A 57,671-nucleotide genomic window follows, 5' to 3' on the forward strand; every position below is an offset into this window, starting at 1 on the left:
ATCTTCCCAAATCGCGCGTCCCTTCTCCGATTAATGGGAGCCCTGCTCATGGAGCGGAATGAAACCTGGTCGGAGGAGCGCCGCTACCTGAATATGGGCCTTTACTGGGACTGGAAAAAGAAACAGCGGCAGCACGCTGCAACAGCAACCGCCAAGGTAGCCAGTATCCGTTCATGATGAGGCTCATCCAGCTGAGATAATTTACACACAAATTAGGACTTGACCCCGAAACTTTGCAGTTGCACCGAATGAGGCGTTACTTGCTCCCAATCGCCCATATCTTGCTCCCAATCAGGCTAATCTCGCTCCGAAATCGTGAAAACTCGCTCCCAATCAGCGGATTGCCGCTCCAAAACTTTGCAGTTGCACCGAATGAGGCATCACTTGCTCCGAATCGCCCATATTTCGCTCCCAATCAGGCTAAACTCGCTCCAAAATCGTGAAAACTCGCTCCCAATCAGCGGATTGTCGCTCCAAAACTTTGCAGTTGCACCGAATGAGGCGTTACTTGCTCCCAATCGCCCATATCTCGCTCCGAAATCTCGAAAACTCGCTCCCAATCAGCGGATTGCCGCTCCAAAACTTTGCAGTTGCACCGAATGAGGCATTACTTGCTCCCAATCGCCCATATCTCGCTCCCAATCAGGCTAAACTTGCTCCGAAATCGTGAAAACCCGCTCCTAATCGCCCATATCTCGCTCCGAAATCTCGAAAACTCGCTCCCAATCAGCGGATTGCCGCTCCGAAACTTTGCAGTTGCACCGAATGAGGCGTTACTTGCTCCCAATCGCCCATATCTCGCTCCGAAATCTCGAAAACTCGCTCCCAATCAGCGGATTGCCGCTCCGAAACTTTGCAGTTGCACCGAATGAGGCGTTACTTGCTCCCAATCGCCCATATCTCGCTCCCAATCAGGCTAATCTCGCTCCAAAATCGTGAAAACTCGCTCCCAATCGGCGGATTGCCGCTCCGAAAATCCAGTTGAACCCGGCTGAATCAGCATGGCTAAAAAAGCCTATCCGTTCCATATTTTCACTTCAATCCTGCCATTTATACACCAGCTGGCGCTGCCGCACGACATCACTTTGTCTTTAAACCTTTATAAGCTGCACCTATTCGTCGTTGGCACCGTCTGACATTTAAAAAGAGTGCGCGGACAAGCTGCGGACACAAAAAAGTCTGAATGGGAGCTGTATTCTGCATCATTCAGACGGCTTCAGTATTAATTTTCGCAGGGTGTCATTCCGGATCGGGAATCTCAAAATCAACGGCCAATGTATCGATCAGTCCTGCTTCTTTAAGGTAAGAAACAATGGCCTGATGCTCCGGTGACGGTGTGTAGTGTTCATGATCGGCCTTTGATCTGAAACGGACTGTCAGTGCCATCGAGTAGCCCTTGCCGCGTGTTGAATAATTCTGACCGGCCTGAATATCGAGAATTCCGGGCAGCTCATGGATCAGATGACGGAGGCGCCGCGCTCCCTCCTCTTTTTGCTCTTCTGTTATTTCATCGGAAAATTTAAACAAAACAATGTGTTCGATCATCTTCAGAACCTCTTTTCATAAGATAGATCCGTCCCGTTCATTTTATCACATCGTACCGGGACGCCGGCAACAAAAATAGTTCACGGCGCCGTTTTAAAGGGATGGCCGGCCGCTTTCCGGACGGCGGCCGCATGGTTGAAAAGACGTTCCTTTTCCTTAATGTATTTGATCAGTTCAACCGTTGCGCCATAATGGCCCATCGGCGTAATCAGATAAATGCCCTTAAAATGTTTCATGGCGGTATCGATCAGTTCTTTTGCGATTTCCAGCCCCGCCTGAATCGATTCTTCCCGATCTTTTGCCTGTGCCATCCGCCTGCGGACATCGGCGGGCAGCCGAATGCCCGGCACCTCATTATGCAGGAACTCCGCATTGCGGGATGAGGTCAGCGGCATGATGCCGATATAAAGCGGTTCGGCCACGTCCGCAGTCGCTTCGCTGACTTCGATGATGCGCTGTCTGTCGAATACCGGCTGGGAGATAAAATAGTCCGCCCCGCATGCTGCCTTTCGCTGCATTCGCTGTACGGCGCGATCAAGATTGCGGACGTTCGGATTGAAAGCAGCGGCTACGCGAAAGTGGGCGGGGCGTTTCAGGTTTTTTCCGGAATAAGAAATGCCGCGGTTAAATTTCTTGACCAGCTCAATCAACTGCATGGATGAAAGATCATAAACCGACGTGGCCCCCGGGAAATCGCCGATTTTTGTCGGATCGCCGGTGACCACCAGCAAGTCATGCAGACCAAGCACGTCCAGCCCCATCAGGTGAGACTGGATGCCGATCAGGTTGCGGTCGCGGCATGTCAGATGGACGAGAGGCGGAATGGAAAACCGTTCTTTAATCAGACGAGCGATAGCCGTATTGCTGATCCGCGGCGAGGCAAGCGAATTATCCGCCATCGTAATCGCATCGGCTCCGGCCTTCTCGATGGCCCGGACCCCCCTGAAAAAATGTGCCGTACTCAGATGCCGCGGCGTATCAAGCTCGACAAATACCGAACGGCCGTTTGCGGTCTTTTCATAAAGCGGCGTTTCAGGATGGCTGTCATCCCGGCCGACAACGATCGGCGGGATTTTCTTTGATACTTTTTTGGCCTGAAGCGGCTCCAGTTCGGCGATTCCTTTTTTAAAAGCTTCAATCTGTACCGGGGTCGTACCGCAGCAGCCGCCGAGAAGCCGCACACCTTCATTGCGGAAGTCGACCGCATACTTTCTGAAATAAGCCGGTTCGGTTTCATAATACAATTTGCCGTCCCGATAGGCGGGAAGACTGCCGTTCGGATAGGCGGAAAGGAAGGCCCGCTTCGGAAGCGGGACCCCCCGGAGCGCCTGTATCATGTGGAAGGGGCCGAGGCGGCAATTGGTTCCGACGATGTCCGCACCGAGCGCCTCCAGCTCTTTCAGCGCGTCGGAAAGAGGCAGGCCGTTAAGCAGAATACCGGGTTCCTGCATGGATACGTGAGCAATGATCGGCCGATCCGTCGCCTTTCTTGCAAGCTTCAGCACCTCCCGCAGCTCATCGAAATCATAATAGGTTTCAAGCAGCAGGCCGTCCACGCCGCTTTCAATCAGACAGTCCGCCTGCTCCTGGAAACTCCGCGTGATTTCGCTCAGTTCCAGAGACTGCTGCCGGAATCCGCGGATACCGCCGATTGTCCCGAAGACATAGGTCTCGGGCCGGGCCGCGCTTTTGGCGATTTCCGCGGCCGCCTGATTGAAACGGACGACCTCCTTTTCCAGTCCGTAGCGGGCGAGCTTGATCGCGTTTGCACCGTATGTGTTGGTCTGAATAACGTCCGCACCGGCATTGACATAGGCTTCATGAACGTGCCTGACCTCATCCTCATGGGATACATTGAGTTCCTCAAAACATCGGTCAATGCCGTAAGAGTATAAAAGTGTTCCCATGGCTCCGTCGCCGATCAGAATTCTTTCCCGAAGTTCATCAAGAATGGACGGGCGCATCATTCTCCGCTCCTGACTGTCCGTTTTTCTTTCTCCCGGACCGCTCCGAGAGCGCCCTGAAAATCACGGATCAGATCTTCGGCGTCTTCCAGTCCTACCGACAGCCGGAGCAGGCCGCTGCCGATTCCCGCTTTAATCCGTTCCTCCTCGGACAATTCCGCATGTGACATTTTCGGCGGATAGGATAAAATCGACTCGACGGCGCCGAGGCTGACCGCAAAGACCGGCAGGCTGGCATGACCGACAAATGTCCGCGCACAGGCTTCATCCTTCAGTTCAAAAGACAGGACGGCACCCCCGGAATCCGCCTGCCGGGCCTGCAGTGCCGCGCCCGGATGGCCGGACAGGCCGGGATAATAGACCGTGCGCACTTCCGGCCGTGTCTGTAGAAATTCGGCAATCATCCGCGCCGACTGTGCGGATTTGCGAATGCGGACATCCATTGTCTTCAGCCCCCGAAGCAAGAGCCATGAATCCTGGACGCCGAGAATGGCACCCATCGCATTTTGTAAAAAATACAGTCTGTCGGCAAGTTCGTCGCTGCCCGCAACTGCCAGACCCGCAACAACATCGCTGTGCCCGGAAATAAACTTGGTCGCACTGTGCAGAACGAGATCCGCACCCAGTTCCAGAGGGCGCTGGAAAACGGGCGTCATAAAGGTATTATCCACAAAGGTAAGACATCCGTGCGCCCTTGCTATTTCGGAAATCGCCCGGATATCCGTCACTCTGAGTGTCGGATTGGACGGTGTCTCAACATAGATAACTTTCGTATTCGGCCGGATCGCCCGTTTGACTTCTTCGAGGTCGGTTGTATCGACAAACGTATGGCTGATCCCCAGTCTGCCCAGTACCTGGGTAAGAATGCGGAACGTTCCCCCGTACACATTTTTCGGGACGACTGCATGGTCTCCCGCAGAGAGAAGCAGAAAAGCCGAAGAAATGGCTGCCATACCGGATGCGAAGGCAAACCCCCGCACGCCCCCTTCCAGTGCGGCTATTGCTTCTTCCAATGCCTCCCGTGTCGGATTGCCCGAACGGCTGTAGTCATATTTTCCATAATGATCAAAATCTTTCTGATGAAAGGTAGACGACAAATAAATAGGAACATTGGCCGCCCCGGTCTGCGGATCGACTGCCACCGTTTCTTTAATCAGCCTTGTGGCAAAACCGAATGTGTCAGCCATGCAGCACCACATCCTTCTTCAAGGACTGAAAAGCCTGATCGAGATCGTCGACCAGATCATCGGGATGTTCGATTCCGGCCGACAGGCGCAGCAGCGAGTTGGACAATCCGTACTTGAGACGGTCGGCTTCCGGAATGTCCGCGTGTGTCTGTGTGGCGGGATAAGTGATCAGGCTTTCTACACCGCCGAGGCTTTCGGCAAAGGTGATCAGGTGCAGTGCCTTGAGAAAAGGCTGGACATAGGCTTCTTTGCTGAGTTCGAAGCTGACCATTCCGCCCCTGCCGGGATAAAGAACCCGGGTCACAAGCAGCTGATTGTTCAGGTAATCGACAATCCTCCTGGCATTCGTTTCATGCTGCCTCATTCTCAGTGCCAGAGTTTTCATTCCGCGGATCAGCAGCCACGAATCGAAGGGATCGAGTACAAGGCCGCAGGCATTATGGAACAGCCTCAGCTTTTCGGTAATCTTGGCGGAGTTGGAAACAACCAGGCCGGCCAGCACGTCATTGTGCCCGCCCAAATATTTGGTTGCACTGTGAATGACCAGATCGGCTCCTTCTTCAATCGGTTTCTGAAGCACGGGCGTGTAAAATGTATTGTCAACAATCAGCAGCAGATGACTTCTCTTGGCAATGTAGGAAACCTCGGATATATCCACTTCCCGCATCAGGGGATTGGTCGGCGTTTCAATAAAGATGGCTTTCGTCTGCGGTTTTACAAGAGAAGCCAGTTCATCATAGTCTGTGCCGTCCCAATAGGTGAATTCAATGCGGTATTGTCTGGCGAAGATTTCGAAGAGGCGGTATGTTCCGCCGTATAGATCTCTGGAGGCAATAATGTGGTCTCCCGACTGGAAAAGTGAAAAAACCAGCTGAATCGCGCTCATGCCGGAACTACAGGCAAAGCCTTCTTCTCCGCCTTCAATCGAGGCGATCGCTTTCTCAAGAATCGATCGGGTCGGGTTCCCCGTCCGGATATAGTCGTACCCTTTTGAAACGCCGATCCCTTCATGGCGATATGCAGTTGACAGATAAATAGGCGCGTTGACGGCGCCCAGTTCATCAAAACCGTTGCCGATCTGTGTCAATTTTGTCTCCGTTTTGTAAGCTGTCATCGTGATTCGTCCCCTCTCCTTTTCTTGACCAAAAGCCCTGGCCGGCCCTGAAATTTCCGTAAAAAAAGCCTTCTTCGATAAGAAGAAGGCCGGTTGGCAGTTTTCTTCTTATCCCTCAAGCATCTAAGCATATGCTTGCTGGAATTAGCACCTTGTCGCCACATCGGGCAACGGTTGCTGAAACGTCATCGGGCCAGTCCCTCGGCTTCTCTTGATAAGAATCTTTTATTATGATATTGTTGTTGACTAGTTTACAATACTCTTTTTGTTTTTTCAAGCGGCCTTTTCATTATTTCGGAAAGAAGGCAGGCTATTGTTCGAAAAAGAGCCGCACCTGCGGGGAAAACAAAGATTTTTTACCGGTTCCAATTTTCTTTGATAAAAGCATCGCGGCCCGATTCGCTCCGCTCCGCCGCATAACGGTCCGGATGCTTTTTGTAAAATTTCTGATGCTCCTCTTCGGCCGGATAGAAGGGTGCGGCCGGAAGAATGCGCGTCACGATCGGCTTTGTAAAACGGCCGCTGGAAGCAAGCGCCGACTTTGATTGCTGTGCCAGTTTTTTCTGCACGTCATTATGATAAAAAATGGCGGTCCGATAATTGGAACCGCGATCGAAAAACTGTCCGCCGGCATCGGTCGGATCGATTTGCGTCCAATAGAGATCAAGCAGTTTCTCATAAGGAAAGACAGTCGGATCGAAGGTAACCTGAATGGCCTCCATGTGGCCGGTCGTCCCCGATTTGACCCGTTCATAGGTCGGATGCTCAACCTGCCCTCCCGTATACCCGGAGACAACTTTTTCTATGCCCGGCAGTGTATCAAACGGCTTGACCATGCACCAAAAGCAGCCGCCGGCAAAAGTTGCCGTTTCTTCAGGATGATTGTTCATTGGCTTTCCCCTTCCCGTTTTTATTGCTGTTCCGTCTTTTTTCTCCCGCTCTCAGCAGCTGCGGAACCTTATCTTCCTTTTTTATAAGAGGCAGATGTACGGTAAAAACGGTGCCCTTGCCCGGCCTGCTGTCGGCCTCAATCCTGCCGCGATGCTTCTCAACGATCCATTGAGCGATCGCCAGTCCGAGCCCGGTGCCTTTTCGATCCGTCCGCGAAGCATCCGCCTGAAAAAATCGATCGAAAATATGAGGCAGATCTTTTTCGGAAATGCCAATTCCGCTGTCCGACACGCTAAGCGTCGCCGTTTTATTATCCTGGCTGCAGGAGACGGCAATCTTCCCGCCCTTATTCGTAAATTTCATCGCATTGTCCAATAGAATGACAAGCAGCTGATGAATACGCTGCTCATCGCCGTTAATGATAACCGGCTTCTTGTCAAGCTTCAGTTCAAAAGTCTTCTCATCAAAATCAGCCATTTCGGCAAACGGTTCCGTCACCTTTTTCAGCATGAGCGTCAAATCCAGCGGTCCAAGGCTCACTTCCAGACGGTTGGCATCGGAACGCGCAAGCGTCAGAAGACTGCCGACCAGCTTAGACAGCCGCCGAATTTCGTCAAGCATGACAGCAATATCCTCGCCTGTATCCTGAATAGAGCGCTTCGGCTGCCTGAGCAGCCCTTCCGTCTTTAATTGGATAATGGAAAGAGGCGTACGCAATTCGTGGGAAGCATCGGCGACAAACCGGTTCTGTTTATCCCACGCATTTTGAATCGGCCGCAGCGCCCACCGTGCAAGAACATAGCCGAGCACGACCGAAAGCAGGGTTCCGAATCCCAGACCGGCCCAAATAATGGACAGCAGTGTATTCAGCAGATTGCGTTCCGGATCGACGTTGATGATAAAATAAACAGTTAATGTTGTCTTATTCGCATAAATTTTGTTGACCAGGACATGAAAATAATAGCCGGCTACCCTTTTTTCAACAATTTGATCCGTCGTTTTCGTCAAAAACGATTTCATCGTATCTGTCGTCAACGAATCCATTTTATCGGAGAAGAGAACCTCATTATTCTGATTAAGAATGGCAAAACTTAATCTCGGATCGCGCAATCTCGGATCACGCGTAACCAGAGCACCGCCGTTGAACGAAGCAAGCGCACCGGAAGCATGGGTCAAAATTTCATCGCTTCCCTGATACAGCACAGTCCGCTCATAGATATAGATGGTTCCTCCGAGCAGACTGATCAGACAAAATAAAATGAGCGAATTCAGAGCGGCCAGTTTAATCAGTGTTTGTCGGAACATAGGCTGGGCCCGCTCACTGATCCGACAGCATATACCCAATACCTCTTACCGTTTGGATATCCTTGTCATAACCGTATTTTTTCAGTTTTTTACGAAGCTGATGGACATAAACTTCAACGATGCCGACCGTCGTTTCCGAATCAAAGCCCCAGATTCTGTCGAAGATTTGCTCGCGTGTCAGGATCTGGTCGGCATTGCGAATCAGGTACTCTAAGAGTTCATATTGCTTGACCGTAAAGGCCAGCACTTCTCCGTCAACTTTTATCTGTTTATGCTTTTCGTCGATCACAATGCCCTTATAGCACAATGTCTGATCCAGCGTCATGGGCGAACTCCGGCGAAGCACGGCGGATAGCCTCGCTTTCAGTTCCTGATTCTGAAAAGGTTTGACGATATAGTCGTCTCCGCCCAGATTCAGGCCTTTTACGCGGTCATCCACGGCATCCCTGGCCGTCAAAAAAACGACCGGTGTCATGATATTCTCGTCACGCAGCCGTTTAGTTACTTCAAAACCGTCCATCTCGGGCAGCATGACGTCGAGAACCAGAGCATCGTATATATTCTGTTCCGCCATGTACAGCGCGTCTTCGCCATTTGCCGCCGAATCGACCGTGTATTCATCCGACAGAAGTTTTACAATCTCTTCAAGCAGCGACAGATTATCCTCAACCGCAAGCAGTCTCATCTCATTCAGCCTTCCTTCCAAGCCTGATGACCGCGTGCCTTTTCAAAAAAATGTTGATTTTCTTCTTCCGGGCACCCCCATTGAAACGGGGTCCTGACCGCGTCATCTCTCCTGAAGTCACTACTTATTTTACACATTGTCACCCTGTTTTAACAGTGTTGAAAATCTCATGATTCTCTTTTTGTTTTTATTCAAAACGGAGGGCCTCGATCGGGCTTAATCTCGACGCCTTGTTCGCCGGAAAAACGCCGAAAATAATGCCGATAAGTGCTGAAAACAGGAAGGCAAACAGAATAATCGCTATCGAGAATACCGTCTGTCCGCCGGTTACAGCTGTGTAGATCCGGCCTGCGAGAAGCCCGACGGCCACGCCGCACAGCCCTCCGATCATGCTGAGAACAGTGGATTCGATCAGAAACTGGAGAAGAATATCCCGTCTTTTAGCACCGATGGCTTTTCGAATGCCGATTTCCCTCGTCCGCTCCGTGACGGATACAAACATAATGTTCATGATGCCGATGCCGCCGACAAGCAGCGAAATACCGGCAATGCCTCCAAGGAGCAGGGTCATCGTCTGCGTGACGGAATCCATCGTATTCATGATGTCCTGCTGATTAATGACTGTATAATCATCCGAATTGCTGTAAACCTGCCCCATGGCTCTCTGAATCCCCGACATCGCTATATTAACATCCTGCTGATTGTCGGCCTGGGCGTAAAACTGCGTGATATGGGTGGTCTGCAGCAGCCTTTGCGCCGTTGAAAACGGAATGAACACCGAGGAATCGCTGCTCTGTCCCATCGATCCGCCCTTCGTATTCAGAACGCCGATCACGTTATAACGATTGCCGTTAATCAGCACGCTTTGATTGACGGGCGACCCGCTTGCGAATAATGTCTGGGCAACCTCGCTGCCGAGAACAATCTCTTTTTGACGATATTGATCGTCAAGTGTTGAAATAAAACGTCCGCTGCCTACCGAAAGCTGGCGGGTTGTCAAATAACCGGCGTTTGTTCCCGTCAGACTGACCTGAGTCGACGTACTCCCTTTTTGTACCGTCACACGGCCCGTCAGGACGGGAGAAACACTCTTCACACCGTAAACTTTTTCAATCTGCCCGATATTATCCATGGTAAAAGGCGTATCCGTATTCATGATGTTCACCGTAATGAGATTGGTTCCCAGACTGTTAACACTGTCGGCTACGGACTTGCTTGACCCCTGCCCGATGGAAACGAGGACGATGACCGACGACACGCCGATGATAATGCCCAGCATCGTCAGAAAGGATCGGGTTTTGTTCGCGCGTATATTACGGAACGCCATACTGATTGAAGTGAGTAGATTCATAAAGTTTGCTCACCTTCATACAGTTTGCCGTCGCGGATGCTGACCGTCCGTTTTGCTTCCCTCGCAACATGCAAATCATGCGTGATTAAAACAATGGTGCGTCCCTCTTCATTCAGTGCCGTCAGAAGATCGATAATTTCTTTGCTCGTCCGGCTGTCGAGTGCACCGGTCGGCTCGTCCGCCAGAAGAATGGACGGCTGCCCGACCAGCGCCCGGGCGATAGCAGTGCGCTGCTGCTGGCCTCCCGAAAGCTGATTGGGAAGGTGTTCCGCGCGCTCTTTAATGCCGACCTGCGCGAGGCTGGCCATGGCCCGTTCTTTTCTTTCTTTCACTTTTATTCCGCGATAGATCAACGGCAGTTCGACATTTTCCAGTGCAGTCAGTTTACCGAGCAGATTGAAATTTTGAAAAATGAATCCGATTTTCCGGTTGCGGATATCCGCCAGCTGCCAGTCTTTCAGGCTGTCGACATGATTCCCGTCAAGTACGTATTCACCGGAATCCGGATGATCGAGGCAGCCGATCGTATTCATCAATGTCGATTTCCCCGACCCGGAAGGACCGACTACAGAGACAAAATCTCCCGCTTCAATCGACAGACTGACATGGTCCAAAGCATGAACTGTATTTTGCCCCATTTTGTATGTTTTCTCGATTTCTTTCAAGGAGATCATCGTCTCGGTCATTGCTGATTGCCTCCTCCGGTACTGCCGTTCCCCTGTCCGCCATTTAATCTGCTGCGGAAACCGCCGCCGTTTGTGCCTCCGAACAGCTGTCCGCCTGTTCCTGTCGTAGTCGTGGAGGCAGACGTCGCTCTGGTAATTGCCGGAAGCTGCACAACCTCGCCTGCCCGCAGTCCCGACAGGATTTCAATCGACTGATCATTATGCAGACCCGTTGTAACATTCACCCGCGTGCCGAGCTGATGATCGACACCGCTCATGCGGCCGCCGTATGAACCGGCGGAAGTGCTGCCGCCGGAAGATGACGACGATACATAAACAAAGGACTGGCCTCCCTGCTGATGGACCGCTCCTGAAGAAATATAGAGCGTGTTGTTTTTTTTCTGAATAACTACGTCCGCCGTTGCCGTCATTCCCGCTTTCAGTCCCGATGACTGATTCATATGGATCGTTACATTAAAGGTCGCCACGCCATTCGTATCCGTTCCGGCGTTGGCAATCGATGTGACTGTCCCTGTGAATTTCTGATTCGGGTAGGCGTTGACGGTCACTGTCACGGCTTGTCCGTCCTTTAGTTTCGGAATATCCAGCTCATCGATCTGGGCAACCATATTCAGGTCGCTGTAATTCGTCAGATGAGCAGCAGCCCTTCCCGGACTAACCCGGTCTCCGGCATACAGGCTCAGATTGGAGATGGTTCCGTCAGCAGGTGCGGTCAGCGTCGTGCCGTCGGTGTAAGTGATCAGCGCAGTTCCTTTTTTGACCGTTGCGTTGTTCGCGACATTCACAGAAGACACCGTTTTAGAGGCATCGCCCGAACCGATCACGATGTTCTCATCGACCGCAGGCGTTAAATCCCCCGATCCTGTAACATCTGATGAAATCGAACCTTTCTGAACGACCGTCGTCGGGATAATCACCTGTGCCTTGGCCGTGCTGTTCCTGTTCAGGAACCAGAATGCTCCCCCTCCGACGACAATAATCACTGCAATGACAATCAGCCAGCCCTTCTTCATGCCTGCTGTTCCCCCTCATTTATATCAAATGATTGAAAAATCTTCTGTTGCTAGTTTAGGAGTATTTTCTTAAGAATTGCTTAATGAGGCCAAAAGAAAATAACCGCTTGCCGTCACAGCAAGCGGTTTGTCTGAAGCGACCGGTCGATTATTTTTTAAAATGGTAGGGAACAGTGGCGACGACCACATCCGCATGGCGGATCAGACTTGCTTTAATCAGCGTTCCGGACTGGTTATGAAGGAAATTCTGCCACCATTTCTTGGTATAGAACTGAGGAAAAACAACCGTCACCGTTGCACCCGTCTGATCCGCTTTCCATTTTACCGTGTCGATAAATTTATCAAGCGGACTGACGATACTTCGATAAAGTGAATGCAGAGTTACCAGACGAATATCCGCTTTCCATTCTTTCCACTCTTTTTCCATCTTTGAAATAGCCTGCGGACTGTCCCCGACATAGACGGCAATCACGTTTTCGGACAGCGACTTTGCATAGGTCAGCGATTGTTCGACAACTTTGGTTATTCCCGCAACCGGAACGACAATGATGTTATCCGTCGTGCGTACCGACCGAAGCGGAACCGACAGATCCAGGCGGAGCTGTTCGGCGACCAGCATATAATGCTGATGTATCTTATGAAAAATGAAGATGACGATAGGCAGAAAGATTAACACAGGCCAGATTTGACTAAACTTGGTCAGAAAAAAAATGAGCAGGATCAGGTAGCAGATCAGGGCGCCTGTCAGATTGACGGACAACCTGCCCGTCCAGCCCTCGGGCCGTTCACGGATCCAGTGCACAATCATCCCCGTCTGAGAAAGCGAAAACGGAATAAAGACACCGACTGCATAAAGCGGAATCAGATTTTCAGTTTTCCCTCTGAAAATGATAATGAGCAGAATCGACATGACCCCGAGCGTGATAATGCCGTTCGAGTAACCGAGACGGTCGCCCCTGATTTTAAACGGACGAGGCATGTACTTATCGTTGGCCAGGTTATAAGCAAGCATAGGAAAAGCAGAATATCCCGTATTGGCTGCAAGAACCAAAATAAGTGCTGTCGATATCTGAATCAGATAATAGAAAAAGCTGCTGCCGAAAATAATCCTTCCAAGCTGGGACAGTACGGTTTGGTCGCTCATCGGCCGGATGCCGTACCAATAAGACAGAAAAACCGTCCCCGCGAGAAGGGAAGCCAGTATTCCGCCCATCATCAGTAATGTTTTCGCAGCATTTTTCGGAGCAGGATCCTTGAAACCCGGGATGGCATTTGAAATCGCTTCAACACCGGTCAATGCAGAACATCCGGATGAAAAGGCGCGCAGCAGCAGAAAGAGACCGACTCCCGCAACCGGTGTGCCGATGGCCGTGTGGGGATGAACCGGCGCCGTATGCCCGGTCAGAGCGCCGAAAATGCCTGCGCCAATAACAAGAACCATCATCATGACAAAGAAGTAGACGGGATAAGAAAGCAGAGTGGCCGAATCGGTCAATCCGCGCAGGTTCAGAATCGTAATCATCACAACAATCGCAACAGCGACCGTTACGTTATAGGCCCGGAGCGCCGGGAATGCGGAAGTGATCGCATCCGTCCCCGCTGAAACACTGACGGCGACCGTCAGAACATAATCGACCAGCAGCGATCCCCCGGCTATCAGACCGAAATTCACGCCAAGATTTTCCTTTGATACCATATACGCTCCGCCGCCCTGAGGATAGGCAAAAATAATCTGGCGATAGGACAGGATCAGCGCAGTCAGAAGGACGAGCACTCCAAGTGAAATCGGCAGCGCATACCATAACGCGGCAGCGCCCGCCATGACGAGCACAATCAGAATCTGCTCAGGCCCGTAAGCAACCGATGAGAGCGCATCGGACGATAAAACAGCCAGAGCCTTCAGTTTATTCAGCTTCTGACTGTGGATTTCATTTGATTTGAGCGGCCGGCCAATCAGTATTCTTTTCATTTTCGCAAACATTACATCATCACCTTCATACATTCTGATAGACATGAACCGATGATTGCTTCCGGACGGCTGAAGTCCAAAAAGAAAAGGCTCAAAGCGGAAAATTTCCGATTTCGCCCGAAAGCCTGTCATTTTTTGTATGTATATGTATTTGAGAATCAAAAAATCTTTTCACTTGCTCCTGAAAGTTAATAGGATCAATAGTCATGCCTTTTCATGCATTCTGATTGTATGCTAATGATTTAAAAGTTGCAATAGTTTTTATGAAAGCGGCGCAGCGCTTTCTTTTCCCGCAAAATTTCCCGGGGAATTTCCAGCATACGACAGCATTTTCATCACCTGTAAGTTTTTTACTTTGATCGTGCCGGGCAATGGAGCAGAACCGGAACCGCCTCCCGGCGCGACGATCTCAGAGGAGAATCTTTTTCCTTCCACCTGCCGCGGACATTTCCCCGGTGAAAGACGGAGCGGCGTCGGGAGCGGACGGCCGATCGGCTGCAAGTGTTGCCGCCTCCATCTCCGACTCTACTGATTGAATTTTTTTTATTTTCCCTGTATGATGAAGTCAGTTCAGTCAAGTTGAGAAGAGCAAAGAAGAGCAGAGCCTGAGAAAAGAAAAGTTTAAAAGATTGATGAGGGTTTCAGCAGAAAACGCTCATTTTTCGATTTCGAATCAGAATTGCTCTTCTGTATAATTTATTTATACGGGAGGTTTTTTTATTGAGTCTTTCATCCGATGCCAACGCTGCACGCGGGGCTGCCTTCTATACGACAGACGAAGGCCTGCGCATCACCCGCGGCCGTCTCTCCTGTCCGGCAGACAAATCTGTTTCGTCCTTGCTGAATCGGCTCGACGATCACAAGGGCGCATTTTTCTCCAGCACTTATAAATTCCCCGGCCGTTATTCCCGATGGGATATCGGCTTTATCAATCCCCCATTGGAACTTACGGCGAAAGGGAACGCTTTTCATATCCGTGCATTGAATGAACGCGGAAAAGTGATCCTGGCCTATTTAAACGAATGTTTAGCCCATCCGTCATTAGCTTTTGCAAAAAACAGCGACACAGAATTATCCGGAACCATCCGGACAGACAGCGATGATCGGATTAAGGAAGAAGACCGGACACGGCGCCCTTCTGTTTTTACCTTACTGAGGCAGTTTCGACGGCTCTTTCAGATTGACGACGGTTTTCTCGGACTGTACGGGGCTTTCGGATTTGATCTGATCCATCAATTTGAGCACCTGCCGATGTACAAAAAAAGAGAAGCGAAACAAAACGACCTGCAACTGTATCTTCCGGATGAACTCTTTGTGGCGGACCGTGAAAAAAAAGAGGCCTACAAGCTTTCCTACGAATTCAGCTACAAAAAAAGGACGACTGATGGGCTGGCCCGCAGCGGGAGACGTTTCTCCTTCGATTCAGACGGCGATAACCGCGCGCCCGCCGCTTTTGCCGACAGAAGCGGCGACTATGCCGAGATGGTCCGCCAGGCAAAAACGGCTTTTAAAAAGGGCGATCTGTTTGAAGTCGTCCCCAGCCGCGTGCTGTCCCGTCCTTGCAAAAGCCGGCCGTCGGCTGTTTTCCGCCGGCTTCAGGAAATCAATCCAAGCCCGTACGGTTTCCTCATCCATTTAAACGAAGAAGAATTTCTGGTCGGCTGTTCCCCGGAGATGTATGTCAGGGTCGACGGAGCCACCGTGGAAACCTGCCCCATTTCCGGTACCATCCGGCGCCGCGGTTCGGTCATTGAGGATGCCGAACAAATCAAGACGCTGCTCGGGTCGGAGAAGGAGGAATCTGAACTGACGATGTGCACCGATGTGGACAGAAACGATAAATCGCGGATTTGTGTGCCGGGGACCGTTAAAGTGATCGGCAGACGCCAGGTCGAGACCTATTCGCATTTATTTCACACCGTTGACCACATTAAGGGGCTGCTAAAAAAGGATTTCGATGCGCTGGATGCATTTATCACGCATATGTGGGCGGTCACCGTCACCGGAGCGCCGAAGCTGGAAGCCATGAACTGGATCGAGAAACACGAAAAGACGCCGCGGGGCTGGTACGGCGGCGCCATCGGCTGGTTCCGGTTCAACGGCAGCCTGAACACAGGCCTCATGCTGAGAAGCTTGCACATACAAAAAGGTACGGCCCAGATTCGTGTCGGCGCGACACTGCTTTACGATTCTGTTCCGGAAAATGAAGAAGAAGAAACACTGACAAAAGCGGAAGCACTTATGGAAGCTCTTGAAACGGACAGCCTGCCTGAAAACCTGAACCGGGAACAGCCTGACAGCCGAAAGCCGGGAAAACATCTTCATATTCTGTTCGTCGACCACGAGGATTCGTTTGTCCATACGTTATCCGGCTACTTTCAAAAACTCGGCGCCGAGGTCACGGTCCGCCGCAGTCCTGCAGCCCGGAGACAGATTAAAGACGGCAGCGAACCGGCCGATCTCGTGGTCCTGTCGCCCGGTCCCGGCGAACCGGACCGTTTTCAAATGAATGAGACGATCCGCCTTTGCCTCGAGCGCCGGCTGCCGATTTTCGGGATCTGTCTCGGCCTGCAGGGAATTGTCCGTTACTTCGGCGGCGAGCTGAAGGAACTGGACGTCCCGGCACATGGAAAGTCGTCTTTCGTGATCCATGACGGACGCTCTTCTCTGTTCCAAGGCGTGCCGAGACGGTTTAAGGCGGGGCGCTATCATTCGATCTGTGCCAGCCGGCTGCCGTCGGAACTGCATGCCATCGCCGAAACGGAAGACCACGTGATTATGGCTGTCGAACACCGCAGTCTGCCGATCAGCGCTGTACAGTTCCATCCGGAATCGATTATGACCATGGGCGGGGAAATCGGCATGAAGATTCTGAAGAATGTGCTCCGCTCGATCGCCATGCAGCCTGCCGGAAAATAATCGATTTGATACCGCCGGAGACAGCGTCTGCCTTTCCATACATTTACAAGAGCCTAAATCTTATTGAAAAAATGAACGCTCTTGATCTTTTTCGTAAAAAAGATGAATAATGACTGTCTTCCTCTCGTTTTCTATAACTATTCATGTTACAGTATGACATGAGGTTGCGTCCCTTTTCACAAAGGCGGGTGAACACGGATTCCGCGGCGCGGGTGCAAATAATCCAATGACTGTCTCTCTGTTCTTTTATAAACGGTCGGATGCAGCCTCCTTGCGCCGATATTATTATAAGGAAGAAGAACTCATTTATTCTATTTTATGGCTTCTGTGATGTATGGAGGAGGATGTTTCGATGAAAACTGCCATTTATGCGCATCGCGGCAGTAAAGCAAATCGTCCTGAAAATACGCTGTCTGCTTTTGAAGAAGCGATGCGGGTCGGAAGCGACGGCATCGAACTCGATGTTCATCTGACAAAGGACGGAGAAGTTGTCGTCATGCACGACGAAAAAGTCAACCGGACCACAGGCGGCAAGGGGCAGATTAAAAATTTCACACTGCATGAACTCAAAGAACTGGATGCCGGTTCCTGGTTCTCCCCGAAATATTCGCGTGAACGGGTGCCGACACTCAAAGAAGTTCTGGAACTATTATCCGATTTTCCGGGAGTGCTTAATATAGAATTCAAGACGGACAGAAACACCTATCCGACGATCGAAGAGCGTGTTGTCCGCCTGGTCGGCCAGTACCGGCCGAATCTGCCCGTTGTCTATTCATCTTTCAATCACGAATCGCTTGTTCGGCTGAAAAAAATCGATCCGGGCGCAGATCTGGCTCTGCTGCTCTGGGAACGCCTGGCCGAGCCGTGGCGCTACACGCAGCAGGTCGGCGCATCCGCTCAGCACTTGTGGGAACCTTCCGCCTTGTCCGACACCGGAAAGCAGCTTCAGCAACACGGCGTCAAAGTCCGCGCCTGGACAGTCAACAAGCCGAAAAATATGCAGAAGACCTTTGAATTGGGCATTGACGCTTTGATTACCGACTATCCTGAAGTTGCACTCGATCTTAGAAAAAGTTTCGAATCAATGAAAAAGTCGCTTTAAAAATTTTTTCTGCAAAGGAAGCCGGCAATGATATCGGTGCCGGCTTCCTTTTTATTCACGAAATCGTTGGAAGCGGTCAGGGCAAAAGATCGCCGCTGATAAAAAAAGTGTTATGATGGAAAAGGTGTGTTCTCACCTATTCAAAACTCCACGCCAAATGTGTATCGGCTTTTTATCAGGCAGCCCGGCGGCGGCGCGGAAAGGCGGAGCGCTGTCTCTTATACTCGTGAAACCGCAGACATTGGATACTTCCGGAATTTTTCAACCGGCCGGCTTGTTTATAATCAGCCGGTCATATACAGGAAATTGGGGGATATGATCTATGGACGGAAAAAAAGCAGCAGGCCGGAAGGCCATCGATGAAATTGAAGAAGGCATGACAGTCGGACTCGGAACAGGCTCAACCGTTTTCTATTTTCTTGAAGCATTGGCCGAAAAAGTTGCCGACGGTTTTTCAATCACCGGCGTGACAACATCGCAAAAAACAGCCGAACTGGCCGAAAAGTGGCAGATTCCGCTTCAGTCCCTAAACAATGTGAAGCAGATTGATTTGACGATCGACGGTGCGGACGAAGTCGATCCGTCACTGAACGGCATTAAAGGCGGCGGCGGCGCGCTGCTTTATGAAAAGCTGGTCGCCGAAGCCTCGGACAAACGTATCTGGATCGTCGACAGCCGAAAAAAGGTAGACCGGCTGGGTGCCTTTCCTCTGCCGATTGAAGTGGTTCCCTTCGGCTGGAAGCACGTCGAAGCGCTCATGGCGGGAAAAGGATACAGACCGCAGCTGCGTCAGACAACCGGCGGACAGCCTTTTGTTACAGATGCTCAGCATTATATCCTCGACCTTCATCTGAATTCCATTGAAGATCCGGAGGCACTCGCAGATGAACTGGATCATGTCACCGGAATTGTTGAGCATGGACTGTTTGTCAACATGACTGATAAGGCTCTGATCGGTTATCCCGACGGACGTGTTGAGAAACTGGTTAAGGAAAAATAATCGTTCTGAGGATGGATGAATATGAAAAAAATTGCTCCTTCTATATTAAGCGCCGATTTCTCAAAACTGGCTGCCGAAGTTGCCGAAGTCGAACAGGCAGGGGCAGACTATCTCCATGTCGACATCATGGACGGCCATTTCGTCCCGAACATCACTTTCGGACCTAACGTCGTCAAAAGTCTGCGCCCTCATACCCGCCTGCCGCTCGATGTGCATTTGATGATCACGAATCCGGAAAATTATATTCAGGCTTTCGCCGAAGCCGGGGCCGATATAATCAGTGTCCATGCGGAGACCTGCCCTCATCTTCACCGCGTACTGCAGCTCATTCATGCGTGCGGAGCCCGGGCAGGTGTCGTGCTTAACCCGGCCACTCCGATATCCGCTCTTGACTATGTGGCGGACAGTGCCGACCTCATCCTGATCATGACTGTAAACCCGGGATTCGGCGGACAGACGTTCATTCCCGGTATGATCGAAAAAATCAAACAGACACGCCGTCTGATCTCGCGTCACTCAAAGCCAATTGAAATCGAGGTTGACGGCGGAATCAACCATGAAAACGCAAAGTCGTGCGCAGACGCCGGGGCAGACGTCTTTGTCGCCGGATCATTCATTTTCGGAAAACAGGACCGTGCACAGGCCATCCAGTCACTCAGGTCGGCCCTGTCTTAAAACAATTTTTGCCGAATCATTTTTCAAAAGATGAGTATCCCCGCTCAACCCAGCTACCCAGCAGGCCTCAGCGTAAAAGCACCGGTGATTCCTCCGAAAAACAATCGGCTGGCACGAACTGCCGGCTATAGCTGTGAATGTTCTGCGAACGGCGATTTATTTCGCTGAAAAAGAGGGCTGTCCGGCACGGACAGGCGTTACATAGCGGAAACACCCGATCTTTTTCTTCGGCCTGCCGCGTATCCCAGTAAATTGTGGTGAAAATCGCCGGGAAAAGCCGGTTATCGACAACAACAAAAAAATCGACATCCAACGGACCGGATCAATAAATGTGAATCATTTAGAACAGCAAGCTCGTCCCCGATTGATTGATTAACCCCGCGGCTGGAGATATAGCGATTGTTGTTCCCGGTTTGTCATCGATTTGCTGCCGATTGCCGGTCCCGGGCGACGGTATCGGTCATTCCGAGCAGTTTTTCGGTCGCTGTATGCCCGGTATCGGTCGTTATGTCCGGTTTATCGGTCGTGAGGCAAAGCTTTTCGGTCGTCACTGGTTTTATCGGTCATCGCAGGCAGTTCTTCGGTCGTTACGCCTGATTTATCGACCGTTAGCAGCAGTTTTTCGGTCGTCGTGCCTGATTTAACGGTCATTACAGGGAGTTTATCGGTCGTCGGCAGGTATACGCGGTGTATCAACCGCGACAGGAGTTTATCGACTGTTGCAGAAGTTTATTAATCGTGTAAACACTAACACTCTCCGTTTTTCAAAAAATCGACGGTTCCAGGAAGAGCCGATCGTCAATTGACGGCACAGAAGGACAATGAACTGAAGGGATACTCGAATTTCAAAAAAATAAATTTGACAAAGTGTTGACATTTATTAATCTTGTAATTAAAATAGTTACAGGTGGTGAGGGAATTGATTAATTCACGGGTCGCCGTCGCAATTCACATTCTGGCACTGATTGCCTCAAAGCCCCATGATGATCTCGCTTCGGATTATATTGCGTCCAGCGTCAATACCAACCCGGTTGTCATTCGGCGGATCCTGGGCATGCTGCGAAAGGCGAATCTGATTCGTACCTCGGCCGGAAAGGCCGGTGCAGCCTTGGCATCACCTCCGGCACAGATTTCTCTGCTTCGCGTTTATCGGGCTGTTGAACCGGACAACGAGCTTTTTGCCGTTCACGAAAATCCCAATCCCTATTGTCCGGTTGGAAAACGTATTAATGCAGTGCTTGAAGAAGCATTTCACGGAGCCCAGATGGCGCTTGAGAAAAAACTGGCCAGCCAAAACATTCAAGATGTACTGGATCATCTTTTTCCGGAAAAATGATTCAGTTTCGAAATCTTGTAACAGATTCAGTTACAGATTGAAAGGAGGTGTAGGAATGGGCCTATCATTGGAGCCGGCCCGGGAATTTCAAAGATCTGAAACGGCCGGAAGATCCGGCCCGGACATTGATCGGCCGCCAGGCTTGCCCTTGACAAACGGACGGGACATGATACAACGGCAGTGACCGGCCGCCCGTCCATTCGCAGGGACAAACGAGGATGATGCGGCGGCAGTCATTGGCAAAGCTGGAAACCGAGTAAGTTCATAAGTGTTTTACCGTTGTCCCGGAATCCGCATGAGGGATGCCCGGCCCGGTTCCGGAAAACCCGATTGAACGAATACGGGACGCGTTCATCAAATAAACTATTGGATTTAAAAGGAGAGGATTTAATTGACAAACTGGACAATCGACAGCGCACACACAGAAACATCATTTTCAGTGAAACACATGGGACTCTCAAACGTCAGAGGCAATTTTCAGACCACATCGGGTACCGTGACAACCGACGACAACGGGACCATCACGGCTATTGATGCCAAGATCGATGCAGCAAGCATTGAAACAAGAAATGAGGATCGTGACAATCATCTGAAAAGCGCCGATTTCTTTGATGTCGAAAAGTTCCCGGAAATTCATTTTGTCTCTACATCGGTAACCAAAAAAGACGATGAAGAATACACAGTTGAAGGCAATCTGACCATTAAGGATGTTACCAAACCGATTTCATTCGATGCAGAAGTCGGCGCGCCGGTCGACGATCCGTACGGTCTGAAGCGGAGCGGCGCCAGCCTGGCGTTCTCATTTGACCGCCGCGATTTCAAACTGACCTGGAGCCAGGCACTGGCTAACGGCAGCCTGGTTGTCGGCAACAAGATCAAGGTTAACGTCGACGTCGAGATCACTCAGAATCCGGCTGCCTGATCAATAAGGCCTGATTTTAGAATTTATTAAGGCAACAAGGCTTCGATTTTGGACCTTTTTTCAAAACAGGGCGTCTCACAGACTGGTTTTCCGGCTGCGAGACGCCCTGTTTCCTTTTATAAGAATTGATCCATCCCGTACTTGAGCCATTCGGCCGATCTTTTTCAGAAGAAGCAGTGTGCACAAGTTATCGAAGAAAAACCGGACTTCCGTATTTAAAACGGAAAACGGCCGTCGATTCATTCAAAGCAGGCGTGCACATCGTGAAAAGCACTGTCCGGGGAAAATAATATTTGTGTCCGCATAAAGACAAAAACCGTGAAACGATCGGGAAGCTTCCGTATTCCGGATTTGCGTTCCGAACGGGCATGCGGCGCAATCATTTTACGAATGCATCATTCATATCGGCGCAGGGATTCGACCGGGTCCAGATTGGCTGCCTTGGCCGACGGCGCAAGTCCGGCAACCACGCTGATGCCGACGCTGACAATGATGCCGAACACCGCAAAGCCGGGTGTGACGTTTAAGAGCGCCACATGCACATGCGGGCGGGCAAAGTAATTGCCGGCGGCACCGGCAATGAAAGACAGCAGGACCCCTGAATTTATTTTTCATGCTATATTTTAGCAATAGAACGAGCGAATTTGACCCGTTTCAAGAATTAATTTTTACTAAGTCTCCAGGCCTATCTTTTTTTTACGTTCGGATCCCCTCCCCGTTTTTTCTTTTATAAAAAACGGCGTTAAGAAAAAGTGCCGTCCATAAAGATATATTAACGATTCAGACCGATTTCCAGCCTATTATTCATTAATCATAGAAAAAACTTATTTTTAATAGAAACCCCTAAAAATAAAAAGAGAGAACACAAATTTGTGAACTCGTCTGATCAGAATTCTTCGTTTATTTCATCCGCTGCCCATTTAATGACGGATGAGCGGATTCCATTTTATTTTTTTATATCCTTATTTGTGAAATATATCTACTTAAAAAAGCGCAGAAAGTACCGCTCTCTTTCTGCGCAGGAACAGATTGTGAATTTTTGAGTTACGGACAGGTTGACCATGGAATAATGAACCAAATGATCAGACAGATGGACAGTTCCCCCCCGAAAAATCATCAGTCAATTTCTGCCGTCTTTAACTCTTTTATGACCGTAAAATATATTAATTTACAGTATCCTGTTCAGTCATATCAGGTTCATGATCGAGGATCCATCTTTCGGCCTCCGGAGACCAAAGGCCGTCATGCTTTTCCAGAATTTCACCCAAAGGAGATTTCGGATCAACTTTTTCCAGTTCAATTCTACTGAACTTCTTATGAGTATACGTTAACTTCTTGCCCCCGCCTATATCAGGCTGACTCATCGTAGTTTCAGCCGCCGCATCCAGGCCTAGTACATGGGTAATGACTTTGGCAACATTCACTCGTCTCTCTGCGATTAACTGAGCGGCCTCCGCCTCATTTTTTGCATTGCCGCCTGAAGTACCGGTAACGTGGGTAAAGTTATAATGCACGTTGTAGAAATTTAAATGAGCGGAAAAATCTTTCTTCATCGGACCGGCAAATTGGTTCAGGCATCCGTCGGCATTTAACAGTTCTCCCGCCATAGTAACTAAAGGAGAAACGCTAATCATACAAAGGATATCATCATAACCATTTCCGCCGACAAGTTGTTTAAGCCCAGCTTTTTGTTCTTCGATACTCAGCCCATTAACGTTAACAAAATGCACGTTTACTTCATCCGACGGGTATAGCTTTTTGGCCCTATCCAGTTTTTCCTGGCTAATATCCGTGACTACAAGATGTTCGGGTTTTCGGTCGGAGTGCAGTGCATAATCAATGGCAAGCAGGCCCATAGGACCCGTACCGCCGAGGATTAAGCAATTACCGTTTCTTTTAATTCCCATCTCATGATCATACGTATGCGGAATCAAATGAAATTGAGCATTAAATGCAGCGATAACGCAGCTAAGGGGTTCACATAATGATCCTTCATAATAAGCCTGTCCATGAAATGGAATGAGACAATTGAGTTCTATTACTTCGGGCGGAATGATAATCGCTGTTGCGTCGCCCCCTATATAGGGATAAGAATAGCCCGGCACGAAAGGTGTATCGTCTCTTGCTAAGTTTGGCTGAATGACATAATTTTCGCCTTCATGAAACTGATCGATCCATCTCTTGCCAACCTTCAATATTTTTCCGGAAAATTCATGACCGATCAATACAGGATCTTCAGCTAAATGATCGGGAGTTTTCTTATGATCCTCCCCTTCCATGGCCAATTTCCACGAGGACATGCACATCGTATCGCTGACAACAGTCGCCAGAATCTCGTCCTCTTTAATGTCAGGTAAATCAAAGCTCTCAACACGAAGATCTTTCTTACCATGTAATTTTAGGCCGATACTTTCCATATTTATTCTCCTCACATTTGTGATAGGTGGCCTGCTGGTTTTTTACATTTTTATAATATACGGTGTTAATGCAAAAAATCAAGATGCCATCATCAATATTCACATTTGTGAGATACTTTTAATTTCCAGAGCCGTTGAATAAGTTGTAATAAGATCCGTAACCAGGCCGGACCGCAATGCGCCGAGGATGCCTCCGGCTTTCTGCTTTCCAGCCGCTATTCCAATCCGGCGATCGATTTTCCTCAACTGATCCAGTGACATACCAATGATATTGATCTCCGGCAATTTAAGAATTTTCCCCTCCGCCGTAAAAGGTTGAGATAAAATATCTCCGGCAGCCATCTTTCCCAGTCCGCTCGCAAAAGACGTTTCTTTGTAAAATTGCTGCCACGATTTGTTTCCTGAAGATTCCCTGCTGCCAATGCCGAAAATGGCAACATCCAAATCCGGCCACATGCTTATGACTTTTTCTACATTCGGATTGTCTAAAAGCTCATCTTTTAATTCTTTACTTTTGATTAAAGCGGGCGTGTCTAAAGAATAAGGAATGGCATCTGTAATTTTTGATGCTAAGCGATGGACAATAGAATTGGCATGATATGGGGCCGGCAGCGATCCTCGCGGCCCTCCAATCAAGGGAATAACCGTTATATTTTTTGGAAATACATCCTGCTGAAACTTATCAACGACTGCCGCCAAAGACTGTCCCCATGATAATCCGATGGTCGTATTGCTTTTAATCAAAGAGTGAAGAAAGGAATCTGCATAAAGTCCCAGCGTGTCTAAACCTTCTTTGTATGATCCGGCCTGATCATCCGGGACAACCAAGGCGGTCTTCAAATCAAACGCCCGTTCAAAAAACTTCGACATATTTTTGGCTGAACCGAAAGTTGTATCTACGCTAATCTTAACAATCCCCAGCTTCTTTGCCTCCTTCAACATGCGGCTGATCTCGGTTCTATGAACATGCATCACGTCGGATATTTGATTCTGATTGAGATGATGTAAATAATAAAGTTCTGACGCTTTAATTAAGCTGTTTATTTTGTCTGCGGAAGGCCTCATAGCCTCCACCCCCTTTACCATAAATAATATATCACAAATGTGCGTTTTATAATATACATATTGCAAACGTATACATGCGTTATATTATAGCAAGTGAAGGTGATCACTTGCTGGTAATCACAAATGAGAGGTGTTTTCTTTGAGCTGGTTGGGTATTGAAGAGGGTGTTTTCATTGTAACGGGCGGATCTTCAGGCATTGGTCATGCGGTTGTTCAAGAACTTATTCAGGATGGGGCCAAAGTAGTCAACGCTGATCTAAGAGAGGGCTCTTATTTTAACGATAATCTTCTATTCGTTCAAACGGATGTCACGGATTCAGAATCGGTCAATCATATGGTTGAAACGGCAGTCTCCCATTTTGGTCACATCGATGGTCTTGTTAACAATGCAGGTATTAATCTTCCTCGCTTAGTCGTAGATACAAAAAATCAAAGCGGTAAGTACGAACTTTCTTTAACAGATTTGCAAAAAATGTTCTCCGTGAATGTACAGGGAGTCTTTCTTACGACTCAAGCCGTTTTACGTTATCTGACAAAACAGAGAAGGGGCGTCATCGTTAATATGTCTTCCGAAGCAGGCCTGGAAGGCTCCGTCGGACAAAGCGCATACTCTGCGACTAAGGGAGCAATCAACGGTTTCACACGGTCATGGGCCAAAGAACTCGGAAAAAATAATATCCGGGTTGTAGGTGTAGCACCCGGTATTCTTGAAGCAACCGGGTTAAGAACTCCTTCATATGAAGAAGCATTGGCTTATACACGCAATATAACCGTTGACCAGCTCCGCAGGGGATATAGCAGCACCACAACGACCCCGCTCGGAAGAAGCGGCAAATTATCTGAAGTCGCCAATTTAGTTGCATTTTTTCTTTCAGATCGGGCCGGCTATATAACAGGCGTCACGACCAACGTGGCAGGAGGTAAATCCAGAGGCTGATTTCCAAACATGGGAGGGACAATATGATGGATTTTATTTTAGTGGGCCACGGCACTACCGGCATAGCTATGAAAAATGCTGTTGAAATGATTTTTGGTGAATCTCCAAGTTTCTATCCTTTGTCTTTTAAGCCGGGAGAAGGGCTTACCGACCTCTCGAAGAAAATCGAAAAAACCATTGACGATCATAGCCTTTCCAGCGATCGTACACTCGTCGTCACAGATCTGTTTTGCGGCACTCCTTATAACGTATCCGCGGCTTTAGCAATGAAGGGCAAAGTTAAAGATGTAATTGCAGGAATGTCCCTTCCTATTTGTCTGGAACTGGCACAAGCCGCGGACAAAGGGACTGTCTCTGAAACCGTAGAGCACATTATACAGGCATCTCCCGCTTATACACGCGCACTCAGTAAAGAATTACAGAAACAACCGGATGAAGGTGACTTTTAATGATTATCAATTTAGCAAGGATTGATGACCGTCTCATTCACGGACAGGTAACAACTGTATGGGCGAAGGGCTCAGATGTCGATCGCATCATTATTGTAAGTGAAGACGTATTTCATGACCCGATCAGAAAGACTCTTTTAAAGCAAGCAGCACCTCCGGGTATCAAAGTGAATATAGTCGATGTGCCGAAAGCGATTGCCGTCTTCAAAAATCCTAAATACGCAAATGATAAGATTTTCTATTTATTTACTAATCCGATGGAAGTCCTGAAACTTGTTGAAGGCGGAATACCATTAAACTATTTAAACATCGGCGGAATGCAATTCCGTGAGGGAAAGAAGCAAATCAATAAAGCTGTCTTTATCGATAAGGAAGAAGCGGAGGCTTTTAAAAGATTAAACGAATTAGGTGTAGAATTAGATCTTCGCGTTGTGAAAACGGATCCGCACACTGATATTCTGGAAAAAATAAAGGAGAAATTCCAAGAATAGAAAAGAGGAGAATAGAAAATGTCGATTATTCAAGTTATCCTTATTTTTCTATGGTCGTCAATTGTCGGCGCCGGAAGCGTTCTTGATGAGTTTCAAACCCACCGGCCCTTAATTGCTTGTACAATAACCGGTTTAATTCTTGGAGATCCGATAACCGGTATTATTTTAGGAGGTACACTTGAATTAATTGCCTTAGGCTGGATGAACATCGGCGCCGCCCAATCTCCGGACTCAGCTTTAGCCAGTACAATCTCAACGATTTTGGTTATCGTAGGCAGTCAGAGTATTGCGAAAGGTATTGCCATTGCTTTACCTGTAGCTGCCGCAGGACAGGTTTTAACCGTTATCGCCCGATCGATCACCATTGCCTTTCAACATGCAGCAAATAGAGAAGCTGAAAAAGCCAATTTTACAGCCATAGTGGCATTGCATTTCTCTGCTCTATTTGTGCAGGCACTGCGTGTCTCCATCCCAACGACCCTGGTTGCCATATTTGTTAATCCCACAATGATTCAGAATATGTTAAATGCTTTGCCGGAAGTTGTAACCGGTGGTTTAGCGGTCGCCGGCGGATTTATCGTCGTCGTTGGATATGCAATGGTTTTGAACATGATGAGTGTTAAATATTTAATGCCATTCTTCTATCTTGGTTTTATTCTCGGCGGTTATTTGAAATTGAGCCTGCTCTCATGGGGAGTTGTCGGTTTAATTGTAGCCATCGTTTATATAGAGCTTAATCCGAAATTCTCTAAACCTTCAGCTTCTTTAGCTGCTGCAAACGCCGGAGCGATTTCAGATGAGGAATTACCAGAAGACGAATTAGACGATTAAGGAGATGAAAAAGATGAGTGAAAATAAAGCGGTGACAACTTCAGATCAAAAACCCGTTAAAGTGACCAAAGGTGACTTATTTAAAACATTTATTTTCGAAAATTTCCAACAGGCATCTTTTAACTTTGAAACGATTCACGGGCTGGCATTTTGTGTCGATATGATTCCAATCATCAAACGTGTTTATAAGAATAAAAAAGATCAGGTTGCCGCACTAAAGCGTCATTTAACGTTCTTCAATGTCACCCCCGGATTATGCGGGCCCGTTGTAGGTGTGACGGCAGCTCTTGAACAGGGACGTGCCAACGGAGAAAAAATTGATACGAAAATGATTCAAAGTTTAAAAGTCGGCCTGATGGGCCCCTTATGCGGTGTCGGCGATCCCTTGATGTGGGGAACACTTCGCCCCATCTTAGCGGCATTGGGCGCCACTTTAGCATTGCGCGGATCCTGGCTCGGCCCAATTATTTTCTTCTTCGGTTTTAACATCATCCGGCTTGCTTTAAAATGGTATGGCCTGACTTACGGTTACCATCGTGGTTTGTCCCTGATAAAGGACCTGAGCGGTAATCTTCTGCCCAAACTGACTGAAGGGGCTACAGTATTAGGACTGTTTGTGATGGGTGTCCTGGTGACAAAATGGACAACAATCAATATTCCGCTGGTCATTTCCAAAACGAAAGCGGCTACAACAACGGTGCAGGACATTCTTAACCAACTGATGCCCGGACTGCCTGCGCTCGGTCTAACGCTGCTGATGGTGTATCTTCTTCGGAAGAAGGTTAATCCAATCATCTTGATTTTCGGATTATTCGGTTTAGGCATCGTCGGATATTGGCTCGGTTTCTTAAAGTAAAATAGATTAGGGTTGATATAAATGACCGATCAAATCATTGCTCTTGTAGGCGGTGTGTTGATACTTTCACTAGGTTTTCTTATGAAAGCAAGGAAAGGAAAACGTGATTATGTCTATATTCTCTTTGGCTTAATACTCATTGGCATCGGCATGTATAAAATATTGTTTTAATTTTCGTGTAGGGTTCTCTCTGTGAGTGTTATCAAAAGTTGTGTAAAAGCAGCGTTTTCTGTCGATGATTGATCAAACACGTATCCTATCTTTACCCAAAAACAGGGCTGTCTCATTATTCAGGCAACCTTGTTTTATCCTGTTCTTACTATTGAACGAACTCCATCACCTGAACGAACTCCATCGCGGTGCGGCGATACAGATCGCCTGAATGATTGCCGGTTTCAGACCTGTTTTTCGGAGACATTTCATCCCGCGAATAAAATTACAGCCGCTTTTCCAAAGATTCGGCTTCATCCCGGCAGCGCCTGGTCCAGCGAGTTTCAAATTGTCCGTGCGGGAGAATCCGCTCTTTCAGGTCGCTGATAAACACGATCCCCTGCTCTCTGCACCACTTCAGGCGGATTTGATACAAATCTGCATCCGAATCGTCTTCGTCCAGGAAAACGGGAATCAGAGAAATTTTATTCAGATCATATAGAAAAGCCCGGGCGTGTCCGTCCGCAAAATAAAACTCACCGCCGTTCCTTCTAATCGGAAGCGGCATATTTCCTCTGATATTGAGCGGATCAAACGAATCCTTTAAGCGGTCGACTTTGTCCTGATCTAGAAATAGCTGGCTCGGACGGATCTGATACAAATCGATAAAAAATTTTTTCAACTGAATGACTTCCCTTGTCTTTCGACCGTTCAGGCCGTTCTTCTTCCAATAAACAGCAGATATACAAGAAATCCGCCTACATCGCAAAGAGCGATTAAAAGCGCCATCGGAAAATAAGTCTGGCTGCCGCCCAATCCGACCAGCGGCGAAAGCAGCGCACCGATTGTATTCATGCCCAGTCCGAGGATCGCCGAGGCACTCCCGGCCGCTTTTCCCTGACCCTGCATGGCCATTGAAAAAGCCGTCGAGTTCACAAGCCCGACCATCGAGACAATAAAGAAAAGCGGAATCATGACAGCGAAAAGCTGAGCGGGACGGAGCAGCAGACTGCCAAATAAGGCAATACTGCCAAATGCTGCAATCAGTGTGCCTGTCCGCAGAATTTTCCGTTCGTCCACTCTTCCGGCCAGAGCCCCGGCCAGCTGCGACATCATGACGATACCAAAGCCATTTATTGCAAAAAACAGACTGAAACCTAACGATGAAACATGGAATTGATCCTGCAGGACAAATGAAGATCCGGCAATATAGCAGAACATCGCCCCCGTGATCAATCCCTGAACGGCGGCGTAGCTTATAAACTGCCCGTCGCGGCACAGCCGGCCGATTGCCGCAAAAGAGCCGGCCATTCCGCCGCTGACCCGTTCAGCGGACGGCAGCGATTCGGGCAAACCGAACAAGGCCCCGAGGAAAAGAATAAACCCGATCACTCCGAGAACAACAAAGACACCGTGCCACGAAGTAAAACGCAGGATAAAACCGCCCGCAATCGGAGACAAAATCGGAAAAATCCCGTTCACCGCCATCAGCATCGAGAAAAATTTGGTCAGTGCCGTTCCGGAATAATAATCACGCGCGATCGCTCTCGAGATGACAAGGCCGGCGGATCCCGCAAGCCCCTGCACAAAGCGCAGAAAAATGAGCCAGCCGATCGAAGTGATCATGACGCATAAAAAGGATGTCACGGTAAACAGAATCAGTCCGGCCAGCAGCGGACCCCGGCGTCCGTGACTGTCGCTTAAAGGACCGATAACCATCTGGCCGATTGCGAGTCCGATCAGGCAGGAGGTAATGCTCATTTGAGCGAGCGATGTCGTCGTCTGCAGATCTTTAGTCAGAAATGGCAAAGAGGGCAGATACATATCCATTGACAACGGGCCGAACGCACTGAGCGCTCCTAAAATAACGACCAGCCAGAGATGCTTTCCTCCCGCCGTTTTTTTAAGCCTTGTTTTTTCTTCTGCATGATTCAGTGCCGTCTCCTGCAAATTTCATTCAGTCCTTCCATCCGACAGCCGATCAAAGGACGGCGTATTCAGCCGCCGCCCCGAAAACGGTCTTCAATCCCGACAGGATATAACCTATCATAGCAGAAAAAAAGCCCCGATACTAAAATGAAGGATCGAAAGCTTTCGAACAGATTGATTCTTATAGGAAGGTCCCTTTCATTTATCATCCGGAAACGATTCCGGCTTTTCAGTCAGGCCTGATTTAATTTCTGTTCGGCCAGTTTGATCTGCTTTTCAACCTGATGCGGGGCGGTGCCGCCTTCGCTTTCGCGGGCACGCATCACATTTTCCGGCTTCAGCGCTTCGAAAATATCTTCTTCAAACAACGGGCTGAACCGCTTGTAGTCGTCCATGCCGAGTTCAAGCAGATATTTGCCCTGTTCAATCGCGTAGAGAACCATTTTCCCGGTAATGGCGTGAGCTTCCCGGAACGGCAGGCCTTTTTTGGCCAGATAGTCGGCGATATCCGTTGCGTTGGAATAGTCCTTCTCAACCGTGCGGCGCATCCGCTCCTTTCTGACTGTCATCGTTTTCAGGATCGGTTCCAGCAATTGCAGCGCGCCGCTGATCGTCCGGACCGTATCGAAAATGCCTTCTTTATCTTCCTGCATATCCTTGTTATAGGCGAGCGGCAGTCCCTTTAGAACCGTGAGCAGGCCGATCAGGTGGCCGAATACGCGTCCCGTTTTTCCGCGCAGCAGCTCGCAGACATCCGGATTCTTTTTCTGCGGCATGATGCTGGAACCGGTGCAGAACGCATCATCCAGTTCGATAAATTGAAATTCCTGGCTGCTCCACAGCACCATTTCTTCGGAAAGGCGCGACAGATGGACCATGATCAGCGAACAATCGGCCAAAGCTTCAACAACGAAATCACGGTCGCTGACGGCATCCATGCTGTTCGGATAAATATCGTCAAAATCGAGCAGTTCGGCCACCCGGCGGCGATTGATCGGGAACGTGGTTCCGGCAAGCGCCCCGGCGCCGAGCGGAAGCACATTGATCCGCTTCAGGCTGTCCGCAAGCCGGCTTTTGTCGCGCTCGAACATCCAGAAATAGGCCAGCAAATGGTGGGCAAACGATACCGGCTGCGCCCTTTGCAGATGCGTATAGCCCGGAAGGATGGTATCCACGTTTTGTTTTGCCTGCTCAAGCAGTGCGGACTGGACATTTTCCAGAAGTCCGATCAGTTCTTTCGTTTTATTCCGCATATAAAGATGCATATCGGTCGCTACCTGATCGTTGCGGCTTCGGCCGGTATGCAGCTTGCCCCCGACTGCTCCGATTTCATCGATCAGCATCTTTTCAATATTCATATGGACGTCTTCCTGATCAATGGAAAAAGCCGCTTCACCTTTCTTCACCTTTTCCAGGATTGCGTGAAGTCCCTTTTGAATCGTCTCCGATTCTTCCCGGGAGACAATGCCGCATTCACCCAGCATTTTTACATGGGCAAGGCTCCCCTCGATATCTTCCTCCGCCAATTCCTTATCATAAGCAATCGACGAAGTGTATTCGTCAACCCATTTATTTGTTGACTTCGTAAACCGGCCGCCCCATAGCTTCGCCATGATCTGCCTCCGTTTCGCTCGTTTCGCTATCGTTCTTGTGCACTTCGGCATTGACTTTCGTCGGCAGCCCCCACAGTTTGATAAAGCCGACGGCCGCGTTGTGGTCGAATGCATCGCCCTTCGTGTAGGTCGCCAGTTTCTCGTTATACAGGCTCTGATCCGACGTGCGGCCGACGACAAAGTCATTGCCCTTGAACAGCTTGACACGCACCTTTCCGGAAACAACCTGCTGCGTATTATCAACAAATGCCGACAGCGCTTCTCTTAGCGGCGAATACCAGAGGCCGTCATAGATGACCTGTGAGACTTCCTTATCAATCAGCGGCTTGAACTTCGATACCTCTTTAGTCAGTGTGATCGTTTCCAGTGCCTGGTGGGCATGGATCAGAATCAATGCCGCCGGATTTTCATATACTTCGCGCGACTTGATGCCGACGAGCCGATTTTCCACGTGGTCGATCCGTCCGATGCCGTGCAGCCCGCCCAGTTTATTCAGCTTCTTGATGATGTCCGTAAAAGAAATCGCCTCGCCGTTCAAAGCAACGGGAATGCCCTTTTCAAAAGCGATCTCGATGTATTCGGGTGTATCGGGTGTTTTTTCAATCGGGCAGGTCCATTCAAAAGCGGCTTCCGGCGCTTCGTTCCATGGATTTTCCAGAACGCCGGCTTCGCATGCCCGGCCCCAGATATTGGCGTCAATGGAAAATGGATTGTCCAGATCAATCGGGATCGGTATATTGTTCTTTTCCGCATACTTGATTTCTTCGTCACGGGTCATCCCCCATTCACGAACCGGAGCGACAACCTTGAGCGACGGATCAAGAGCCTGAATTGACACTTCAAAACGGACCTGGTCGTTTCCCTTGCCGGTGCAGCCGTGGGCGACGGCAATCGCGCCTTCCTTGTGGGCGACATCGACAAGCAGCTTGGCAATCAGCGGCCGCGACAGCCCGGAAGAGATCGGATAAACACCCTCGTAAAGTGCGTTCGCCTTCAGCGCCGGGGCGAGATAGCCTTCCGCAAGCAGATCTTCCGCATCAACGATATAGGATTTGATCGCTCCGACGTCAAGCGCCTTCTGTTTCACCATCGCCAGGTCCTTGCCCTCGCCGACATTGATGCTCAGGGCGACAACATCGTAGTTATATTTGTCCTGGAGCCATTTAATGCATACCGAAGTATCGAGACCGCCTGAATACGCCAATACTATTTTTTCTTTAGCCATTATAAAATCCTCCCCTTTATTATGATTGAAAAATTTATTTATAATGGTTCTCAATTGCCTTCCATCAGACACTTCATAATCGCTTTATGCGCATGCAGCCGATTTTCTGCTTCGTCGAAAACCACGGAATGCGGTCCGTCGATAATACCGGCCGCTACTTCTTCGCCGCGATGAGCCGGCAGACAGTGAAGAAAAAGATAATCGTTCTTTGCCAGGCGGGCCAAGTCTTCGTTCACCTGAAAACCGTTGAAATCATGCAGCCGTTTTTCCTTTTCCGCTTCTTCGCCCATGCTCGCCCAGACGTCGGTAATGACAACATCGGCATCTTGCGCCGCCTGCTGAGGAGAATGAGTAAAACTGATTTTACAGCTGTTTTCCGCCCCGCGTTCTTTTGCCGCGGCAAAAATCGTTTTGTCCGGTTCGTAGCCTTCCGGGCTGGCAACCGTCATATCCATGCCGACAGCGGCGGCACCTTCAAGAAGAGAATGAGCCATATTGTTATAGCCGTCGCCGATGAAGCAGGCCTTCAGCCCCTTCAGCGTCCCCTTATGTTCATAAACAGTCAGCAGATCGGCAAGCACCTGAGTCGGATGATGAGTATCGGTCAGTCCGTTGATCACCGGCACATCGGCATAGCGGGCCAGTTCTTCCACTTTTTGATGTGCAAACGTGCGGATCATGATGCCGTCCACATAGCGGGAGAGCACCCTTGCCGTGTCCGGGATCGGCTCGCCGCGGCCGATCTGGATGTCCCGGCTGCTGAGAAAAAGCGCCGAACCGCCCAGCTGATACATGCCGGCTTCAAATGAAACCCGTGTCCGAGTCGACGACTTTTCAAAAATCATGGCCAGTGTCTTGCCTTTTAAATAAGGATGGGAAATATTTTTTTTCTGCAGCTGCTTCATGTCAAGCGCCTGTTGCAGGAACGTATGAATTTCTTCTGTTGTAAACTCGGCGATTGTCAGAAAGTCCCTGCCTTTCAGTGTAGAAATCGTACAATCATTAACCATGTTTGTCACTCCTCAGTTAGTCGTATAGGTCAGGTCGCGGTATTCGTCCAGCGTGTGAACGGTACCTGAAGAAGATGTGCCGGCTGCGCTGAGCGCCTCGGCAACGGTGTCGAGACACGTATAAAGGGGAATCCGATAGCGGAGGGCAAGCGCCCTCATTCGGAAGCCGAATGAATGGACGTTGCGGCCTGCCGTCGGTATGTTCAGAAAAGCGGCCGTTTTTCCGCTTGCGAAAAGGCGGCGGACCGCCTCGCACCCCTTCTCCAGTTTCAGGACCCCGACGCCCCGGTTCCGATAGTAATTGGCCGTATCCCCGGTCGCAATAATCCTGAATCCCTTCGCGGCGAGCCGCCTGACGACCGGCACGCTTTCTTCTCTCTGCCTTTCCGCCACCGACCAAAGTACGGCATCTCTCCGGCCGGGCCCGGCAAACAGGTTCGGTTTTCCGAGAAAAAATGCTTTTTCGAAGGCTTCATAAACTGTATTTCCCATTCCGAGCCGTTCCCCGGTTGACTTCATTTCCGGTCCGAGCACGGGATCGACCCCATTCAGTTTTGCAAAAGAGAATACGGGCGCTTTGACGGCGTAAAATCCGGGATCCCGGCAGTAGCCGAAAACAAGCCCCTGATCCGCCAGACGTTCGCCGAGCTGAATGCCGACAGCCTTTTCCACCATCGGGATGCCGGTCACCTTGCTGACAATCGGCACGGTCCGCGAGGCGCGCGGATTCACTTCCAGGACATAAACTGTGCTGCCGACGACCACGAACTGAATGTTAATCAGGCCTTTCACACCGATCCGCAGGCAAATTTTTTCCGTGTCCGCCGCGATTTCCTTCTTGACCGCGGCCGGCAGGGTGGGCGACGGGAACACGGCGACGCTGTCTCCGGAATGAACGCCCGCCCGTTCCACATGTTCAAAGATGCCAGGGATTGTGACGTGTCCGCCGTCACTGATTGCATCGACTTCGCACTCGGTTCCCGGCATGTAGCGGTCGACAAGAAGCGGGAAGGACTGCGGGCCCAGATGCCGGTCGGCACGGATGTAAGCCTGCAGCTCCTCGGAACGATAGAAAAGAAACATCGATTGGCCGCCGATGACAAACGACGGACGCACAAGGATCGGGTAGCCGAGCGTATCGCCGGCCGCCGGCAGATCCTCAAGCCGGTCGACGGTTAATCCCTTGATATGCGGTATGCCGAGTTCAGCGAGCAGCGCATAGAATGCTTCCCGATCTTCAAGTTCATCGATGCCGTCGGCAGGCGTGCCCAGGATTGGGATCCCCGCCTTTTCAAGAGATCGGGCAACATTGACGGCCGTCTGTCCGCCGAACTGGACAAGTGCCCCCTGGACATGTTCTTTTTCCGCTACGTTCAGAATGTCTTCCACAGCCAGAGGTTCAAAATAAAGCCGGTCGGCAACAGAATAATCCGTACTGACTGTTTCCGGATTATTATTGACAACAATCGCCTGATAGCCCTTCTTCCTGACGGCGAGCGTCGCCTGAACCGAACAATAATCAAACTCAATGCCCTGCCCGATCCGTATCGGCCCCGAGCCGACAATCAGGATCTTCTTTCTGCCGTCGACCGCCGCCTCGTCTTCGCCCGTCCAGGAGGAATAATAATAAGGCGTCTGTGCTTCAAATTCTCCGGCGCACGTATCCACAAGCTTATAGGACGGAACGAGGCCGATCGACTCTCTTTTTTCCCGTACGTCCTCCGCCTTGACCCCGCACAGCTCGGCAAGCCGCGCATCGCCGATGTTGATCTTCTTAGCCTGAATAAGGAGCTCATTGCTGAGATCCGGCCATGAAAGCCGACTGATTTTTGTTTCAAAATCGATCAGGCCTTTCACGGCGTTCAAAAACCATGGATCAATTTTCGTGAGATCGTTTATTTTTGCAACCGTCCGTCCGCGCCGGAACAGTTCGGCGATCGCAAACAGCCGCAGATCGGTCGCCTGACGCAGAGATTCTTCGAGGACGCTGTCCGGCTGATCATGCAGCCCGGGATTATCCAGCCCGCTGAATTCCAGTTCCAGTGAACGGATCCCTTTATTCAGCGCACCTTCGAATGTCCGGTCGATCGCCATTACTTCACCCGTCGCCTTCATCTGCGTTCCGAGGCTGCGGCTTGCCTCCGTAAACTTGTCGAACGGAAAACGGGGGATCTTTACGACGATGTAATCAATGGCCGGTTCAAACGAAGCATAGGTCGTTCCTGTAATCGGATTGAGAATTTCATCAAGATGAAAACCGGCCGCACATTTTGCAGCAACCCGGGCTATGGGATAGCCGGTCGCTTTCGACGCCAGCGCCGATGACCGGCTGACCCGCGGGTTGACTTCGATAATCGCATATTCGTCGGAATCGGGATTAAGGGCAAACTGGATATTGCAGCCGCCGACGATCTTCAGAGCACGGATGATTTTCAGCGAAGCGTTGCGCAGCATCTGGTACTGTACATCCGACAGCGTCTGCGAAGGGGCGACGACAATACTGTCGCCGGTATGCACGCCGACTGGATCGACATTTTCCATATTGCAGACGATGATGCAAGTATCATTCGCGTCGCGCATCACTTCATATTCAATTTCTTTCCAGCCCTTTATGCTCTTTTCGATCAGCACTTCATGTATCGGGCTTAGACTCAGCCCTCTGTGCAGCACCAGATCCAGATCCTGTTCACAGTAGGCAAATCCGCCTCCCGAACCGCCGAGCGTGTAGGCGGGACGGATAATCACCGGGTAACCGATCTCCTGTACGAACGCCAGCCCGTCTTCATAGGAGCGGATAATGCTCGATTCGGGAATCGGTTCATGAATGGCGAGCATCAGTTTTTTAAATAATTCCCGGTCTTCGCCGTGCTGAATCGATGCGACCGACGTACCCAGCAATTCAACACCGTATTTGGCAAGAATACCTTTTTCATGAAGAGAAACGGCAAGGTTCAGACCGGTCTGTCCGCCGAGTGTACCGATCAGGCCGTCGGGCCGCTCTCTCGCAATGATCTTTTCAATGACCGGCAGAGTCAGCGGTTCGATGTAGGTCCGATCGGCAATCTGATCATCCGTCATAATTGTTGCAGGATTGTTATTGATCAGGACAACCTCGATACCTTCCTCCTTCAAAGCCAGACAGGCCTGCGTGCCGGCATAGTCGAATTCAGCCGCCTGGCCGATGACGATCGGTCCCGAACCGATCACAAGCACTTTTTTAATATCAGTACGTAACGGCATGAGTCGCTTCACCCTTGCTTTGTTTAATCTTTTCAATGAACCGCTGAAATACGGGATGCGTATCCAGCGGGCCGGGATGTGCTTCCGGATGGAACTGAACAGTTTCAATCGGAAGCGTTTTATGTCGCAGTCCTTCAACCGAACCATCGTTGACATTCAGATAAGTAATGATAAAAGTGCGGCTGTCGATGCTGTCTTTCTTTACGACATAACTGTGATTCTGTGAGGTGATCCACACTTTTCCGGTCATGGTTTCACGGACCGGATGGTTGGCCCCGCGGTGCCCGAACAGCAGCTTTCCCGTTTTCGCGCCGTAAGCAAGGGCGATCAGCTGATGTCCGAGGCAGATGCCCAGCGTCGGATACGCGGACGTAATTTTCTTCAGCTCGCCAAACAGGGGCTGGAGCTGAAGCGGGTCTCCCGGGCCGTTGCTGAGCATCACACCATCCGGATGAAGGGCCGAAACGGTTTCGTACGACGTGTTATAAGGAACGACCGTAACTTTGCAGCCGGCGCCGGTCAGTGCGGTCCGCATTGATTTTTTATATCCGTAGTCGATCAGAACGACATGCGGTCCGGCCCCTTCGTAGACTTTTATCTGTTTCGTTGAGACACGTTCGACAACATTCCGGGGAAGGGGCTTTTTCCATTCATCATCGGCGGCTTCAGGCACGCTGCTGATGATCGCCTTCATCGTGCCGCTTTTTCGCACCTTTTTTACAACAGCCCGCGTATCGATCCCGGCGAGTCCCGGCACCCCGGACTGTTTCAGCCATTCATCAACGGTTTTTATCGACTGATAGTGGCTGGGGAAGGAGCAGAGGTTGCTGAAAACGGCACCTTGCATATGGATACGGCCGTGCTCGCTGTCGTACGGATTAACGCCGTAATTGCCGATCAGCGGGTAGCAGAACGTCATGATCTGCCCTGCATAGGAGGGATCGGTCATGATTTCCTGGTATCCGGTCATGCTTGTATTGAAAACAATTTCGCCTGAAACTGAAGTATGCTCGCCGACGCGCAGGCCTGTGAACAAGTCGCCGGACTCCAGAAGCAGATAGCCTTTTTCCATCGTCATCACGCCCCCTTTTTCTTAATTTCCCAGAACTTTATCCAGTGCCTCTGTAAAATAACCGATTTCAGCTTCGTTTGTAACGAGCGGCGGCAGAACGCGCAGTACATTTTTTCCGGCAGTCAGGACAAGAACGCGATGCTCTTCTCTCAGCTGATTGACCCATTCGATGGCCGGTGCAAAAGTTTCCACACCGATCAGCAGCCCTTTTCCGCGGACCTCTTTAATGGCACCGGGATACTTTTTCTTAAGCCCATTCAATTTTTCTGTCAGACTGGCTGCGTTTTTTCGGCATTGTTCCAGTACATTCTGCTTTTTAAAAGTTTCGAGCGTCGCCACACCCGCTGCCGTCGCAAACGGATTGCCGCCGAAAGTCGACCCATGTGTGCCCGGAGTGAACACTTGCGAGACGGCTTTCTTGGCAAGGACCGCTCCGATCGGGATGCCTGAGCCGAGCGCTTTCGCCACCGTGACGATGTCCGGCTCAATGCCGTACTGTTCATAGGCAAACAGCGTACCCGTCCGGCCGATGCCTGTCTGAACTTCATCAACGATGAGCAGAATGCCTTTTTCACCGCATACTTTGGCAAGTGCCTCAATCCATGGCTTGTCGGCAGGCAGGACACCGCCTTCGCCCTGAATCATTTCCAGCATGACGGCGATGCAATCCGAATCTTCGGCAATTGCCTGAACGGCTTCTTCACTATTGAAGGGCAGATAGCGGAATCCGGGAACAAGCGGGCCGAATCCGTCCTGAATTTTTTTCTGGGCCGTTGCTGTCAGCGTCGCTATTGTCCGGCCGTGAAAAGAATGTTCAAATGTAACAATATGTCCGTTTTCCTTATGCTTGATCAGATGCGCATAGCGGCGGGCCAGCTTGATCGCAGCTTCGTTGGCTTCCGCTCCGCTGTTGCAGAAAAAGACTTGATCGCAGCATGAGAGATCAGCCAGCATCGCAGCCAGCTTTTCCTGGGACGCAATATGAAAAAGATTTGAGCAGTGCCAAAGGGTATCCAGCTGCTTCTTCAGGACCGCTTCGACCGCATCGGGGACATGGCCGAGTGCCAGTACGGCGATTCCTGCCGTGTAATCGAGATATTTCTTCCCTGTATCATCCCAGACATAACTGCCTTTTCCTTTGACAATGGTTATCGGGAAACGCCCGTAAGCCGACATCACCGGGAAAACTTTTTCAGCTGATTTTGTATTAAGCATGGAGAGCCTCCTCTTCCAGAAAAATTTTTGTTCCGACCCGGGCGCCCTTCGTGTAATCAATGAGGCATTCCGGTTTCATTCCGTTGATAATTACAACCTCCGGGACATGCTGCTTCAGACCGGCTACCGCCGCCGTGACTTTCGGTATCATGCCGCCGCTGATCTTTTTCGCAGCGATCAATCGGGCAATCTGCCGATCGGAAACCTGCTCGAGCCGTTTCAGCTTCCCGTCCTGTTCGATCAGGATTCCCGGAACGTCGCTGACAAAGCAGAGCCTGCCGTTCAGCGCACCGGCAATAGCGGACGCTGCCTGATCGGCATTGATATTGTAGTGCTGCCCTTTCGAATCCATCGAAACCGGTGAAATGACGGGTATGAACCCCTGCCCGCACAGGCACGTAATCACCGACGGCTCAACCGAAACGATCCTGCCGACATAGCCCAGCTGCTCCAGGTCAATCGGTTCCGCCGTAAACAGGCGGGCGTCGATCCCGCTCAGGCCGACGGCCCTGCCGCCCGCGGCGCAAAGATTGGAAACCATTTTTTTGTTCATTGTCCCGCTCAGCACCATCTCGGCTACGTCCAGAACCTCCTGAGTCGTCACGCGCAGTCCCTGATGAAAAGCAGTAGCAATCGAGAGCCTTTTCAGCATTTGCGAAATGGCCGGGCCGCCTCCGTGAACGATCACCGGCGACCACATTCCGTCTTCTTTAATTTTCCGGATACTTTTAAAAAATGCCGGCGTCAGCTTATCAAAAACGCTTCCTCCGCATTTAATAATCAGATAACGGTCCATTGTGTGCCTCCATTAAAATAATGCCGAGCGGGTTTATGAACGGTAAGACGCATTGATTTTCACGTAGTTATAGGTCAGATCGCATCCCCAGGCAACGGCTTCGCCGTTGCCCTCGCCGAGATTCACCTTGATTACGATACTGTCTCCGTCAAGATAGTCTCTGGCCCTGTCTTCATCAAAGGGAACAGGCCGGCCGTCTGCAAACATGAGCGTATCGCCGAGCGCCAGCGATACTTTTCCCGGATCAAAAGACGCGCCGCTGTAGCCGATCGCGCAGATCATCCGGCCCCAGTTGGCATCGCTGCCGAAGACGGCCGTCTTGACGAGGCTCGATCCGACGATGGTTTTACTGATCGCTTCGGCCGTTTTCTCATCCTTGGCGCCGCTCACCTGCACTTCAATCAGTTTGGTTGCGCCTTCTCCGTCAGCGGCAATATATTTTGCCAGGCCCCGGCAGACCGTCTGCAGACCCGAGAGAAAAAGCGGCCAATCCGGATGCTTTGCCGTCAGCTTTTTATTTTCGGCCATGCCGTTTGCCATAACCAGTACCATGTCGTTCGTACTGGTGTCCCCGTCTACCGTAATCCGGTTGAACGTCCGATCCGCCACCGTCTTCAGTGCCGCCTTCAGATCAACCGGATCAACCGCCGCGTCCGTTGTAACAAAAGCAAGCATCGTCGCCATATTCGGACGAATCATGCCTGATCCTTTGCATGCGCCGCCGATGGTGACCGTCTTACCGTCGATCGCGCACTGTACGGCCAGGTGTTTCGTCTTCGTATCCGTCGTTAATATGGCCTGTTCAAACGGCGCCGCCGATCTCTCCAGAAAAATATTTTCAATGCCCCGCCGTATTTTATCCATCGGCAGCTGCAGTCCGATCACGCCCGTTGAGGCGACGGCAACGGCATGTTCCGGAATCTTCAGACGATCCGCCGCCCATTTTCTGGTGGTATAGGCATTTTCCAATCCCTCTTTGCCGGTGCATGAATTCGCACTGACCGTGTTAACGACAATCGCCTGCAGGGTCTGTTTTTCCGCAATGCTCGCCTTAGTCACAACCAGCGGTGCCGCCTGAAAAAGGTTCGTCGTATAAACGCCCGCCGCAGCAGCAGGCTTCTCCGAAAAAATCCAGCCCATATCCGGCCTGCTCTTTCTCATGCCTATGTTTTGTCCGCCGCTGATAAACCCTTTCGGCGATCCGACGCTGCCGCCCTCTATTTCTTTCAGTTCTGTACACTGCTCAATCATATTTTCCACTTTTCTCTTCCTCTCACGGATAGATCGGGGCGAGGGCAAGCCCGGTCTTTTCGTCCCATCCCTTAATAATATTTAAGTTCTGGACAGCCTGCCCCGCGGCGCCCTTGACCACGTTGTCGATCACGGAAACAATGATCAGGCGCCTTGAGCGGCCGTCTACATTCAGTCCGATATCGCAATAATTGGAACCCGCCACTTCTTTGGTCGACGGCCAGTGGCCGAGCGGCCGGATTCTGACAAAAGGCGATCTGGCATAAAACCGCTCATACATTTCAAGAAATTCTTTTGTCGAATAGCCTTTGGCCAGTGTGGCATAGACGGTACACATCAGTCCCCGCGTCATCGGAATGAGATGCGTCGTGAACGTGAGGCTTTCTTTTTCCCCGCTCATTGCCGCAATAGCCTGCTCAATTTCCGGCGTGTGCTTGTGCGTTCCGAGCTTGTAGGCTTTCACACTTTCGTTGACCTCACTGTAAAGGTTGCCCGGTACCGCACTTTTCCCCGATCCCGATACGCCCGATTTTCCGTCAATAATAATCGAACTCAGATCGATCGCTCCGTCTTTGACGGCGGGAGCCAGCCCAAGCAGAGCCGCAGTCGGATAACAGCCGGGATTGGCAATCAGCCTGGCCCCCTCTATCTGCTTCCGGTTAATTTCCGAAAGACCGTAGACTGCCGTGGCAAGGAGTGCGGGATCTGCCGGTGCCTGACGATACCACTTCTCATAAGCTGCCGGATCTTTCAGTCGAAAATCACCGGATAAGTCAATACAGATCAGGCCTTGTTCCAGGCATTTCGGAAGCAGGTCCTTGCTGACGCCCGCCGGCGTGGCAAAAAAGACAACATCCGTACGCCTTGCGAGCTCATCTGCATCAAAATCCTCCAGCCTCCTGTCCAGGAGATCCGTTAAATGAGGATAGAGCTGCTGAATCTCGGAACCTTGCGTCGAATGGGAGACAAGCATCTCCGCTTCGACCAGAGGATGGTTGATGAGCAGCCGGATCAATTCGATTCCGCTATAACCGTTTGCACCGACAATGCCTGCTTTCACTTTCACCTGAATAGCCTCCAGTTTAAGAACATTCGCTTTTTTCACTCTTCATTTAATAAGCTGACGCTTCAGAGAGATGAAGACTGCTGTAAAAAATTTTTTAACAGCCTTCCCCGGCTTTTTTCATCTCAAGACATTTAAAAACGCCCGCCTCTTTTACTGTTAAAAGAGACGAGCGTTGTTCACATTACCCGCGGTACCACTCTGATTATTCCCGAAGAAGATGCTCCCGGTGCGCTTCGACTTTCGAGCACAACACAGCACGCTTCGCAAGAAATCTGCTTTGGTTCTCTGTAACGGGAGCTACCCGGCCGGCCCTACTCCTGATTTCAGGCCGTCACCTAAAAAGTGCGGTTCACAGTGATCGGCTGCACCGGCTCCCATCCTCCCGGTTTGCTTGAGCAGCTTCAAACTATTACTCTCTTTCTCATCGGTTTTCTATTTTCGTGAAGAATTTTTCCATTCATTCTGGCTTGTGTGTTATTCATTATACATTGCCCATGAGATAAGTCAACCCTTTTGAACAATTATTTTTTTCTCCTCGTGCGACACAAATGCTGATACCTCACTCAATCTATTATTATTTCAAAAACAGCCTGTCATTTCTCATCAAACTTTAATGCTCTCATAAACTTAGGCCATATCGGATTATGCTATAATATGGGCTAATGTACTGTTACTAAAAAACATTAGCTCAAGGTTGGTGAATTTTTTGACTCAGATTATTATCGGCATCATTATGGGCGCAATAGAAGGGCTGACCGAATTTGCACCCGTATCTTCAACCGGCCACCTGATTCTTGCCGGATCTTTAATGCATTTTACAAGCAACACCGCCAAAACATTCGAAGTCATTATTCAGCTTGGGTCCATCATGGCTGTGGTTGTCCTTTATTGGAAAAGACTGTGGAGCTTATTTGGATTTTACAGAAACGAACGGGCGGCAGGACCCAGTCATCTTAACCTGCTGCATATAATTATCGCAGCGATTCCCGCTGGCATTATCGGCTTCCTGACGCGTGATTTTATTAAAAACGTCCTGTTCTCGCCCTTCTATGTGGTTATCGGCCTTGTCGCCGGCGGTATCCTGATGATTTTTGCAGAGCGCCTGGCTCACCGTAATGAAAGCCGTTCTCTCGATCAGATGTCTTATTTTCAGGCATTTACAATCGGCCTTTTTCAATGTCTTTCTCTTTGGCCCGGTTTTTCCCGTTCCGGGTCGACCATTGCCGGTGGCATTATTGCCGGAGCCGATCGTAAAACATCTGCCGAATTCTCATTCATCCTCGCTGTTCCGATGATGTTCGGCGCAAGCGGCTATGATTTTTACAAAAGCCTTCCTTTCCTTAGGATAAGCGATATGCCGCTCTTTGTCGTTGGATTCATCACCGCTTTTGTCGTGGCAATGTTTGCCATCGTTTTCTTCATGAAATTATTGAGGCGCTATACACTCGTCCCGTTTGCGGTCTACCGTTTCATCATTGCGGCAGTCTTTGCTGTCTACCTGATCGCCGCCTGAGACGAACAGATATCGTTTTTCTAAATGGAATCATCGATCCCGTAAGGAAAGTCCCGACTCAGCCGGGATATTCCGTACGGGATTTTTCTTTGCCCTATAGTATAAATTTCAGCGGGTTAAATAGGGCCGGATAAAAGTGCCGCAAGCCGTTCGCCCGCCATTCGGCCGACTAGTGCCGCCGCAGCCAGGCCCCCGGCTTTGCCTGAAGGCTCACCCATCGGCAGGTTTTCTTTACCTGGAAGCGGCTTGTTCAAACGACCCGGATGAATGATCTCCCCCGCGGATGAATCGATCCTCCATTCGTTCTTTATCCGATAAAATTCACAGCGCTGCGAACAGCAGTTTTTGGTTAAGTATTTTTAATGATTCTTTATCTTCCCGCATTCCATAAAAAAATTGCGATACAATGATATAAGGTTTTCTAAAGTTCAATCCGAAGGAGGTTGAAATAAATGGGTAAGACAATATGCATCTATGCAGGCTCCAATCTCGGAATCAATCCGCGATACAAAGAAGCAGCCCGCTGCCTCGGTGATGCCATCGTACACAGGGGGTACCGGATCGTCTATGGGGGCTCGTCAATCGGCCTGATGGGCGAGATCGCCGACCGGGTGCTGGCGCTCGGCGGAGAAGCCATCGGCATTATGCCCCGGGGGCTGATACTTGGCGAAATGGCTCATGAGCATCTTACTGAATTGATTGAAGTGGACGGGATGCATGCCCGAAAAGAAAAAATGAATGAACTTGCGGATGCGTTCATTGCACTTCCCGGCGGTATCGGTACCTTTGATGAACTTTTTGAAATACTTTGCTGGGCACAGATCGGGCTCCATCAAAAACCGATCGGACTCATGAATGTTTCCGGCTATTTCGATCCGCTGCTCGCACTGATCCGCCACAGTATTGATCAGGGCTTTGCCAACGAATCGCACCTTAACCTGCTGACGGTTTCGGACGATCCGGATACATTGCTTGACAAAATGGAAGCCTATGTTCCTCCGTTTCTCGGAAACAAATGGAAGCAATTAAGCAAGTAGGCTTATATCTAAATGAGTGTTCTTTCAGCTTCGTCACAGCCGGACCGCCATGCAGATTCATGATCGGCTTTTCATTATTGCGCTGTCTTCTCCTCTTTTTCAGACGGATAATAATTTCTTTTCGGCTACTTGTATATTGACGCTGCCCGGCGTTACCTTGAGCGGACGATCGCATCAATTCGTCTGACCGTAAAATCCGAAATACAAAAAAGCGCGGGAAGAAGGAACCTTTCCGGCGCTTATTTTTTAAGCCTCCGAACTGTCCGGATAAGCTTAAAAGTGCTCATATTTTTAATTAATTATATTGAGGAATATCAAATACAAGGCTGTATTGGGCAATCTGCCTGTACATACTGTCGATCATCGATGTCTGACTGACGGCCCAGGCGACATCCGTCGCATATTGATGCGCTGCGCTGCCCGCAACCAGGGCCGACGGATTCCAGCGCATTTTGTACAGCGTATCTTGCTGGTAGACCGAATTATAAATATAATATTTGGCGATCCAGGCCGCTCCGCCTTCGATTGCTTTCGCCGGCGTTGTCCATCCCTCGCTGTAAGCCATCGCTGCCCCGGCGTTTTCGGGATCCTGATCATAGGCACCGATCCCGAACATATTATAAACTTTGACTCCTTTATATACGATTCCGTTCGCCAGGTTGGACGTTCCGTTTCCTGTTTCAAGCATGGCGTGTGCAGCAAGATAGACCTCATTTACACCGTTTTTCTTTGCAGCATCGATAAATGTTGATCCATAACCGGACAAAATGCCCTTGCCGGATAAAATAAGATTCATATCCGAAAGGCTGATATTGGCCAATGAAGATAACTGCAGGAACTGAAAATAGCTCGGGGTTCCCTGTGCAAAATTCTTCGGATTAAGATAATAGGCAAGCTGAGACGACTGATTGACTTGCTGCTCTTCCTCCAGAGCCTGCGAGAATGAAATAGGATAATTCGTCGTTTTATAGGCATTATTTCCGGATTGTGTCGTTGTTGACGTTTCTTTTTTAATATAATCGCCGTAAACATAACCGTCATTTCCGCCATAGCTGACTTTAACCCATCCATTCGGTGCATCCGCCAGCCATTCAACTGTTGTTCCGGCCGGAATCACTTGATAAATTCCGTACGTCGTATCCGGCCCCTTGCGGAAATTGACGTCTGTCGTAATCAGGCCTTCTGTACTGCTGGATGTCGTCTGGGAAGTCCCGCCGGGAGCGGAGGGATCGGTCGAAGCCGATGAGCCGTCCTGTTTCTGTACGTAATCCCCGGACACATAGGCTGTCCCGTCTTTATAGATAATCTGCAGCCAGCTCCCGCTCGTCCCGACTACTTCCACTTCAGTCCCTTTGGACAGCGTGGCCAGTATCGTACTCCCGGTCGACGCCCCCGTCCTCACATTCAGATCGTCCGTCGTCGTCCCCGTGTACAGCACTTTCGGCGTCGACGAAGAGCCCGAGCTCCCGGCCTTCTGCACGTAGTCTGCGGATACGTACGCTGTCCCGCCTTTATACACAATCTGCAGCCAGCTCCCGCTCGTCCCGACCACTTCTACCTCAGTCCCCTTGGACAGTGTGGCCAGTATCGTACTCCCGGTCGACGCCCCCGTCCTCACATTCAGATCGTCCGTCGTCGTCCCCGTGTACAGCACTTTCGGCGTCGACGAAGAGCCCGAGCTCCCGGCCTTCTGCACATAGTCTGCGGATACGTACGCTGTCCCGCCTTTATAAACGATCTGCAGCCAGCTCCCGCTCGTCCCGACCACTTCTACCTTGGTCCCCTTGGACAGCGTAGCCAGCCTCGTACTGCCGGTCGATGCTCCTGTTCTCACATTCAGGTCATCCGTCGTCGTCCCCGTGTACAGCACTTTCGCTGTCGAGGAGGAACTTGAACTCCCGGCCTTCTGTACGTAGTCCCCGGACACGTACGCCGTCCCGCCTTTATAAACGATCTGCAGCCAGCTCCCGCTCGTCCCGACCACTTCTACCTCAGTCCCCTTGGACAGTGTGGCCAGCCTCGTACTGCTCGTCGATGCTCCTGTTCTCACATTCAGGTCGTCCGTCGTCGTCCCCGTGTACAGCACTTTCGCTGTCGACGAAGAGCCCGAGCTCCCGGCCTTTTGTACGTAATCCCCGGACACGTACGCCGTCCCGCCTTTATACACAATCTGCAGCCAGTTCCCGCTCGTCCCGACCACTTCTACCTTGGTCCCCTTGGACAGCGTGGCCAGCCTCGTACTGCTCGTCGATGCTCCTGTTCTCACATTCAGGTCATCCGTCGTCGTCCCCGTGTACAGCACTTTCGCTGTCGACGACGCCGAGGAAGTGCCGGCGTTTTTAACGTAGGCCGCAGATACGTAGGCTGATCCATTATTATATTTAATCTGCAGCCAGCCGTCCGCCGTTTTTCCGGTAACGGTCACCGTAGTGCCGCTCCGCAGAGTCGTCAGAATGGTCCCTGTCAGACTGGGCAGGAACCGGACGTTCAGGCTATCAGTGGTTGTGCCCTGATAAGCCGTAACGCTCTGTACTGCCTGTGACGGTGCCGCAGGCTGAGACACTTGTACAACATAAGCACTGTCAACGTACGCAACGCCGTTCTTGTATTGGATTTTCAGCCAATTGCCGTCCTCGCTTTTCCCCGCGATTCCGATGACATTAAATGTCTGTCCCTTATAGAACAGGCCGATCTTCGGCTGATCGGTCCCCGGCAGGCTGCGGACATTCAGATCATCCGTTGCCTGTCCTTCGTATGGCTGAAAAGATTCCTGAGCGGAAACCTGCGACGGTACTATACCGGCTGCTGCCGTCACCGCGGCCGCCGCTGCAAATGTGCCGATTACTGTCAAACCGCGATTTGGATTCAATGTGATCCACACCCCCACTGCAGCAAAAAATTAAAAATAGAATTTGTCATAATATGGAACTTGTTTTATAGGAAAAACTTAATAGATGAAATCCATTTCTATAGGACGAGGAGCATGCATAGTGCCGCTTTTCATCATCATTTATCAGGCCGGGCGGAATGATGCATGAAGATAGGCTGAAAAAGCAAAAAACGGAAATCCCCAAAAAGCAAAATAAAAACTCCCTCCATTTACGTTTCCGCTCAAACATGAGAAAAATACGGCAGTCCAGCCATCATAGCGAATCACGCCTTAGATCTGTGACTTTGCGCCACTGCTTTTCAGCAGCTTTGCCATTTAGAAAAGAGATTTGCAAACTAGCTGTATATTATTCAATATAAACCAGATTTTTGATGCCTGCAACATTACAGCCGTTTATGCCCGCAACTTTCGAACCTTTATACAGCTTTTATACGTAAATAGGTCTCACTTTCATAGGAAATTATAAACACTGCTCATACTTATTATCGGATAACATTTAAAACATTTTAGACTTTCTTTAACAGCTTTTCATTTTTCCAATAAGGGCATTCTGCTCACTTGCAAAGGAAAATCCTTTATAAATCCGGGACAATTATCCCGCGTCTTGTTTCAGAGTTGGCCGGAACAGGCCCTGCTGAAAATGGCGACGCCGAGTCCGAAGAAGCAGCCGCCCGCCATAAAAAAATCGACGTCCAGCGAATTATAATCGCCGTTCGTCGATATTTTTTGATTTGAAACAAGTATTCCGTAAACTCCGTCTAAGCCGGGCAGGAGATTTCGATCACCCGGCCGGCTGCATGATGCCACTGACCATCGCGGATTAGCAGGAGGAATGATTTCCCAGATGCTGTCAAGGCCGGAACAGACATTCATCGGTTTCACTTAGTGTAGGTGACCGCCTGACTTCCGAACTGTTCCCACGCCTCGACAAAATCTGATTTATCCGCCTTACTGCCGCCGCTGCTCATCTCGGGATCATTAAAATAGACATTATCTTTATCATAGCCCGTCACAAGAACCGAATGTTCCATAAAAGAGATGCGCATGTCTCCCTGCTGGGTGTGCCAGGTCTGCCAGTCTCCCTCAGGTACGGGCTGAAAATTTATGCTGACAATAACCCATACCGGAGTCCCTGAAGCAAGCCGCTGCTCAACCTGGTCCCATCCGTCTCCGCTCAGATCCATGACTCTTCCGCCCAGATATTGTCTTGCCAGATCCACTATCGGTCCGTGATAAACCGCCAATCCCGGGTCATCGGTATCACCATGATACATATTGCCGACAAAACCGATGTTCGGATTCCCCTGATAGCCTCCTGAAGAAAAAGGCACTTTTTTTACTTTCGCCGCAAGTGTCATCTTATCTACAGGAACGCCCGCCGAATTGAGAAGCATGGTCAGGCTTGTAATTTCGCAGCCATTCGGCAGTTCGGGTTTTTGACTGGTAAACGGTGCGGAAAGCTTCACTTCCTGCGGCAGAACATTCTTCGCCGCCGATTTAGCAGGAGTACTCACTTTCTTCTGCTCAACTGTCGTCTGTTCCTTTTTCGTTACTTGTTGCGGAGTGCTCACTCGGCCGGATCGGCTGTCCACTTCTCCCGCGACAAGGAGGCCGCCGGCGATGAGAAAAAGGAGAAGAGTAAAGAAAAGCCATGAAATTTTCCCGGCGAATTTCATATATCTGCCTCCCCACATTTACATTTCTGTCCTTGCATAAAAACTTTTAAAACGTTCTCCACTCCATTCCACGCTTTTTATCTGCTGATGATAGCCAAAAATTCATGAAACCGGTCTGCCGTTTCTCCGCCGAAGACGGACCGGACACCGGCCCTGATTCAATAAATCATACGGCATGTCAATAGTCATCGTTTATTTTCGCCTTTTTTTATTAAAATTTACTTAAAAAGAGAAACTGTCCCGGCAGAATATCCGCTGATAAAATAAAAACTTCCAGCCAACGGCTCGGCGTGCCGCAAAGTTAAAGAGCTGCCCCTCGTCGAAAAATCGATAATGGGCAGCCGCATCAAGCGCTTCAATTCACATTGTTTCGCTCCTGCGTTCAGAGACTTCAATCCGTCAATAGGGCCGCTCATTCATGTAGCGAAAGTGACGCCCGGCTCCGGTAAATGCTTATCTGACACCTTGTGATAAAGTACGTTTTCTTTCAATGAAACAAAGAAGATGATAAATACTTTCAATCGTTTTAACGGGAACACGATGCTCGTGAGCCACCTCAATCGCGAAACCGAGTATTGCTTCCAGCTCCATTTTCCTGCCATTCTCCAGATCCTGCAGCATGGACGTCTTATGATTCCGGACTTCTTTATTCGGAAGAAGTACGTTATCGGAGAATTTCGGTCTGATTGCCACTCCTGCGGCACGTGCCGTTTTCATGAATTCACTCTTCATGTCGAGAAGAAGCCGCCGCACATCCGGATCGTCCAGCGCCTCTCCTACTCTGGTCCCGGTAAGGGCCGTTACAGGATTATAAGTAATATTCCACAATAACTTTTCCCATTTGATCCGGCGAATATGATCCGTCACTTCCGCCTTTATCCCTGCCGACCGCAAAACACCTGCCAATTCGTCAAGTTTCTTATTAGGGACGCCGGCCGGGCCGTCCCCTTGCCACCCGCCGATGACCAGAGTGCCTTCCCCGACATGATTCACAATACCCGGAGCTTCACGGATAATTGAAATAAAAGCCGAACCTCCGACTATCCGGTCCGCGCCGAATTCATCCGCCAGTTTTTCTTCATTGCCGATTCCGTTTAAAAGGCAGATAATCCGGGTCCCTTGGCCGGTGAGTACCCGAAGCGCCGGCATAACGTCTGTCAGAGCCGTCGATTTTACCGACAGCAGAACAAAGTCAAAATCCGTCTCCTGCCGCTGAAGATGTTCAGCGTCTGCTGCTTTGACGGGCAGCGAAAAATCACCGTTGATACTTTTCACCATCAGATCGTGACTCAGCAGGTAATCCAGGGTCCGACCTCTTGCCACAAACGTCACATCCTGTTTTTCCCTGGCCAGCAGCCCGCCGAAGAAGCAACCAATCGCACCGGCCCCCAGTACCGCAACTTTCAAAACAAACACCCCTCATTAAGCAGATTTATCTTTCCGTTCATCCTTTGACTGTTCTCCCGAACAGTTTTTCTCTGTTTCCGGGTGTCCTTAGTCTTATTTTACAGCATACGAACGATCATGACATTTTCATCGAAATCTTTTTACGATTATATCGTTCGTTCACAGCAGCCTGGATCCGCATGTACGCGCATATAAGCAGAAAACTGAAGAGTCGGATCATTATTTTTGCCCAGTATATAGTATCCTGCAGCGATCTATTCATTTGAGAAAAACGAATTCTGAATTCCTGCGTATATACATTATACGTCGGAATCTTTTGCAATATTTTTAACTTCGGCCGACGGATCGGATTCAAACCTGCTTGCTTTCGGTCGCCGGATTTCCGGCTCCTTTGATATAATGGAGCAAAAGAAATCATCAGACGAAATGAGTGAGGCATTTGAACACTATTATTATCTATTGCGATGGCGGATGCCGAGGCAATCAGAGTGAACGGAACATCGGCGGTTGGGGAGCTGTTCTTAAATTCGGGGAACATACAAAGGAGCTCTGCGGCGGCGCGAAAAACACGACAAACAACATCATGGAATTGACCGCCGCTATTAAAGCTCTTGAAGCTTTGAAAACCGACCACATTCCCGTCGCCTTTTACATTGACAGTGCTTATGTCGTCAACGGAATGAACAATTGGGTGCCGGGCTGGATTAAAAAAGGCTGGAAAACGGCGGGCGGATCGTCTGTCAAAAATAAAGAACTCTGGATCCGGCTGAACGAACTGGCCGCCGGACAAAAATCGATTACCTTTAACAAAGTCAGGGGACACCACGGCGTCGCGCTTAATGAACGGGCAGATCAGCTCGCTAACCGCGGGATGGACGAGATCGAGAAAGAGAGCTGACCGAATAAACGGCCGGGATGACCGAATCCATCGCTCCAGACCGATAAGCGGCCGCAGCCGACCGAAAAACGGCAGTTCACGACCGATAAACCGCCCGGGATGACCGATACCGCTCCCAAATTGACCGAATAAACGGCCGGCATGACCGAATCCATCGCCCAGACCGATAAGCGGCCGCAGCCGACCGAAAAACGATGACTCACGACCGTTAAACTGCCCGGGATGACCGATACCGCTCCCATGTTGACCGAATAAACGGCCGGCATGACCGAATCCGTCGCCCCAGACCGATAAGCGGCCGCAGCCGACCGAAAAACAATGACTCACGACCGATAAACCGCCGGTGCTGACCGATACCGCTCCCATGTTGACCGAATAAACGGCCGGCATGACCGAATCCGTCGCCCCAGAGGGTTTGTCCATGTTCGAATCCTCTGCACTGATCGTTAAACTTCTTGCGCCGGCCGTTTAAACTTATCATAGCAGCCGATAAACCGGGCGCATCGGCCGTTTTAAACTCATCGCAACGGAATCAATCAGGCTTAATAACCTTAATAACCGATAAGTTCCCCGCGCCGGCCGGCATCTTCCGAAGCAGGCAAAAGGATCGCGTCCCGTATCCGGTTGATCCGGTATACAACGCGATCCTTTCGGCAAGAAACATGACTTCGACTCGCATGCGGCTTCCGGCGCCGCATCGCCGACCTGGCTCACCGGGATTGTTTTCTCAGCAGTTCAGGCCTATTTCGTTCCCGCTCCAGACGGCGCTCATGATATTTGCCGCCCGGTAAGCGTCGCCGATCAAATACAAATCGGCAATTTTTCCATTGAGTTTATTATAAAGCGTCTGATTGGGCCTAAACCCGACCGAAATCACGACCGTATCTGCAGCCAGGAACTGTTTCCGGAACTGATCGTTGATCAGCACCGCGCCTTCATCGGTCACTTCTGTCAGCGAACTATTCGTGATCACCTTGACGTCGTATTGATGAAGCAGGTCAATGAGCATAATCTTGTTCATATGCGGAATCGGCTTGCCGCCGCCGCTGCTTAATATTTCGTTCTGTGCTTCAACGATCGTGACATTTCTTCCGTCCTGAGCAAGGTACAAAGCTGTTTCACACCCTACAAGTCCGCCGCCGACAATCAGGACATCCTTCCCGGCCGTTTTTTTGCTTTCAAGAATTTCAATGGGAGTCGCCACCTTATCTTTGTCGCCGCCGGGCACATCCAAATGGATCTCACCGGCGCCTGTTGCAACAATGACGACATCCGGATTTTCTTTTCTAACGAGCTCTTCGGTTACTTCCGTACCGTTCAGTACCGGAATATCCAGCCTTTCCAGTTCATTTTTGTACCATGCGAGCAATCTTCGGTCATCTATCTTAAATTCAGGGACGGAGCCGGGTATGATCTGCCCGCCCAGTCGGCCGCTTTTCTCGTAAAGCGTGACCTTGTGTCCCCTGAGCGCCGCGACTCTGGCCGCTTCCATTCCTGCGACTCCGCCGCCGACAACCATCACTTTCTTTGCAGAAAGCACCGGCTTCGGTTCATAATATCTTTCCCTTCCGCATGCCGGGTTAACTGCGCAGCTCAGCGGTTTTCCTTCAAATCCGCGGCCGAGGCAGCCGACGTGACAGCCGATACACGGGCGGATGCGCTCCACCTGATGATTCATTACCTTCTTCGGCCAGTAGGGATCCGTCAGCAGCGGCCGCCCCAGTCCGATCATATCCGCCGAGCCGTCCTCCAGCGATTTTTCTGCCGTTTCCGGAACACCGAGTTTTCCGGCCACGATCACCGGTATATGGACCGCCTCCTTTAATTTTTTAGTATAAGGGAGATACAATCCTTCTTTTTGATAGACCGGCGGATGCGACCAGTACCACGCATCGTACGTCCCGAGGTCCGTATTCAGTTCATCATAGCCCGCTGCTTCCAGAATTTTCGCCGCCTCGATTCCTTCCTCGAGGTCCCGTCCTTTTTCAATGTAATCCTCATCGGGAAGCCCGCCCTGGCGCCAGTCCTTGATACAGCTCTTTACACTGTAGCGCAGTCCCACCGGAAAGTCCTTGCCGCATCTCTTTTTAATTCCCTGCACGATTTCGGCCGGCAGCGTCAGACGGCCCTTCAGATCTCCTCCATATTTGTCGGTCCGTCTGTTGAACAGCGACAGGGTAAACTGATCGAGCAGATAGCCTTCATGAACGGCGTGAATTTCAACACCGTCGAATCCTGCCTTTTTCGCTATATCGGCGCTTTCAATAAATTGCTGAACAATCCACTCTACTTCAGAAGTGGTCAGCTCGTTACAAGTAACAGAGGGATCCCAGTAGTTCGGTATGCTTGAAGCGGAAACCGGCGGGGCAGTGAGCAGCGCGCCCGGTACTCCGCTTCTTCCGAAGCCCATGGTCAGCTGCAGGAATATCTTCGTTCCGTACGCATGCACGCGCTCTGTCATTTCGGCTGAGGTCATCAGAAATCTCCCCGGATTTTCCGAAACAACCGGAATGATGCCGGAAACCACCTTATCCAGTTTATTTTCAACTTTGGTGATGCTCGTAATGATTAATCCCGTGCCGCCTTTCGCCCGCTCAACGTAATAATCCGCCGCCCTCTGATTGTAGCACCCTTCATTGTCGACAAGTCCGAAAGCACCCATCGGCGCCATCGATATCCTGTTTTTGACCTCCAACTTCCCGATTCTGATTGGTTTGAATAAAGCTTCGTACATTTTTACTGCCCCTCCTTTTTTTAATGAATTTCATACATCTCCTGTATAACATGGATCCTGAAAATTGTATGTTATTTTTTTCACAAAAAATGAAATCGTTTTCAAACTTTTATATTAATTTTCCTTTTTCCGGCTGCGGATCTCTAAGAATCTGCAGCTGAAGAATCCATTTCTTCCTGGCCCGAAACAGCCGGCGGCGCCGCGCCGTGCTGCCGTGCTTGCCTCACTCGAGCTGCTGCAACGCGTGCTATGATTCCGGCCGCATTCTCGACGGGCCCGCCTTATCTTAAGACGATTGCCTTCATTTGAAGCCCATCGCTCTCTATCCGGAACGGCAGTCCCGTGTTTTAGGATGGCGATCGTCTGCGCGGCGGCAGATCGCGGCTGTTCACAAGCGATCGCGATCATCATTTTTTATCAATCATCGGCACTCGGATAAAAAAACAAACCTGAAAGAGAAAAATATCCTCTCAATCGGGTTTGTTGCGTATGCCCGGCAATCTGCCTATTGCAGCTGCAGAACGATTTTCTGTTGTTCCAGCGATTCCTTCACATTGATCACTCGCTGATTGGACGATCCGCGGAATTTCAGTTTCAGATTTCTCTTTGCCAGATCAAACTGGCCGTCGACAAGGACATCAAGACCGTCCAGCATGTTCCTCCTCCTGGGATCTTCCAGCAGCTCCTCGAACGTAAAGCCTGTCCAGCACCAAATATCTTTCCCTTTGCACTCCCGTCTGACACGCTGCACGAGACGCGTCAGCGTCGCCGGATGATCAAACGGCTCTCCGCCCAGAAGCGAAAGTCCCTGTATGCGTATATCGGGCTGATTCAGATCGGCAATTATCTGATTCTCAAATTCATCCGTGTAAGGCTTCCCAAATTTGGGATTCCAGGCAACCGCGTTCCAGCAGCCTTTACAGTGAAAGTGGCAGCCGCTTACAAACAATGAATGCCTGATTCCCGTTCCATTTAAAAAATCAAATTTTTTATAATCCGCATAATTCATCTTCTCTCAGCTGCACGGCGAAAAACAGAAGCAACAGATTCTGCTTCGCGCAGCACCGCCTCCCTCCCGGCTGACGAACTAACACTGCTGTTTTTCCCGGCTGTTGATTTCTTTCAGGCGCCCTTTAATCGGCTTGCGCTGAATGACGGAACCAAGGTAACCGCACAGCCGGCGAATGCACGATGTCGTCTCCGGATTGTGATTGCCGCAGCTCGGGCACTTAAATCCTTCAGCCGTTGATTCGAATTCGCCCTCATAGCCGCATTCATAACACTTGTCGATCGGCGTGTTCGTACCGAAATAGCCAATCCGGTCATAAGTATAGTCCCAGACAGCTTCCAGTCCTTCCGGATTGTCGACCAAAGACGGAAATTCGCAGTAATGGATGAATCCGCCGGCCGAATACGGCTCATAGTCTTTTTCAAAATCGATCTTTTCAAACGGATTGATTTTTTTCCGGACATCGTAATGAAAACTGTTTGTATAGTAATCTTTATCGGTAATATCCTTGACGCTGCCGAATTTCTGCTTGTCCAGGCGGCAGAAACGATCCGTCAGGCTCTCCGACGGCGTTGCGTAAATGCTGAAAGCGTAGCCTGTTTTTTCCCGCCAGATAAGGGAAACTTCTTTAAAGCGCTTGACAATATCCAGTGTGAACGCCTTGGCTTCCGGATTGTGCTCCCACTCCGGACCGTAGAAGACGGTCGCGGCCTCATAAAGCCCTATATAGCCCATCGAAACGGTTGCCCGACCGTTTTTGAAAATGTCGGAAACGGATTCGTCCGCATGCAGCCGCTTGCCGGTCGCTCCGTACTGATAAAGAATCGGCGCATTCTTTGCCGTGACCTTGTCCAGAGTATGGATACGGAACAGCAGCGCACGGCAGACAAGATCGAGGCGTTCTTCAAAAAGGCTCCAGAACGCCGTTTTATCGCCGCCTGATTCCAGAGCGATCCGCGGTATATTCAAGGTAACGACGCCCATATTATTGCGCCCGTCGGTCACATATTCGCCGTTTTCTTTATAGGAAGGCAGAAACGAGCGGCAGCCCATCGGCGCCTTGAAATCGCCGGTCACTTCAACGATTCGGTCATAATTCAGGATGTCGGGATACATGCGTTTGGTCGCGCATTCAAGCGCCAGTTCCTTGATATCATAATTCGGGTCGCCCGGTTCAAGATTCAGACCTCTTTTAATTGTAAAAACAAGCTTCGGAAAAACAGCGGTTTT

45 protein-coding genes, 2 pseudogenes and 2 riboswitches (1 of these 49 running past the window's edge) are annotated in these 57,671 nt (G+C 50.1%); of the genes and pseudogenes, 16 read left to right on the top strand and 31 right to left on the bottom strand.

The window, feature by feature from the left end; translation table 11 throughout:
- Window positions 1-177: pseudogene (locus tag OYT88_RS20985) on the top strand (IS256 family transposase); the annotation flags it as partial.
- 1,062 nt (window positions 178-1,239) lie between these two features.
- Here the strand turns inward: OYT88_RS20985 and OYT88_RS15940 are convergent.
- From OYT88_RS15940 to kimA, 11 genes are all read right to left on the bottom strand, one after another.
- Window positions 1,240-1,545, bottom strand: a complete 306-nt coding sequence (locus OYT88_RS15940) for a Dabb family protein (RefSeq protein WP_274401332.1) — start codon at window positions 1,543-1,545, stop codon at window positions 1,240-1,242.
- A gap of 80 nt (window positions 1,546-1,625) precedes the next feature.
- Complete coding sequence (locus OYT88_RS15945) at window positions 1,626-3,509, bottom strand: bifunctional homocysteine S-methyltransferase/methylenetetrahydrofolate reductase (RefSeq protein WP_274401333.1); 1,884 nt, start codon at window positions 3,507-3,509, stop codon at window positions 1,626-1,628.
- The gene (gene metC / locus OYT88_RS15950) at window positions 3,509-4,696 is read right to left on the bottom strand and encodes a cystathionine beta-lyase (RefSeq protein ID WP_274401334.1); all 1,188 of its coding nucleotides are present in this window, start codon (window positions 4,694-4,696) and stop codon (window positions 3,509-3,511) included. The genes OYT88_RS15945 and metC overlap by 1 nt, the downstream gene beginning before the upstream one ends.
- A complete protein-coding gene (locus OYT88_RS15955) occupies window positions 4,689-5,810 on the bottom strand; it encodes a methionine biosynthesis PLP-dependent protein (RefSeq protein WP_274401335.1) in 1,122 nt (373 codons plus the stop codon). The genes metC and OYT88_RS15955 overlap by 8 nt, the downstream gene beginning before the upstream one ends.
- Window positions 5,811-5,915: 105 nt before the next feature.
- Window positions 5,916-6,031: riboswitch (SAM riboswitch) on the bottom strand.
- 135 nt (window positions 6,032-6,166) lie between these two features.
- Window positions 6,167-6,700: a peptide-methionine (S)-S-oxide reductase MsrA gene (gene msrA / locus OYT88_RS15960; protein WP_274401336.1), complete on the bottom strand. Its 534-nt coding sequence runs from the start codon at window positions 6,698-6,700 to the stop codon at window positions 6,167-6,169.
- On the bottom strand, window positions 6,684-8,006 hold the full coding sequence (locus OYT88_RS15965; RefSeq protein ID WP_274401337.1) for a sensor histidine kinase: 1,323 nt from the start codon (window positions 8,004-8,006) through the stop codon (window positions 6,684-6,686). Before OYT88_RS15965 ends, msrA begins: the two co-directional genes overlap by 17 nt.
- A gap of 13 nt (window positions 8,007-8,019) precedes the next feature.
- A complete protein-coding gene (locus tag OYT88_RS15970; RefSeq protein ID WP_274401338.1) occupies window positions 8,020-8,691 on the bottom strand; it encodes a response regulator transcription factor in 672 nt (223 codons plus the stop codon).
- Window positions 8,692-8,878: 187 nt separating this feature from the next.
- Window positions 8,879-10,042, bottom strand: a complete 1,164-nt coding sequence (locus tag OYT88_RS15975) for an ABC transporter permease (RefSeq protein ID WP_274401339.1) — start codon at window positions 10,040-10,042, stop codon at window positions 8,879-8,881.
- The gene (locus OYT88_RS15980) at window positions 10,039-10,728 is read right to left on the bottom strand and encodes an ABC transporter ATP-binding protein (protein ID WP_274401340.1); all 690 of its coding nucleotides are present in this window, start codon (window positions 10,726-10,728) and stop codon (window positions 10,039-10,041) included. The genes OYT88_RS15975 and OYT88_RS15980 overlap by 4 nt, the downstream gene beginning before the upstream one ends.
- On the bottom strand, window positions 10,725-11,741 hold the full coding sequence (locus OYT88_RS15985) for an efflux RND transporter periplasmic adaptor subunit (RefSeq protein ID WP_274401341.1): 1,017 nt from the start codon (window positions 11,739-11,741) through the stop codon (window positions 10,725-10,727). The genes OYT88_RS15980 and OYT88_RS15985 overlap by 4 nt, the downstream gene beginning before the upstream one ends.
- Before the next feature lie 148 nt (window positions 11,742-11,889).
- On the bottom strand, window positions 11,890-13,722 hold the full coding sequence (kimA, locus tag OYT88_RS15990) for a potassium transporter KimA (RefSeq protein WP_274401342.1): 1,833 nt from the start codon (window positions 13,720-13,722) through the stop codon (window positions 11,890-11,892).
- Window positions 13,723-14,430: 708 nt separating this feature from the next.
- Here kimA and OYT88_RS15995 point away from each other — a divergent pair.
- The 7 genes from OYT88_RS15995 (at window position 14,431) to OYT88_RS16025 (ending at window position 21,664) form a co-directional block, all read left to right on the top strand.
- Window positions 14,431-16,629 carry an anthranilate synthase component I gene (locus tag OYT88_RS15995; protein ID WP_274401343.1) on the top strand — a complete coding sequence of 733 codons (2,199 nt, stop codon included), beginning with the start codon at window positions 14,431-14,433 and terminating at the stop codon, window positions 16,627-16,629.
- Window positions 16,630-16,981: 352 nt separating this feature from the next.
- Window positions 16,982-17,731, top strand: coding sequence for a glycerophosphodiester phosphodiesterase (locus tag OYT88_RS16000; protein ID WP_274401344.1), 750 nt, complete (start codon window positions 16,982-16,984; stop codon window positions 17,729-17,731).
- 322 nt (window positions 17,732-18,053) lie between these two features.
- Window positions 18,054-18,731: a ribose-5-phosphate isomerase RpiA gene (rpiA, locus tag OYT88_RS16005; RefSeq protein WP_274401345.1), complete on the top strand. Its 678-nt coding sequence runs from the start codon at window positions 18,054-18,056 to the stop codon at window positions 18,729-18,731.
- Window positions 18,732-18,752: 21 nt separating this feature from the next.
- Window positions 18,753-19,406 (top strand): ribulose-phosphate 3-epimerase, encoded by a 654-nt coding sequence (gene rpe / locus OYT88_RS16010; RefSeq protein ID WP_274401346.1) that lies wholly within the window; start codon window positions 18,753-18,755, stop codon window positions 19,404-19,406.
- A 399-nt stretch (window positions 19,407-19,805) separates the two neighbouring features.
- Window positions 19,806-20,003: a hypothetical protein gene (locus OYT88_RS16015; RefSeq protein ID WP_274401347.1), complete on the top strand. Its 198-nt coding sequence runs from the start codon at window positions 19,806-19,808 to the stop codon at window positions 20,001-20,003.
- A gap of 322 nt (window positions 20,004-20,325) precedes the next feature.
- Window positions 20,326-20,742 carry an Rrf2 family transcriptional regulator gene (locus OYT88_RS16020; RefSeq protein ID WP_274401348.1) on the top strand — a complete coding sequence of 139 codons (417 nt, stop codon included), beginning with the start codon at window positions 20,326-20,328 and terminating at the stop codon, window positions 20,740-20,742.
- A 391-nt stretch (window positions 20,743-21,133) separates the two neighbouring features.
- Window positions 21,134-21,664, top strand: coding sequence for a YceI family protein (locus OYT88_RS16025; protein WP_274401349.1), 531 nt, complete (start codon window positions 21,134-21,136; stop codon window positions 21,662-21,664).
- Between the two features lie 1,163 nt (window positions 21,665-22,827).
- On the opposite strand, the gene OYT88_RS16030 is transcribed toward OYT88_RS16025, so the two are convergent.
- Together OYT88_RS16030 and OYT88_RS16035 are read right to left on the bottom strand one after the other, a co-directional pair.
- Window positions 22,828-24,081 carry a zinc-binding dehydrogenase gene (locus tag OYT88_RS16030; protein ID WP_274401350.1) on the bottom strand — a complete coding sequence of 418 codons (1,254 nt, stop codon included), beginning with the start codon at window positions 24,079-24,081 and terminating at the stop codon, window positions 22,828-22,830.
- Window positions 24,082-24,180: 99 nt separating this feature from the next.
- Complete coding sequence (locus OYT88_RS16035; RefSeq protein ID WP_274401351.1) at window positions 24,181-25,146, bottom strand: sugar-binding transcriptional regulator; 966 nt, start codon at window positions 25,144-25,146, stop codon at window positions 24,181-24,183.
- Between the two features lie 139 nt (window positions 25,147-25,285).
- Here OYT88_RS16035 and OYT88_RS16040 point away from each other — a divergent pair, with 139 nt between their 5' ends.
- The 5 genes from OYT88_RS16040 to OYT88_RS16060 are packed head-to-tail and all read left to right on the top strand — an operon-like array spanning window position 25,286 to window position 28,710.
- The gene (locus tag OYT88_RS16040; RefSeq protein WP_274401352.1) at window positions 25,286-26,083 is read left to right on the top strand and encodes an SDR family oxidoreductase; all 798 of its coding nucleotides are present in this window, start codon (window positions 25,286-25,288) and stop codon (window positions 26,081-26,083) included.
- A 26-nt stretch (window positions 26,084-26,109) separates the two neighbouring features.
- The gene (locus OYT88_RS16045) at window positions 26,110-26,532 is read left to right on the top strand and encodes a PTS sugar transporter subunit IIA (protein ID WP_274401353.1); all 423 of its coding nucleotides are present in this window, start codon (window positions 26,110-26,112) and stop codon (window positions 26,530-26,532) included.
- Entirely contained in the window at window positions 26,532-27,023 is a 492-nt protein-coding gene (locus OYT88_RS16050; RefSeq protein ID WP_274401354.1) for a mannose/fructose/sorbose PTS transporter subunit IIB, read from the top strand. Before OYT88_RS16045 ends, OYT88_RS16050 begins: the two co-directional genes overlap by 1 nt.
- Window positions 27,024-27,041: 18 nt before the next feature.
- The gene (locus OYT88_RS16055; protein ID WP_274401355.1) at window positions 27,042-27,854 is read left to right on the top strand and encodes a PTS mannose/fructose/sorbose transporter subunit IIC; all 813 of its coding nucleotides are present in this window, start codon (window positions 27,042-27,044) and stop codon (window positions 27,852-27,854) included.
- Window positions 27,855-27,867: 13 nt separating this feature from the next.
- Window positions 27,868-28,710, top strand: coding sequence for a PTS system mannose/fructose/sorbose family transporter subunit IID (locus tag OYT88_RS16060; RefSeq protein WP_274401356.1), 843 nt, complete (start codon window positions 27,868-27,870; stop codon window positions 28,708-28,710).
- 436 nt (window positions 28,711-29,146) lie between these two features.
- On the opposite strand, the gene OYT88_RS16065 is transcribed toward OYT88_RS16060, so the two are convergent.
- The 11 genes from OYT88_RS16065 to argC form a co-directional block, all read right to left on the bottom strand.
- The gene (locus OYT88_RS16065; RefSeq protein ID WP_274401357.1) at window positions 29,147-29,542 is read right to left on the bottom strand and encodes a hypothetical protein; all 396 of its coding nucleotides are present in this window, start codon (window positions 29,540-29,542) and stop codon (window positions 29,147-29,149) included.
- A 29-nt stretch (window positions 29,543-29,571) separates the two neighbouring features.
- On the bottom strand, window positions 29,572-30,795 hold the full coding sequence (locus tag OYT88_RS16070; protein WP_443217533.1) for a multidrug effflux MFS transporter: 1,224 nt from the start codon (window positions 30,793-30,795) through the stop codon (window positions 29,572-29,574).
- A gap of 227 nt (window positions 30,796-31,022) precedes the next feature.
- Window positions 31,023-32,402, bottom strand: coding sequence for an argininosuccinate lyase (gene argH / locus OYT88_RS16075; RefSeq protein ID WP_274401358.1), 1,380 nt, complete (start codon window positions 32,400-32,402; stop codon window positions 31,023-31,025).
- Entirely contained in the window at window positions 32,359-33,627 is a 1,269-nt protein-coding gene (locus OYT88_RS16080; RefSeq protein ID WP_274401359.1) for an argininosuccinate synthase, read from the bottom strand. Before OYT88_RS16080 ends, argH begins: the two co-directional genes overlap by 44 nt.
- Window positions 33,628-33,677: 50 nt before the next feature.
- Complete coding sequence (argF, locus tag OYT88_RS16085) at window positions 33,678-34,637, bottom strand: ornithine carbamoyltransferase (protein ID WP_274401360.1); 960 nt, start codon at window positions 34,635-34,637, stop codon at window positions 33,678-33,680.
- A gap of 12 nt (window positions 34,638-34,649) precedes the next feature.
- On the bottom strand, window positions 34,650-37,877 hold the full coding sequence (gene carB / locus OYT88_RS16090) for a carbamoyl-phosphate synthase (glutamine-hydrolyzing) large subunit (protein ID WP_274401361.1): 3,228 nt from the start codon (window positions 37,875-37,877) through the stop codon (window positions 34,650-34,652).
- Window positions 37,861-38,949, bottom strand: coding sequence for a carbamoyl phosphate synthase small subunit (locus OYT88_RS16095; protein WP_274401362.1), 1,089 nt, complete (start codon window positions 38,947-38,949; stop codon window positions 37,861-37,863). Before OYT88_RS16095 ends, carB begins: the two co-directional genes overlap by 17 nt.
- A gap of 21 nt (window positions 38,950-38,970) precedes the next feature.
- A complete protein-coding gene (locus tag OYT88_RS16100; RefSeq protein ID WP_274401363.1) occupies window positions 38,971-40,164 on the bottom strand; it encodes an aspartate aminotransferase family protein in 1,194 nt (397 codons plus the stop codon).
- Window positions 40,157-40,960: an acetylglutamate kinase gene (gene argB / locus OYT88_RS16105; protein ID WP_274401364.1), complete on the bottom strand. Its 804-nt coding sequence runs from the start codon at window positions 40,958-40,960 to the stop codon at window positions 40,157-40,159. Before argB ends, OYT88_RS16100 begins: the two co-directional genes overlap by 8 nt.
- A gap of 33 nt (window positions 40,961-40,993) precedes the next feature.
- Window positions 40,994-42,211, bottom strand: coding sequence for a bifunctional ornithine acetyltransferase/N-acetylglutamate synthase (gene argJ / locus OYT88_RS16110; protein WP_274401442.1), 1,218 nt, complete (start codon window positions 42,209-42,211; stop codon window positions 40,994-40,996).
- A gap of 22 nt (window positions 42,212-42,233) precedes the next feature.
- Complete coding sequence (gene argC, locus OYT88_RS16115; protein ID WP_274401443.1) at window positions 42,234-43,271, bottom strand: N-acetyl-gamma-glutamyl-phosphate reductase; 1,038 nt, start codon at window positions 43,269-43,271, stop codon at window positions 42,234-42,236.
- Between the two features lie 712 nt (window positions 43,272-43,983).
- Between argC and bacA the strand changes: the two genes are divergently transcribed.
- Together bacA and OYT88_RS16125 are read left to right on the top strand one after the other, a co-directional pair.
- Window positions 43,984-44,790, top strand: a complete 807-nt coding sequence (gene bacA / locus OYT88_RS16120; protein WP_274401365.1) for an undecaprenyl-diphosphate phosphatase — start codon at window positions 43,984-43,986, stop codon at window positions 44,788-44,790.
- Window positions 44,791-45,242: 452 nt separating this feature from the next.
- The gene (locus tag OYT88_RS16125; RefSeq protein WP_274401366.1) at window positions 45,243-45,827 is read left to right on the top strand and encodes an LOG family protein; all 585 of its coding nucleotides are present in this window, start codon (window positions 45,243-45,245) and stop codon (window positions 45,825-45,827) included.
- 295 nt (window positions 45,828-46,122) lie between these two features.
- On the opposite strand, the gene OYT88_RS16130 is transcribed toward OYT88_RS16125, so the two are convergent.
- The 3 genes from OYT88_RS16130 to OYT88_RS16140 form a co-directional block, all read right to left on the bottom strand.
- Window positions 46,123-48,696: an SH3 domain-containing protein gene (locus OYT88_RS16130; RefSeq protein WP_274401367.1), complete on the bottom strand. Its 2,574-nt coding sequence runs from the start codon at window positions 48,694-48,696 to the stop codon at window positions 46,123-46,125.
- 258 nt (window positions 48,697-48,954) lie between these two features.
- Window positions 48,955-49,040, bottom strand: a riboswitch (cyclic di-GMP riboswitch).
- A gap of 555 nt (window positions 49,041-49,595) precedes the next feature.
- Window positions 49,596-50,393, bottom strand: coding sequence for a C39 family peptidase (locus OYT88_RS16135; RefSeq protein WP_274401368.1), 798 nt, complete (start codon window positions 50,391-50,393; stop codon window positions 49,596-49,598).
- Window positions 50,394-50,846: 453 nt separating this feature from the next.
- The gene (locus OYT88_RS16140) at window positions 50,847-51,800 is read right to left on the bottom strand and encodes a ketopantoate reductase family protein (RefSeq protein ID WP_274401369.1); all 954 of its coding nucleotides are present in this window, start codon (window positions 51,798-51,800) and stop codon (window positions 50,847-50,849) included.
- Window positions 51,801-52,239: 439 nt separating this feature from the next.
- Between OYT88_RS16140 and rnhA the strand changes: the two genes are divergently transcribed.
- Window positions 52,240-52,698: a ribonuclease HI gene (gene rnhA / locus OYT88_RS16145; RefSeq protein WP_274401370.1), complete on the top strand. Its 459-nt coding sequence runs from the start codon at window positions 52,240-52,242 to the stop codon at window positions 52,696-52,698.
- Here rnhA and OYT88_RS16150 read toward each other — a convergent pair.
- The 4 genes and pseudogenes from OYT88_RS16150 to nrdD form a co-directional block, all read right to left on the bottom strand.
- Window positions 52,653-52,964, bottom strand: a complete 312-nt coding sequence (locus OYT88_RS16150) for a hypothetical protein (protein WP_274401371.1) — start codon at window positions 52,962-52,964, stop codon at window positions 52,653-52,655. The genes rnhA and OYT88_RS16150 overlap by 46 nt on opposite strands.
- A 461-nt stretch (window positions 52,965-53,425) precedes the next feature.
- Window positions 53,426-55,432, bottom strand: coding sequence for an FAD-dependent oxidoreductase (locus OYT88_RS16155; protein ID WP_274401372.1), 2,007 nt, complete (start codon window positions 55,430-55,432; stop codon window positions 53,426-53,428).
- Between the two features lie 505 nt (window positions 55,433-55,937).
- Window positions 55,938-56,441 (bottom strand): anaerobic ribonucleoside-triphosphate reductase activating protein, encoded by a 504-nt coding sequence (gene nrdG / locus OYT88_RS16160; RefSeq protein ID WP_274401373.1) that lies wholly within the window; start codon window positions 56,439-56,441, stop codon window positions 55,938-55,940.
- A 78-nt stretch (window positions 56,442-56,519) separates the two neighbouring features.
- Window positions 56,520-57,671, bottom strand: a pseudogene (gene nrdD / locus OYT88_RS16165) (anaerobic ribonucleoside-triphosphate reductase); its annotated part runs 684 nt beyond the window's last position; the annotation flags it as partial.

The sequence above is a fragment of the Sporolactobacillus sp. CQH2019 genome, assembly GCF_028765345.1.
Taxonomy (GTDB): domain Bacteria; phylum Bacillota; class Bacilli; order Bacillales; family Sporolactobacillaceae; genus Sporolactobacillus.

Bases quoted from the DNA above. Each gene is read 5' to 3' on its own strand.
- OYT88_RS15940 (WP_274401332.1), bottom strand. From the start codon at position 1,545: ATGATCGAACACATTGTTTTGTTTAAATTTTCCGATGAAATAACAGAA.
- OYT88_RS15945 (WP_274401333.1), bottom strand. From the start codon at position 3,509: ATGCGCCCGTCCATTCTTGATGAACTTCGGGAAAGAATTCTGATCGGC.
- metC (WP_274401334.1), bottom strand. From the start codon at position 4,696: ATGGCTGACACATTCGGTTTTGCCACAAGGCTGATTAAAGAAACGGTG.
- OYT88_RS15955 (WP_274401335.1), bottom strand. From the start codon at position 5,810: ATGACAGCTTACAAAACGGAGACAAAATTGACACAGATCGGCAACGGT.
- msrA (WP_274401336.1), bottom strand. From the start codon at position 6,700: ATGAACAATCATCCTGAAGAAACGGCAACTTTTGCCGGCGGCTGCTTT.
- OYT88_RS15965 (WP_274401337.1), bottom strand. From the start codon at position 8,006: ATGTTCCGACAAACACTGATTAAACTGGCCGCTCTGAATTCGCTCATT.
- OYT88_RS15970 (WP_274401338.1), bottom strand. From the start codon at position 8,691: ATGAGACTGCTTGCGGTTGAGGATAATCTGTCGCTGCTTGAAGAGATT.
- OYT88_RS15975 (WP_274401339.1), bottom strand. From the start codon at position 10,042: ATGAATCTACTCACTTCAATCAGTATGGCGTTCCGTAATATACGCGCG.
- OYT88_RS15980 (WP_274401340.1), bottom strand. From the start codon at position 10,728: ATGACCGAGACGATGATCTCCTTGAAAGAAATCGAGAAAACATACAAA.
- OYT88_RS15985 (WP_274401341.1), bottom strand. From the start codon at position 11,741: ATGAAGAAGGGCTGGCTGATTGTCATTGCAGTGATTATTGTCGTCGGA.
- kimA (WP_274401342.1), bottom strand. From the start codon at position 13,722: ATGTTTGCGAAAATGAAAAGAATACTGATTGGCCGGCCGCTCAAATCA.
- OYT88_RS16000 (WP_274401344.1), top strand. From the start codon at position 16,982: ATGAAAACTGCCATTTATGCGCATCGCGGCAGTAAAGCAAATCGTCCT.
- rpiA (WP_274401345.1), top strand. From the start codon at position 18,054: ATGGACGGAAAAAAAGCAGCAGGCCGGAAGGCCATCGATGAAATTGAA.
- rpe (WP_274401346.1), top strand. From the start codon at position 18,753: ATGAAAAAAATTGCTCCTTCTATATTAAGCGCCGATTTCTCAAAACTG.
- OYT88_RS16030 (WP_274401350.1), bottom strand. From the start codon at position 24,081: ATGGAAAGTATCGGCCTAAAATTACATGGTAAGAAAGATCTTCGTGTT.
- OYT88_RS16035 (WP_274401351.1), bottom strand. From the start codon at position 25,146: ATGAGGCCTTCCGCAGACAAAATAAACAGCTTAATTAAAGCGTCAGAA.
- OYT88_RS16045 (WP_274401353.1), top strand. From the start codon at position 26,110: ATGGATTTTATTTTAGTGGGCCACGGCACTACCGGCATAGCTATGAAA.
- OYT88_RS16050 (WP_274401354.1), top strand. From the start codon at position 26,532: ATGATTATCAATTTAGCAAGGATTGATGACCGTCTCATTCACGGACAG.
- OYT88_RS16055 (WP_274401355.1), top strand. From the start codon at position 27,042: ATGTCGATTATTCAAGTTATCCTTATTTTTCTATGGTCGTCAATTGTC.
- OYT88_RS16060 (WP_274401356.1), top strand. From the start codon at position 27,868: ATGAGTGAAAATAAAGCGGTGACAACTTCAGATCAAAAACCCGTTAAA.
- argH (WP_274401358.1), bottom strand. From the start codon at position 32,402: ATGGCGAAGCTATGGGGCGGCCGGTTTACGAAGTCAACAAATAAATGG.
- OYT88_RS16080 (WP_274401359.1), bottom strand. From the start codon at position 33,627: ATGGCTAAAGAAAAAATAGTATTGGCGTATTCAGGCGGTCTCGATACT.
- argF (WP_274401360.1), bottom strand. From the start codon at position 34,637: ATGGTTAATGATTGTACGATTTCTACACTGAAAGGCAGGGACTTTCTG.
- carB (WP_274401361.1), bottom strand. From the start codon at position 37,877: ATGCCGTTACGTACTGATATTAAAAAAGTGCTTGTGATCGGTTCGGGA.
- OYT88_RS16095 (WP_274401362.1), bottom strand. From the start codon at position 38,949: ATGGAAAAAGGCTATCTGCTTCTGGAGTCCGGCGACTTGTTCACAGGC.
- OYT88_RS16100 (WP_274401363.1), bottom strand. From the start codon at position 40,164: ATGCTTAATACAAAATCAGCTGAAAAAGTTTTCCCGGTGATGTCGGCT.
- argB (WP_274401364.1), bottom strand. From the start codon at position 40,960: ATGGACCGTTATCTGATTATTAAATGCGGAGGAAGCGTTTTTGATAAG.
- argJ (WP_274401442.1), bottom strand. From the start codon at position 42,211: ATGATTGAGCAGTGTACAGAACTGAAAGAAATAGAGGGCGGCAGCGTC.
- OYT88_RS16125 (WP_274401366.1), top strand. From the start codon at position 45,243: ATGGGTAAGACAATATGCATCTATGCAGGCTCCAATCTCGGAATCAAT.
- OYT88_RS16135 (WP_274401368.1), bottom strand. From the start codon at position 50,393: ATGAAATTCGCCGGGAAAATTTCATGGCTTTTCTTTACTCTTCTCCTT.
- OYT88_RS16150 (WP_274401371.1), bottom strand. From the start codon at position 52,964: ATGCCGGCCGTTTATTCGGTCAACATGGGAGCGGTATCGGTCATCCCG.
- OYT88_RS16155 (WP_274401372.1), bottom strand. From the start codon at position 55,432: ATGTACGAAGCTTTATTCAAACCAATCAGAATCGGGAAGTTGGAGGTC.
- nrdG (WP_274401373.1), bottom strand. From the start codon at position 56,441: ATGAATTATGCGGATTATAAAAAATTTGATTTTTTAAATGGAACGGGA.